At 66.4% G+C, this 55,112-nt stretch carries 56 protein-coding genes, 2 pseudogenes and 1 riboswitch (1 of these 59 cut by a window edge); of the genes and pseudogenes, 32 read left to right on the forward strand and 26 right to left on the reverse strand.

All coding sequences use genetic code 11. The features are described from left to right. Nucleotides 1-1,167: the start of an alpha-ketoglutarate dehydrogenase gene (mdeB, locus tag AC1Z3W_RS02845; RefSeq protein ID WP_057926347.1), read on the reverse strand. Its footprint begins 1,572 nt before the window's first position; the window shows 1,167 of its 2,739 coding nt (coding positions 1-1,167); the start codon lies at nucleotides 1,165-1,167; its stop codon lies off the left edge, out of view. 164 nt (nucleotides 1,168-1,331) lie between these two features. Here mdeB and AC1Z3W_RS02850 point away from each other — a divergent pair, with 164 nt between their 5' ends. The 4 genes and pseudogenes from AC1Z3W_RS02850 to AC1Z3W_RS02865 all read left to right on the forward strand — a co-directional run bounded on the left by AC1Z3W_RS02850 (nucleotide 1,332) and on the right by AC1Z3W_RS02865 (nucleotide 4,953). Then, nucleotides 1,332-1,859, forward strand: a complete 528-nt coding sequence (locus AC1Z3W_RS02850; protein WP_049032659.1) for an Lrp/AsnC family transcriptional regulator — start codon at nucleotides 1,332-1,334, stop codon at nucleotides 1,857-1,859. 215 nt (nucleotides 1,860-2,074) lie between these two features. Then, complete coding sequence (gene poxB / locus AC1Z3W_RS02855; RefSeq protein WP_057926451.1) at nucleotides 2,075-3,796, forward strand: ubiquinone-dependent pyruvate dehydrogenase; 1,722 nt, start codon at nucleotides 2,075-2,077, stop codon at nucleotides 3,794-3,796. An 88-nt stretch (nucleotides 3,797-3,884) separates the two neighbouring features. Then, nucleotides 3,885-4,118 (forward strand): annotated as a pseudogene (locus tag AC1Z3W_RS02860) (aldo/keto reductase); the annotation flags it as partial. Between the two features lie 244 nt (nucleotides 4,119-4,362). Beyond that, the gene (locus tag AC1Z3W_RS02865) at nucleotides 4,363-4,953 is read left to right on the forward strand and encodes a class I SAM-dependent methyltransferase (RefSeq protein ID WP_057926349.1); all 591 of its coding nucleotides are present in this window, start codon (nucleotides 4,363-4,365) and stop codon (nucleotides 4,951-4,953) included. A gap of 68 nt (nucleotides 4,954-5,021) precedes the next feature. Here AC1Z3W_RS02865 and AC1Z3W_RS02870 read toward each other — a convergent pair whose 3' ends face one another. From AC1Z3W_RS02870 to AC1Z3W_RS02890, 5 genes are all read right to left on the reverse strand, one after another. Further along, nucleotides 5,022-6,158 carry an acyltransferase family protein gene (locus AC1Z3W_RS02870; RefSeq protein ID WP_483506928.1) on the reverse strand — a complete coding sequence of 379 codons (1,137 nt, stop codon included), beginning with the start codon at nucleotides 6,156-6,158 and terminating at the stop codon, nucleotides 5,022-5,024. Between the two features lie 271 nt (nucleotides 6,159-6,429). Then, nucleotides 6,430-6,597, reverse strand: a complete 168-nt coding sequence (locus tag AC1Z3W_RS02875) for a hypothetical protein (RefSeq protein WP_175825902.1) — start codon at nucleotides 6,595-6,597, stop codon at nucleotides 6,430-6,432. Nucleotides 6,598-6,612: 15 nt separating this feature from the next. After that, a complete protein-coding gene (locus AC1Z3W_RS02880) occupies nucleotides 6,613-6,897 on the reverse strand; it encodes a hypothetical protein (RefSeq protein ID WP_057926351.1) in 285 nt (94 codons plus the stop codon). 65 nt (nucleotides 6,898-6,962) lie between these two features. Next, complete coding sequence (locus AC1Z3W_RS02885) at nucleotides 6,963-7,721, reverse strand: hypothetical protein (protein WP_483506930.1); 759 nt, start codon at nucleotides 7,719-7,721, stop codon at nucleotides 6,963-6,965. A 102-nt stretch (nucleotides 7,722-7,823) separates the two neighbouring features. Beyond that, nucleotides 7,824-8,135 carry a hypothetical protein gene (locus AC1Z3W_RS02890; RefSeq protein WP_483506932.1) on the reverse strand — a complete coding sequence of 104 codons (312 nt, stop codon included), beginning with the start codon at nucleotides 8,133-8,135 and terminating at the stop codon, nucleotides 7,824-7,826. A 57-nt stretch (nucleotides 8,136-8,192) separates the two neighbouring features. Between AC1Z3W_RS02890 and AC1Z3W_RS02895 the strand changes: the two genes are divergently transcribed. Both AC1Z3W_RS02895 and AC1Z3W_RS02900 read left to right on the forward strand, forming a co-directional pair. Further along, on the forward strand, nucleotides 8,193-8,477 hold the full coding sequence (locus AC1Z3W_RS02895) for a hypothetical protein (protein ID WP_260428282.1): 285 nt from the start codon (nucleotides 8,193-8,195) through the stop codon (nucleotides 8,475-8,477). Between the two features lie 114 nt (nucleotides 8,478-8,591). Continuing rightward, nucleotides 8,592-9,158: a hypothetical protein gene (locus AC1Z3W_RS02900; RefSeq protein WP_124833939.1), complete on the forward strand. Its 567-nt coding sequence runs from the start codon at nucleotides 8,592-8,594 to the stop codon at nucleotides 9,156-9,158. A gap of 30 nt (nucleotides 9,159-9,188) precedes the next feature. On the opposite strand, the gene AC1Z3W_RS02905 is transcribed toward AC1Z3W_RS02900, so the two are convergent. After that, nucleotides 9,189-10,064, reverse strand: a complete 876-nt coding sequence (locus tag AC1Z3W_RS02905; protein ID WP_044848057.1) for a LysR family transcriptional regulator — start codon at nucleotides 10,062-10,064, stop codon at nucleotides 9,189-9,191. Nucleotides 10,065-10,225: 161 nt separating this feature from the next. Here AC1Z3W_RS02905 and AC1Z3W_RS02910 point away from each other — a divergent pair, with 161 nt between their 5' ends. From AC1Z3W_RS02910 to tam, 3 genes are all read left to right on the forward strand, one after another. Next, nucleotides 10,226-11,554 carry a DUF3422 family protein gene (locus tag AC1Z3W_RS02910; RefSeq protein ID WP_124833938.1) on the forward strand — a complete coding sequence of 443 codons (1,329 nt, stop codon included), beginning with the start codon at nucleotides 10,226-10,228 and terminating at the stop codon, nucleotides 11,552-11,554. A 30-nt stretch (nucleotides 11,555-11,584) separates the two neighbouring features. Next, complete coding sequence (locus AC1Z3W_RS02915; RefSeq protein ID WP_124833937.1) at nucleotides 11,585-11,785, forward strand: hypothetical protein; 201 nt, start codon at nucleotides 11,585-11,587, stop codon at nucleotides 11,783-11,785. Between the two features lie 212 nt (nucleotides 11,786-11,997). Further along, nucleotides 11,998-12,783 carry a trans-aconitate 2-methyltransferase gene (gene tam / locus AC1Z3W_RS02920; protein WP_057926356.1) on the forward strand — a complete coding sequence of 262 codons (786 nt, stop codon included), beginning with the start codon at nucleotides 11,998-12,000 and terminating at the stop codon, nucleotides 12,781-12,783. A 42-nt stretch (nucleotides 12,784-12,825) separates the two neighbouring features. On the opposite strand, the gene AC1Z3W_RS02925 is transcribed toward tam, so the two are convergent. From AC1Z3W_RS02925 to AC1Z3W_RS02940, 4 genes are all read right to left on the reverse strand, one after another. Next, complete coding sequence (locus tag AC1Z3W_RS02925; protein ID WP_483506935.1) at nucleotides 12,826-13,416, reverse strand: GNAT family N-acetyltransferase; 591 nt, start codon at nucleotides 13,414-13,416, stop codon at nucleotides 12,826-12,828. A gap of 546 nt (nucleotides 13,417-13,962) precedes the next feature. Beyond that, nucleotides 13,963-14,205: a hypothetical protein gene (locus AC1Z3W_RS02930; RefSeq protein ID WP_483506937.1), complete on the reverse strand. Its 243-nt coding sequence runs from the start codon at nucleotides 14,203-14,205 to the stop codon at nucleotides 13,963-13,965. 166 nt (nucleotides 14,206-14,371) lie between these two features. Continuing rightward, the gene (locus tag AC1Z3W_RS02935) at nucleotides 14,372-15,052 is read right to left on the reverse strand and encodes a histidinol-phosphatase (protein ID WP_483506939.1); all 681 of its coding nucleotides are present in this window, start codon (nucleotides 15,050-15,052) and stop codon (nucleotides 14,372-14,374) included. Nucleotides 15,053-15,083: 31 nt separating this feature from the next. After that, nucleotides 15,084-16,025: a choline ABC transporter substrate-binding protein gene (locus AC1Z3W_RS02940; protein WP_409364303.1), complete on the reverse strand. Its 942-nt coding sequence runs from the start codon at nucleotides 16,023-16,025 to the stop codon at nucleotides 15,084-15,086. A 267-nt stretch (nucleotides 16,026-16,292) separates the two neighbouring features. Here AC1Z3W_RS02940 and AC1Z3W_RS02945 point away from each other — a divergent pair, with 267 nt between their 5' ends. From AC1Z3W_RS02945 to AC1Z3W_RS02960, 4 genes are all read left to right on the forward strand, one after another. Continuing rightward, entirely contained in the window at nucleotides 16,293-16,973 is a 681-nt protein-coding gene (locus AC1Z3W_RS02945) for an MgtC/SapB family protein (RefSeq protein ID WP_483506940.1), read from the forward strand. Nucleotides 16,974-17,016: 43 nt separating this feature from the next. Continuing rightward, entirely contained in the window at nucleotides 17,017-17,784 is a 768-nt protein-coding gene (locus tag AC1Z3W_RS02950; RefSeq protein ID WP_057926360.1) for a DeoR/GlpR family DNA-binding transcription regulator, read from the forward strand. A gap of 115 nt (nucleotides 17,785-17,899) precedes the next feature. Next, on the forward strand, nucleotides 17,900-18,394 hold the full coding sequence (locus AC1Z3W_RS02955) for a molybdopterin-dependent oxidoreductase (RefSeq protein ID WP_057926361.1): 495 nt from the start codon (nucleotides 17,900-17,902) through the stop codon (nucleotides 18,392-18,394). 120 nt (nucleotides 18,395-18,514) lie between these two features. After that, a complete protein-coding gene (locus AC1Z3W_RS02960; protein ID WP_057926362.1) occupies nucleotides 18,515-18,838 on the forward strand; it encodes a winged helix-turn-helix domain-containing protein in 324 nt (107 codons plus the stop codon). A gap of 34 nt (nucleotides 18,839-18,872) precedes the next feature. Here AC1Z3W_RS02960 and AC1Z3W_RS02965 read toward each other — a convergent pair. Further along, nucleotides 18,873-19,244, reverse strand: a pseudogene (locus tag AC1Z3W_RS02965) (DUF2325 domain-containing protein); the annotation flags it as partial. A gap of 22 nt (nucleotides 19,245-19,266) precedes the next feature. Further along, on the reverse strand, nucleotides 19,267-19,758 hold the full coding sequence (locus tag AC1Z3W_RS02970) for a hypothetical protein (RefSeq protein ID WP_124833934.1): 492 nt from the start codon (nucleotides 19,756-19,758) through the stop codon (nucleotides 19,267-19,269). Between the two features lie 331 nt (nucleotides 19,759-20,089). Here AC1Z3W_RS02970 and AC1Z3W_RS02975 point away from each other — a divergent pair, with 331 nt between their 5' ends. Next, on the forward strand, nucleotides 20,090-20,902 hold the full coding sequence (locus tag AC1Z3W_RS02975; RefSeq protein ID WP_483506942.1) for a class I SAM-dependent methyltransferase: 813 nt from the start codon (nucleotides 20,090-20,092) through the stop codon (nucleotides 20,900-20,902). A 148-nt stretch (nucleotides 20,903-21,050) separates the two neighbouring features. Continuing rightward, nucleotides 21,051-21,455 carry a nuclear transport factor 2 family protein gene (locus tag AC1Z3W_RS02980; RefSeq protein WP_057926454.1) on the forward strand — a complete coding sequence of 135 codons (405 nt, stop codon included), beginning with the start codon at nucleotides 21,051-21,053 and terminating at the stop codon, nucleotides 21,453-21,455. Nucleotides 21,456-21,475: 20 nt separating this feature from the next. Here AC1Z3W_RS02980 and AC1Z3W_RS02985 read toward each other — a convergent pair whose 3' ends face one another. The 4 genes from AC1Z3W_RS02985 to AC1Z3W_RS03000 all read right to left on the reverse strand — a co-directional run bounded on the left by AC1Z3W_RS02985 (nucleotide 21,476) and on the right by AC1Z3W_RS03000 (nucleotide 26,035). Next, nucleotides 21,476-22,519, reverse strand: coding sequence for a GNAT family N-acetyltransferase (locus AC1Z3W_RS02985; protein ID WP_483506944.1), 1,044 nt, complete (start codon nucleotides 22,517-22,519; stop codon nucleotides 21,476-21,478). 3 nt (nucleotides 22,520-22,522) lie between these two features. Continuing rightward, complete coding sequence (locus AC1Z3W_RS02990; RefSeq protein ID WP_057926367.1) at nucleotides 22,523-24,004, reverse strand: aldehyde dehydrogenase family protein; 1,482 nt, start codon at nucleotides 24,002-24,004, stop codon at nucleotides 22,523-22,525. Nucleotides 24,005-24,042: 38 nt separating this feature from the next. Then, entirely contained in the window at nucleotides 24,043-24,993 is a 951-nt protein-coding gene (gene speB / locus AC1Z3W_RS02995) for an agmatinase (RefSeq protein ID WP_483506947.1), read from the reverse strand. Between the two features lie 151 nt (nucleotides 24,994-25,144). Then, entirely contained in the window at nucleotides 25,145-26,035 is an 891-nt protein-coding gene (locus tag AC1Z3W_RS03000; RefSeq protein WP_483506949.1) for a helix-turn-helix transcriptional regulator, read from the reverse strand. A 198-nt stretch (nucleotides 26,036-26,233) separates the two neighbouring features. Between AC1Z3W_RS03000 and AC1Z3W_RS03005 the strand changes: the two genes are divergently transcribed. The 3 genes from AC1Z3W_RS03005 (at nucleotide 26,234) to AC1Z3W_RS03015 (ending at nucleotide 29,332) form a co-directional block, all read left to right on the forward strand. Then, the gene (locus AC1Z3W_RS03005) at nucleotides 26,234-26,578 is read left to right on the forward strand and encodes a cupin domain-containing protein (protein ID WP_057926370.1); all 345 of its coding nucleotides are present in this window, start codon (nucleotides 26,234-26,236) and stop codon (nucleotides 26,576-26,578) included. 241 nt (nucleotides 26,579-26,819) lie between these two features. After that, nucleotides 26,820-28,274 (forward strand): NAD(P)/FAD-dependent oxidoreductase, encoded by a 1,455-nt coding sequence (locus AC1Z3W_RS03010; RefSeq protein WP_483506951.1) that lies wholly within the window; start codon nucleotides 26,820-26,822, stop codon nucleotides 28,272-28,274. A gap of 137 nt (nucleotides 28,275-28,411) precedes the next feature. Continuing rightward, nucleotides 28,412-29,332, forward strand: a complete 921-nt coding sequence (locus AC1Z3W_RS03015) for a LysR family transcriptional regulator (protein WP_057926372.1) — start codon at nucleotides 28,412-28,414, stop codon at nucleotides 29,330-29,332. A gap of 12 nt (nucleotides 29,333-29,344) precedes the next feature. On the opposite strand, the gene AC1Z3W_RS03020 is transcribed toward AC1Z3W_RS03015, so the two are convergent. The 4 genes from AC1Z3W_RS03020 to AC1Z3W_RS03035 form a co-directional block, all read right to left on the reverse strand. Further along, nucleotides 29,345-30,742: an MFS transporter gene (locus AC1Z3W_RS03020; RefSeq protein ID WP_057926373.1), complete on the reverse strand. Its 1,398-nt coding sequence runs from the start codon at nucleotides 30,740-30,742 to the stop codon at nucleotides 29,345-29,347. Between the two features lie 194 nt (nucleotides 30,743-30,936). After that, on the reverse strand, nucleotides 30,937-31,797 hold the full coding sequence (locus AC1Z3W_RS03025) for an XAC2610-related protein (RefSeq protein WP_483506954.1): 861 nt from the start codon (nucleotides 31,795-31,797) through the stop codon (nucleotides 30,937-30,939). Between the two features lie 44 nt (nucleotides 31,798-31,841). After that, the gene (locus tag AC1Z3W_RS03030; protein ID WP_057926375.1) at nucleotides 31,842-32,210 is read right to left on the reverse strand and encodes a hypothetical protein; all 369 of its coding nucleotides are present in this window, start codon (nucleotides 32,208-32,210) and stop codon (nucleotides 31,842-31,844) included. A gap of 23 nt (nucleotides 32,211-32,233) precedes the next feature. Next, a complete protein-coding gene (locus AC1Z3W_RS03035; protein WP_057926376.1) occupies nucleotides 32,234-32,611 on the reverse strand; it encodes a winged helix-turn-helix transcriptional regulator in 378 nt (125 codons plus the stop codon). A gap of 137 nt (nucleotides 32,612-32,748) precedes the next feature. On the opposite strand from AC1Z3W_RS03035, the gene AC1Z3W_RS03040 reads away from it, so the two are divergent. Next, nucleotides 32,749-33,387, forward strand: coding sequence for a glutathione S-transferase C-terminal domain-containing protein (locus tag AC1Z3W_RS03040; protein ID WP_124833926.1), 639 nt, complete (start codon nucleotides 32,749-32,751; stop codon nucleotides 33,385-33,387). 36 nt (nucleotides 33,388-33,423) lie between these two features. Here AC1Z3W_RS03040 and AC1Z3W_RS03045 read toward each other — a convergent pair whose 3' ends face one another. The 3 genes from AC1Z3W_RS03045 to AC1Z3W_RS03055 all read right to left on the reverse strand — a co-directional run bounded on the left by AC1Z3W_RS03045 (nucleotide 33,424) and on the right by AC1Z3W_RS03055 (nucleotide 36,909). After that, entirely contained in the window at nucleotides 33,424-34,434 is a 1,011-nt protein-coding gene (locus AC1Z3W_RS03045) for a sodium:calcium antiporter (protein ID WP_124833925.1), read from the reverse strand. Between the two features lie 82 nt (nucleotides 34,435-34,516). After that, nucleotides 34,517-34,692, reverse strand: a riboswitch (yybP-ykoY riboswitch). A 133-nt stretch (nucleotides 34,693-34,825) separates the two neighbouring features. Continuing rightward, entirely contained in the window at nucleotides 34,826-36,241 is a 1,416-nt protein-coding gene (locus AC1Z3W_RS03050; protein WP_483506957.1) for a heavy metal sensor histidine kinase, read from the reverse strand. Further along, on the reverse strand, nucleotides 36,238-36,909 hold the full coding sequence (locus tag AC1Z3W_RS03055; protein ID WP_124833923.1) for a heavy metal response regulator transcription factor: 672 nt from the start codon (nucleotides 36,907-36,909) through the stop codon (nucleotides 36,238-36,240). The genes AC1Z3W_RS03050 and AC1Z3W_RS03055 overlap by 4 nt, the downstream gene beginning before the upstream one ends. Before the next feature lie 278 nt (nucleotides 36,910-37,187). Here AC1Z3W_RS03055 and AC1Z3W_RS03060 point away from each other — a divergent pair, with 278 nt between their 5' ends. From AC1Z3W_RS03060 to AC1Z3W_RS03105, 10 genes are all read left to right on the forward strand, one after another. Then, a complete protein-coding gene (locus AC1Z3W_RS03060) occupies nucleotides 37,188-37,574 on the forward strand; it encodes a hypothetical protein (protein WP_124833922.1) in 387 nt (128 codons plus the stop codon). A 382-nt stretch (nucleotides 37,575-37,956) separates the two neighbouring features. Further along, complete coding sequence (locus tag AC1Z3W_RS03065; RefSeq protein WP_124833921.1) at nucleotides 37,957-38,250, forward strand: hypothetical protein; 294 nt, start codon at nucleotides 37,957-37,959, stop codon at nucleotides 38,248-38,250. After that, entirely contained in the window at nucleotides 38,247-39,824 is a 1,578-nt protein-coding gene (locus tag AC1Z3W_RS03070) for a TolC family protein (protein ID WP_483506959.1), read from the forward strand. The genes AC1Z3W_RS03065 and AC1Z3W_RS03070 overlap by 4 nt, the downstream gene beginning before the upstream one ends. Before the next feature lies 1 nt (nucleotide 39,825). Further along, on the forward strand, nucleotides 39,826-41,121 hold the full coding sequence (locus AC1Z3W_RS03075) for a multicopper oxidase family protein (protein WP_483506961.1): 1,296 nt from the start codon (nucleotides 39,826-39,828) through the stop codon (nucleotides 41,119-41,121). Nucleotides 41,122-41,197: 76 nt separating this feature from the next. Continuing rightward, nucleotides 41,198-41,545, forward strand: a complete 348-nt coding sequence (locus tag AC1Z3W_RS03080) for a copper-binding protein (RefSeq protein WP_483506963.1) — start codon at nucleotides 41,198-41,200, stop codon at nucleotides 41,543-41,545. Between the two features lie 20 nt (nucleotides 41,546-41,565). Then, nucleotides 41,566-41,946: a copper homeostasis periplasmic binding protein CopC gene (copC, locus tag AC1Z3W_RS03085; RefSeq protein ID WP_175825914.1), complete on the forward strand. Its 381-nt coding sequence runs from the start codon at nucleotides 41,566-41,568 to the stop codon at nucleotides 41,944-41,946. Further along, the gene (locus AC1Z3W_RS03090) at nucleotides 41,943-42,884 is read left to right on the forward strand and encodes a CopD family protein (protein ID WP_483506965.1); all 942 of its coding nucleotides are present in this window, start codon (nucleotides 41,943-41,945) and stop codon (nucleotides 42,882-42,884) included. Before copC ends, AC1Z3W_RS03090 begins: the two co-directional genes overlap by 4 nt. Nucleotides 42,885-43,094: 210 nt before the next feature. Beyond that, entirely contained in the window at nucleotides 43,095-44,900 is a 1,806-nt protein-coding gene (locus tag AC1Z3W_RS03095; protein ID WP_483506967.1) for an ExeM/NucH family extracellular endonuclease, read from the forward strand. 817 nt (nucleotides 44,901-45,717) lie between these two features. After that, nucleotides 45,718-47,568 carry a S10 family serine carboxypeptidase-like protein gene (locus tag AC1Z3W_RS03100; RefSeq protein ID WP_175825912.1) on the forward strand — a complete coding sequence of 617 codons (1,851 nt, stop codon included), beginning with the start codon at nucleotides 45,718-45,720 and terminating at the stop codon, nucleotides 47,566-47,568. Nucleotides 47,569-47,651: 83 nt separating this feature from the next. Further along, nucleotides 47,652-48,041, forward strand: coding sequence for a 2-oxoglutarate dehydrogenase (locus AC1Z3W_RS03105; RefSeq protein WP_244104876.1), 390 nt, complete (start codon nucleotides 47,652-47,654; stop codon nucleotides 48,039-48,041). Between the two features lie 186 nt (nucleotides 48,042-48,227). On the opposite strand, the gene AC1Z3W_RS03110 is transcribed toward AC1Z3W_RS03105, so the two are convergent. Further along, on the reverse strand, nucleotides 48,228-49,190 hold the full coding sequence (locus AC1Z3W_RS03110) for a helix-turn-helix domain-containing protein (protein ID WP_244104875.1): 963 nt from the start codon (nucleotides 49,188-49,190) through the stop codon (nucleotides 48,228-48,230). Between the two features lie 293 nt (nucleotides 49,191-49,483). On the opposite strand from AC1Z3W_RS03110, the gene AC1Z3W_RS03115 reads away from it, so the two are divergent. From AC1Z3W_RS03115 to glyA, 3 genes are all read left to right on the forward strand, one after another. Then, nucleotides 49,484-50,731 (forward strand): D-arabinono-1,4-lactone oxidase, encoded by a 1,248-nt coding sequence (locus tag AC1Z3W_RS03115; protein ID WP_124833912.1) that lies wholly within the window; start codon nucleotides 49,484-49,486, stop codon nucleotides 50,729-50,731. A 33-nt stretch (nucleotides 50,732-50,764) separates the two neighbouring features. Continuing rightward, nucleotides 50,765-51,544: an SDR family NAD(P)-dependent oxidoreductase gene (locus AC1Z3W_RS03120; protein ID WP_124833911.1), complete on the forward strand. Its 780-nt coding sequence runs from the start codon at nucleotides 50,765-50,767 to the stop codon at nucleotides 51,542-51,544. Nucleotides 51,545-51,864: 320 nt separating this feature from the next. Next, the gene (gene glyA, locus AC1Z3W_RS03125) at nucleotides 51,865-53,112 is read left to right on the forward strand and encodes a serine hydroxymethyltransferase (protein WP_175825910.1); all 1,248 of its coding nucleotides are present in this window, start codon (nucleotides 51,865-51,867) and stop codon (nucleotides 53,110-53,112) included. 134 nt (nucleotides 53,113-53,246) lie between these two features. On the opposite strand, the gene AC1Z3W_RS03130 is transcribed toward glyA, so the two are convergent. Then, nucleotides 53,247-54,779 carry an amino acid permease gene (locus tag AC1Z3W_RS03130; RefSeq protein WP_124835683.1) on the reverse strand — a complete coding sequence of 511 codons (1,533 nt, stop codon included), beginning with the start codon at nucleotides 54,777-54,779 and terminating at the stop codon, nucleotides 53,247-53,249. Nucleotides 54,780-55,112: the final 333 nt, after the last annotated feature.

Here is a 55,112-nt window from a genome sequence, read left to right on the forward strand (position 1 = left end):
CTTGCGCGCGTCGTGGCCGCCGCGGCGCAGGCGGTCGATTTCCGCGTCGGTGAGCTGCGCGGCGAGTGCGTCGAGTGCCGGATCGCGGCTGAAGAAGCGCGCGCGGTTGTATGCGCCGTCGTTCGCGGAGAAGGTCTGGAACTGGCCGTCGACGGTATCGGCGAATGCGCGGGCGAGCGCGCCCGCATGATCGCGCGCGAACAGCGGATCCCAGTCGGAACCCCACAACACCTTGATCACGTTCCAGCCGGCACCTGCGAACAGCGCCTCGAGCTCGTCGATCACGCGGCCGTTGCCGCGCACCGGGCCGTCGAGCCGCTGCAGATTGCAGTTGATCACGAACACGAGGTTGTCGAGCCCGTCGCGCGCGGCGAGCGACAGCGCGCCGAGCGATTCGGGCTCGTCCATCTCGCCGTCGCCGAAGAAGCCCCACACCGTGCGGCCTGCCGTGTTCGCAAGGCCGCGATGCTGCAGGTAGCGCATGAAGCGCGCCTGGTAGATCGCGTTGATCGGGCCGATGCCCATCGAGCCGGTCGGGAATTGCCAGAAGTCGGGCATCAACCACGGGTGCGGATACGAACACAGGCCGGGCCCCGCGATTTCGCGGCGGTAGTGCTTCAGGTGTTCGTCGTCGAGGAAGCCTTCGAGATACGCGCGTGCATAAACGCCGGGCGACGAATGCGGCTGGAAGTAGACGAGGTCGCCGCCCGTGCCGCGTTCAGCGTTTTCGCTGCGGGCTTCGGCCGTTGCCGCGCGGAAGAAGTGGTTGAAGCCGACCTCGAACAGGTCGGACGCCGATGCGTAGCTCGCGATATGGCCGCCGAGCTCGCCGTAGGCGCGGTTCGCGCGCACGACCATCGCGAGCGCGTTCCAGCGCAGCGCGGCCGACAGCCGCTCTTCAAGCTCGGCATCGCCCGGGTAGGGCGGCTGGTCGTGCGCGGCGATCGTGTTCACGTACGGCGTGACGGACCCGCGCGCCGCTGCCAGGCCGTTCGCGTGCGCGTGCGCGGCGAGCCGGTCGAGCAGGAACTGCGCGCGATCCTTGCCGACGTGCGCGACGACCGCGTCGAGCGCTTCCAGCCATTCGGTGGTTTCTTCGGGGTCGGCGTCGGCATGCGCGAGATTCGCGTGCCGCGTGGCGTCGATTCCGTTCGACAGGTCCGTCATCGCAGGTCTCCCGCGCACCGGTTCGGAGCGGCGCGCAATCAGTGGCAATCGGTCGAATCATGCTACCCGCCGATCCGCAAAATATGCGTCTGATTTCATTGGGATTTCTGGATTGAATAGTGTAAATATTCCGGTTATGGCCACTCTTTCGGAATATTTCGACCATGAGCGCAAACCCGCGGCGGCTCGACCGCATCGACATCGGCATCCTGAACCAGCTTCAGCAGAACGCGCGGATCACGAACGCGGAACTCGCGCGTGCGGTGAACCTGTCGGCTACGCCATGCTTCAACCGCGTGCGCGCACTGGAGAAGCTCGGGCTGTTCCGTCAGCAGGTCACGCTGCTCGACCCGGAGCCGCTCGGGTTGCGAATCAACGTGTTCATCCAGGTCAGCCTGGAAAAACAGGTCGAGGATGCGCTGCAGCGTTTCGAGGAAGCGATCTCGCAGCGGCCCGAGGTGATGGAGTGCTACCTGATGTCGGGCGACGCCGATTACCTGCTGCGCGTCGTGATGCCCGACATGCGGACGCTCGAGCGCTTCATCATCGAGCGGCTGACGACGATTCCCGGCGTGTCGAACATCCGGTCGAGCTTTGCGCTGAAGCAGGTGCGCTACAAGACCGCGCTGCCGCTGCCGGCGGCGGGGCTCACGCTCGTCGATCCGGACGAAGCCGCTTCGGACTGGAGCTGAACGCGCGTTAGCGGGGGACGCAGTCGGCTTGCCGACGGAACGGCGACCGTCTCCCGACACCGCCGAAAGAGACCGAACGAAATGCGCACACAAGCGCGTTGCACCTTCACGACGCCGCGCGGCGCGATCGCGTATGCTCGTCCCGTCAACGGCGAAGGCGGCGGCCGCCGGAGCCGGATCAATCGTGTGACGACCAATCGACGAGCGAGGGCATGATGGCAAGACAGACGATGGCGGAATATCTGGCGAAGACGCTGGCGGCAGCGGGCGTCGAGCGCATCTGGGGCGTGACGGGCGACAGCCTGAATGGGCTGTCGTTCAGCCTGAGCCAGATCGGCTCGATCCGCTGGATGCATACGCGGCACGAGGAAAGCGCCGCGTTCGCGGCCGGCGCGGATGCCGCATCGACCGGGCGGCTCGCCGTGTGCGCGGGCAGCTGCGGCCCCGGCAACCTGCACCTGATCAACGGACTGTACGACTGCCACCGCAACCACCAGCCGGTGCTTGCGATCGCCGCGCACATTCCGTCGACCGAGATCGGCCTCGGCTACTTCCAGGAAACCCATCCGCAGGAGTTGTTTCGCGAATGCAGCCATTTCGCGGAGCTCGTGACCAACGCGTCGCAGTTCCCGCGCGTGCTTGCGCGCGCGATGCGCACCGCGATCGAGGAGCGCGGCGTGGCCGTGATCGTGCTGCCGGGCGACATCGCGCTCGGCGATGGGCCGGAGGAGCTGCCTGCGTGGAGCGAATCGGCGCCGCCGTCCATCCTGCCGGCGGACGCCGATCTCGACCGGCTCGCGGCGCTGCTCAATGCGTCGGACGCGGTCACGCTGCTGTGCGGCAGCGGCACGCAGGGCGCGCACGACGAAGTGGTCGCGCTGGCCGACATGCTCGGCGCGCCGGTCGTGCATGCGCTGCGCGGCAAGCAGTTCGTCGAATGGGACAACCCGTTCGACGTCGGGATGACGGGGCTGATCGGCTTCAGCTCCGGCTATCACGCGATGGAATCGTGCGACACGCTGCTGATGCTCGGCACGGACTTCCCGTACCGGCCGTTCTATCCGACCGACGCGAAGGTTGCACAGATCGACTGGAAGGGCTCGCAGCTCGGCCATCGCGCACCGCTCGCGCTCGGGCTCGTCGGCACCGTGAAGGAAACGATCGCGGCGCTGCTGCCGCGCCTCACGCGCAAGACGCAGCGGCGCTTCCTCGAGAACGCGCTGAAGCACTACGCGACCGCGCGCAAGGGGCTCGACGATCTCGCGGTGGCCGAACCGCCGGGCCGCGCGATTCACCCGCAATACCTGACGAAGATCGTCGACGAAGTCGCGGCCGACGACGCGATTTTCACGGCCGACGTCGGCACGCCGACGCTGTGGGCCGCGCGCTACCTGACGATGAACGGCAAGCGCCAGCTGCATGGCTCGTTCAATCACGGTTCGATGGCGAACGCGATGCCGCAGGCGCTCGGCGCGCAGGGCGCGCATCCGGGGCGGCAGGTCGTGTCGCTGTCGGGCGACGGCGGGCTGTCGATGCTGCTCGGCGATCTGCTGAGCGCGCGCCAGCTTAACCTGCCGATCAAGATCGTCGTGTACAACAACAGCCTGCTCGGCTTCGTGTCGATGGAGCTGAAAGCGGCCGGCTATCTCGACACGAACGTCGACCTGAGCCCGACCGACTTCGCGGCGATCGCGAAGGGCGCGGGGATCTTCAGCGTGCGCGTCGAGCATTCGGAGAACGTCGAGCACGCGCTGCGCACCGCGTTCGCGCACGACGGGCCGGCGGTCGTGGACGTCGTCACGTCGAAGTACGAACTCGCGATGCCGCCGAAGATCGAGATCGCGCATGCGAAGGGGTTCAGCCTGTTCATGCTGCGCGCGATCCTGAGCGGGCGCGGCGACGAGATCGTCGAGCTGGCGCGGACCAACCTGCGGTGAGATTGCGGCGCGGCGCAGCGCGGGTAATGGGCTCGCGGCCGCGTCGGTCGGCGTGCATGCAGTCGGCACGTGATTCGGCCCGGCCGGTGTCGAAGGCCGACCGTCGCACATTCGCGTGGTGGCCGAGGCAGCGCTCAAGTGCCTGAAGGTCGATCGCATCGATCTGTTCTACCAGCATCGTGTCGATCCGAACGTGCCGATCGAGGACGTCGCGGGCACCGTGAGGGGCCTGATCGGCGAAGGCAAGGTCGCACATTTCGGGCTGCCGGTGGCCGGTGAGCAGACGATTCACGATCGTCGGCGAGCGTTGCCCCGCACAGCTTCATCAGCGCGTCGACCGCTGAGCGGGCGTTCGGCGGCGGCACGCATGCGTCGGCGACGCAATCAGGGACAATCTTCACGTCGCCTTAAGTTTGCATTTCCTAGAATCGATTGATCGTCGCTTTGCCGCGACGGACCCATTTGTTCAGGAGGATGCACGTGAAAGAGCCCCGTGTCGCCGTAGCCCTGTTCCCCGCAGTCATCGGCACGTCGAAGCTGAACGCGCAACCGCGCAAGGTGGGCCGATGACCTGGCCGAACGCATTGCGTGTCTCGGCACTGTTCGTGCGCGAGTGGGTCGGCCGTCCGGCCGCGGTGGGCGCGTTGTGCCCGAGTTCGCGGCATCTGGCGCGCGCGATGGCCGATGCGGTGCCGGACGGCGACGGGCTCGTCGTCGAGCTCGGCGGCGGAACCGGCGCGATTACCGCCGCGTTGCTGGAGCGCGGCGTCGCGCCGCGGCGCCTCGTCGTGGTCGAGCGGTCGCCGGCGTTCGTGCAGCACCTGCGACGGCGCTTTCCCGGTATCTCGATCGTGTCGGGCGATGCACGCCAGCTCGAACGGTTGCTACCGCCCGACACGCGGGTCGACGCGATCGTGTCGTGCCTGCCGCTGCGCACGCTGCCGCGCCAGGACGTGACGGCGATCGTCGATCAGTGCCAACTCGTGCTGTCGGTCGACGGGGTAATGATCCAGTTCACCTACGACCTGCGATCGCCCGACCGTCATCCGCTGGGCGATCCGGCATTTGTTGCCGATGCCAGCCGGATCGTGTGGGCAAATATTCCGCCCGCGCGCATCGTGACGATGCGCAAGGCCGCCATCGGACAGGTGGCGTGATGTCAGCGTAATACCAACGTAATACCGCGCTTCCTTTCATCGACCTTCCGGACGCTGCCGGATGCGGCTCATGTCGCGGTATCCGGCACGGGTGCCGCAGGTTGCGACGCGATGCGCCGGATGAAGCGGTCGAGCGGCGTTGCGTAGCCGCGCGCGATGACCGCGCTCAATCCGGCCGACAAGGCCAGATACGCGACGAGCAGCATGAGCTTGTCGTCGCCATGCGTGGCGGACGGTGGCCACACCGTGCGCAGTGTACCGAGCGCGATCAGGTGAAACAGGTACAGCTCGTAGCTGAGGCGGCCGCTCCAGCGCAGCGGCGCGAGCGCACGGCCCTGCGTGCGCTCGCCGCGGGCATGCGCGCCGATCAGCAGCACGGCGGTGCCGAGCGCCATCGCGGACACGCCGATTACATGGCCTTGCGCAATTGGCCATGCGAGATAGAGCACGGTCATCGCGATCGCGGCCAGCCATTGCACGGGCGCCGCGGCGAGCCTCTGCCAGCTCGCGCGCCCGGCCAGCAACGCCGTGCAGCAGCCGATCGCGATTCCGTCGAAGCACGCGAAATACGCATACAGAAAACCGCCTTCGTCGCCCGCATGCGTGAAGCGATATACGGGACCGGTCGCGGCGATCGCCAGCCAGAACGCGAACAGTCGCGCGTCGCGGCGCAGCGCGATGCACATCAGCGGAAACGACAGGTAGAACACCTCCTCGACCGACAGCGACCACAGCACGCCGAGCGCATAGTTGACCCATCCGTACGCGCCGATCAGCACGTTCATCCAGAACGTCAGCGACGCGAGATTGACGAGCCAGAACGACACGGCGACACCCTGCGGCGCGTGGTTTGCGAAGATCGGCACACCGGCTGCCGCCAGCCCGTTGACGAGTACGAGCAGCAGGAGCAGGCACGGGACAATGCGGGCGATGCGCGATACGTAGAACGCGCGCACGTTTATCGCGCCGAGACTGCCCCAGCGGCGGCGCGCATTCGACGTGATCAGGTAGCCGGAGATCACGAAGAACATCGTCACGCCGTAGTTGCCGTTGCGGACCACGGCATGCACGGCATCCCAGCCGAACACACGCGCGAAAGACGTGTCGCGCAGCGAATACGGGATGTTGAAGTGATGCAGCAGGACGAGCAGGATCGACACGCCGCGCAGCACGTCGATCCGCGCATTGCGCGGCCCGGTGCTCATTGCGGGCGGCCCGGTTCCGCACGCGCTGGCAGCGCGGCAAGGAACGCGTTGCTGGCACGCAGGCCGGCGTCGGGATGGGTGTCGGGCATCATGATGCGACAGGGAGGCAAGCGGGACTCCATCGGATCGGGACCGGGGCGGCCGCGCGCGATGCGGGCGAACTGCCCGGAGGCGACGAATCATACGCACAATGAAAGCAACGTCCGGCATCGCGGACGCCGAGCGTCGGGATGGCACACAGTGTATCGGCGCGGCGTGGGCCATTGTCCTGTCAGCGTTGACGGGGCGCACACGCGACTTGTGCTGGAATCACTTTGCCCGCGTCGCCGGTCGACGCGTCGTACTTCTCGAGCGACAGCACGTGCTGCGCGTCGACCGTGGACGCCGGCGTGATCTTGCGTGCTGACCGGTGACCCAGCCAACAGACGCGGAGGGGCATGCCCTTCATGCGACGTTACAGGTCTGGATCGAGACCGAAGTGCAAGAGCGTCTCCCGGCGACAGCGCGCTTCGGCGTCGGCCATCGAGATGACGCGCAGCGTGCTCTTCGATCGATCGATTCGCCCGACGTCGAACACTTTTACTTGAGATGGCACAGCCTGCGTGCCGGCCGGCTGTGTATCGTGTTCGACAGCCGACGTGAGTACGGCATGCGAATGATCGTGATGGCGTTCACGTGCGATGAGCTCGTCAATGAGCTGTCTGAATTGCGAGAAGCGAATGGGGGGACGCCCGTTCATTGTGCTAGGGCGCCTGTCCGCAGGCTTTGCGATCCGGAATCCGCTGATCGCACGGTGCTTTGGGGTCATCCGTATATCCCTTTTTCGATCAAGTATTGTTGCAGCGCCAGCACTGACTCGCCATGAGGTGCTATGTTGAATGTCATTGCGCGATGCGTCCCGGCGGCACGCCAGAAGTCGCGTCCGGATCGCGTCGCGTAAAGGGCACGCAGTGACCGAAGCGATCCGTCGGCCAACCCGACCGGATAACCCTGGAAATACTGGAACAGTGCGGCCTCGTCGCGTTGCGGGTCGGGAATGGGCGCATCGAAGCCGAACCTTGGCCATGCGTAGTACCCGTAGAGCCGAGGCCCGCCGGGTTCTGGCGGCGCTTTGCGGCCACCTATTGCGAACGTGGTGATCCAGTCGATCCCCAACCTATCACACGCCCTGACGATCCGCCACAGCATCGTCGCGCCGAGTCCCGCGACAGCGTTATCGACGAGATCGATGGTCCCGAGTTCGAGTGCGGACGTGTCCGGGGTTTGAAGGACGGACACGCGATTCGTCGATCGGATCAGTATCGGATGAGTGACGGCGAATGTCAGTCTGTTCGCGCTGTCGAGATAAGCTTGAATGTCCGACCCAGCGGGCGCGCCGCACAGCGAAACCAGCAATTCGTCGGAAACGTGACCGTCGACGCCAAGCAACGAGGAGATGTCCAGATCGTTTCGATCGATCGCGAGCCGATCGTCGAAGTACGTTGTCTCGTACGGCAGAACATGACTGAGATCGACACGCTGGACGGGCATGGTTACTGGCAAGGCATGGAAAGCTCCCAGCATATCGGCACGGAGCAGGCTCGCCGAGTCGACCGATCGGCCAGATCGCAGGGCTGAGCGCCAGTCTTTCGCCTGCGTTACGGTCTGCTACCCGGCGATCCGATCTCATTGATCGAAGCGATGGCCGACGAGCGGCGGCGGGCGTCGCTCGAGGCGTTCGCGTCGCGGAACTGCCGACGCGCGGGCGCGGCCGGCGGAAGTCGGGGGAGCGAGGAAGCCAGAAAGCCAGAAAGCCAGAAAGCCAGAAAGCCGTCGGACGGACTCGCCGCCGAACGGCCAACAGCGCGCATGCATGCCGGCATGCCGTTTTTGCATTGCAATGCCGTTTTTTTGCACGGTATTGATGCGGCGCCTTCTAAGCTCGGAATGTGTCCAACAGCCGGGACGCCCGCCGTCCTCGCCATGAGCTTCATCCATCCCGTCCCCGCATTTTGATGCCCAGCTGCGCGCCGGCCCTGCGGCACCACCATTCCGTTGCCACCGCCGCGAGCGCGCCTGCAACTGTCCGTCACGCTGACGGCCGACACCGGCGCGCTCGCGCACGCCCGGCTCGCAGCCCTGCTGCACTCCCCGCTCGGCGTGTATGTGGTCAGCGCGCACGCCGTGCGCGACGTGATCCGCGTGCAATTCGACATCGTGCCGGAGGATCTCGACTTCACGCTGCACATGCTGATCGCGCAGCAGACCGATGCCGTGATCGGCCCCGTCGCCCGCCGTTTGCACGTCGGCGCACCGGTTCGCCCGGCCGGGGAACGCTGATTGCTCCTTTGATTTGCCGCCGTTGCGCCGGTCGCCGTGCTGTCCGCCGGCCGGTCGCGGCGGACGTTTGTGCGCCGCGTCGTACGCGGCGCTGGCCCTCGACACGGAGGATCCATGTACTTCACGGAAGAAGTGCACACCGCACGTCCGGCAAGCGGCCGCGCGGGCGTGGTGACGCTGCCGTCGGGCCGGCAGCTCGCCCGGCAGTTGCTGGTGACGGTTCGCGTGGCGGATGTGCTGCTGCGCCAGGCGATCCGGGTGCCGGATCGCCATCAATGGTCGGTCGACATCGAACGCGTCGACGCGGCCGGCGGCCCGCTGGCCGCCTGGGATTCGCACGTGATGCTGCGAGTCGCGAAGGCGTTCGCGCCGTCGGTCGATGCGAACGCGCGCGCCGGCGATCCCGATCAGGTTGCAGTCGAAATCCGGCTGTTTCTTCCCGAGCAGGCATATCTGGGCGAACAGCGGGTCGGCATCTTCGGCCGGCGGAACGGCAAGCGGTTCGGCGCCACGCTGTCGGTGACGGCCGGCTCGCAATGGGGCGGCCGGCGCAACGAATGCGTTCCGCACAACGGGCGGCATGTGCACGGCGACACGCTGGAAGCGCTCGTCGACACGGTGGCGGCCATCGTCAACGCGGCGTTGCTCGCGGCTGGCCATCCGCGTCCGGACGGTTCGTGACGATGCAGCCGGCGCGCGCCTGACCGTGGTTCAGGCGTCGCCGGTCTGGCCGGTTTGCCGCTGCAGGTCTTCCATCAGTTGTTCCGCGAGAAAGTCGCACGGCGGGCGCTTCGATTTCGTGCTGCGCGCGAGGATCAGCTCCAGCGGCGGCAAATCGGGCAGCCCGTGCGAGCGGCCGAGCATCGACAGTTGCGCCGGAATCGCGCAGCGCGCGAGCGGCGCGACCGCGAGGCCGGCCTCGACCATGCTGAGCAGCCCGAGCAGGCTCGGGCTTTCATAGGAAGTCCGGAACGGCAGCTTCGCGCGTTCGAGGCTGCGGATCGCGTTCTCGCGTGCGACGCTGCCCGGCATGAACACCGCGATCGGCAGCGGCCGTTCTTCCCACACGCGCGGCCCGTTCGTCATCGCGGCCCACGCCATCGGCTCGTGGCGGATGAAGTCGCCGGACAGCCCCTTGATGCGCGTGCCGCACACGAGGTCGACGGTGCCGTCCTTCAACAGCGGTGCGAGCGCGCTGCTCGGCAGCCCGATCACCTGGATCTCGACCTTCGGATAGGTCGCGGAGAACTTCTTCAGCACTGACGGCAGCAGCGACGACGCATAGTCGTCCGGCACGCCGATGACCACCTTGCCGGTCACTTCCGGCCGCACCACGGCCGCCCACGCCTCGTCGCGCAGCGCCAGCATTCGTCTGGCAAATCCCAGCAACACCTCGCCTTCGCGCGTCAGCACGATGCTGCGCGGCTTGCGCACGAACAGCGGCCGGCCGATCGCATCCTCGAGGCTCTTGATCTGCATGCTCACGGCCGACTGCGAGCGGTTCACCGCTTCGGCGGCGCGGGTCATGTTGCCGGTTTCCGCGACGGCGACGACGGTGGCCAGCACGTCGTGATCGAGCATCTTCATCGGTATCAGGAAAACTGAACGTAACGATCAGCATTATGCGTTTTTATTGTCGCTGTGTGTCTGCCATAGTGGAATCAAGCCGGCCGTATCGTTCGATGCGGTGCGGCAATTACGCCGGCGTGCCCGGCATGCAGCGTTGAACAGGGAAGAGTGGTGTACCGATGATGGATCATCCGTTGCGCGCCGCACTGGCCGCGGAATTGCATGCCCGGCCGTTCCTGCGGCTCGCCGAAGCCGTGTCGCTCACGCACTACGCGATCTATGCGGACGGCCAGCCCGACATCCACGAAACACTGCTGCATGCGCTGTGCCGCGACACCGGCATTGCCGAGCCGCAAGACGGCGCGACCCACTACGCGGTGCAGTCGCCGTGCGGCTGGCATCTGAAGTGGGAACGCCACACGGAATTCTCGACCTTCACGTTCGTCGCGCCGCGCCGCGACACCGGCTATTTCGACGATCTCGCGATCGAGGGGATCCCGGCCGCCTGGTTCGCGCGGCTCGCGGGCATCCGCTTCGTCGCGGTGCGCATGGAGTTGCTGTCGGGCGACGCCGCGCGGCTCGTGTGCGGCGACCTGCGCCGCTGGATCGACGGGCCGGCGCTCGTCGGCAGCAATGTGCTCGGCGGCGGCAAGGTGTTTTGCGACTGGCACGTGCGCGACGACGGCTTCATGCGCTTTCTCGTCATCGACGAGGATTTCCGCGAGGAGCAGGGCGGCCGTCTGCTGCAGCGCCTCTACGAAATCGAGACGTACCGGATGATGGCGCTGCTCGCGTTGCCGGTCGCGCGGCGGATGAGCCGCGAGCTCGACGAGATCCACGCGGCGCTGCATGCGCTGATGCAGCGGATGGATGCGAGCGGCGCCGTCGGCGACGACGCGGCCCTGCTCGTGAAGCTCACGCATCTCGCGGTGCGGGTCGAAGCGCTGTCGGGCTCCGGCGGCCGCTTCAGTGCGTCGCGCGCGTACGAAAAGCTCGTGCTGGCACGCATCCAGGAATTGCGCGAGGAGCGCATCGAAGGGATGCCGACGATCGCGGAATTCATGGAGCGGCGCTTCGCGCCTGCAATGGAAACCTGCCGCAGCGTGTGGGCGCGTCACGAGCAGATCGCGGCGCGGATCGCGCGCGCGGTCGACCTGCTGCGCACGCGCGTGAATCTTGCGCAGGAAAAGGACGTGACGCGCTTGCTGGCCGGCATGGAGCGCACCGCGCGCAACCAGCTTCATCTGCAGCACGCCGTCGAAGGGCTGTCGGTGGCAGCCATTTCGTACTACGTGCTGTCGCTCGCAACGGCGGCATTCAAGGCGCTGCACGTGATGAACCTGCCGGTCGATCCCGAACTGGCGGAAGGCCTGCTGATCGCGCCGGTCGTGTTCGCGGTGATTCATATCACGCGACGCACGCGCGCGCAGCTCGCGCGCTCGGAGGCCGCGCATGACGGCACGTCCGTGCCAACCGTGCATGCGGCCGCGTTGAAACAGGCCAATTAGAACATCGACAACATATCAAAAGGAGTGGAGATGACTTTTACGCAAACGCAATCCGGGTTTTTCACGGGCCTCGACGCATTCGACCAGCCGGTCCGGGACGACACCGGCGCACCGGAAGAAGCGCACGTGACGTCGTATCAGGCCGTGCTGCAGGAGCCGATGGCGTCGCTCGTCGGCAGCACGATCGATCGGCCGGATGTCGCGGCGGTGGCGATTCTCGGGTACAACTGACGCGCGTTCGTATCGCATCGTTTCGATGTAGCGCAGGCGTTCCGGTCGATTCGCGGATCGGACGCCCGCGCGGGACATGTCGTGCCGCAAGCTCGGCACCGAGCACCTGACCGACCGCGAGATCTGCATCCTTGCGAGCAGAGATCGCAGAATGCGCGGCATCGACGGCTGTCGGTATCCCGACGCCGCCCACGCCGACCAGGAGGCATACCGTGACGACCCCACTCGATCAATACGCCAGGCAGTACGTGCGATTCGAAGACGAACGCACGCGCCCCGTCCGCGACTTGCTGGCCGCGGTGCCCGATACGCCGATCCGTACCGCGATCGACATCGGCTGCGGGCCCGGCAACTCCACCGAGGCGCTGATCGCGCGCGCGCCGGACGCGACGATCCGCGGCATCGACGCGTCGCCGGACATGATCGCGGCCGCGCGCAAGCGCCTGCCCGCGCTGCGTTTCGATCTCGCGGATGTCACCACGTGGGACGATCCGGGCGGCTACGACCTGATCCTGTCGAACGCGGTGCTGCAATGGGTGCCTGCGCACGACACGCTGTTTCCGTCACTCGTCGGCCGCCTCGCGCCGGGCGGCCATCTCGCGGTGCAGATGCCCGACAACCTCGACGAACCCGCTCACCGGCTGATGCGCGAAGTTGCCGTGGCCGGGCCGTGGGCGGACAAACTGAAGAACGCGGCGCGCACCGAGCGGTTCGACGCGCGGTACTACTACGCGCTGCTGTCGCCGTCGTGTTCGCGGGTCGATGTATGGCGCACGACTTACTACCACCCGTTGAGCGGCGGCGCCGATGCGGTTGTCGAATGGTTCAAGGGCAGCGCGCTGCGGCCGTTCCTCGCGGCGCTGGGCGACAGCGAGCGCGACGCGTTCGTCGCGCGCTATCGCGATGCGCTCGCCGGTCCGGACGGTTATCCGGTGTTTGACGACGGTACCGTGCTGCTGCCGTTTCCGCGACTATTCATCGTCGCGACGCGGAAGTAACGCAGAAGCAAGGCCGGCTGCGAGTCGGCAGGCTGTCGCGGGTCAGGGCAGCGGCCGCATCGATTCGGGATCGACCGTCCGGCTCTTCGCGGTCTGCCCGTCGCGCAGATCCTTGTACCAGAAGAGGGCGACTTCGCCGTCGTTCGCGCCGTCGGCGTACAGGAAGCGGTCGTGGCCGCCCACGACGAAGCCCGCGCGGGCATACGTGCAGCAGGCCGCGACGTTGTTCGCCTGCGTTTCCAGCCGCATGAAGCCGAACCCGCGGCTGCGCGCCCACGCTTCCGCGGCGGCCAGCAGGAACTGGCCGATCCCTTGCCGCCGGCAAGTGCGATCGACCGCGAGTTCCGCGATTTCGGCCATCCCGTTCCAGCTTTCGGTGATCGCGACGAATCCCGCGAGGCGCCCGCCCGCGGTCGCGCGGAACAGCGCGGTGCCGCCGGACGCCTCGCGCGCCCAGCCGGCCGGGTCGAAGCCGTAGTTCTTGCGCTGCACGGGAAGCGCGCGCAAATCGAGCAGATCCTGGTACGGCGCATTCAGCTCCCACGCGATCTCGAACGAAAAGTCGCATCCGTTCAATTCGTCGGCGGGCAGATCGACCGCCTGTTCGATGCTGATGTGCTCGGCTCGGTCCATGTGTCGGTGTCCTGTCTTCAGCGGGATTACCTGGTATTTCCCCGGGGCGAGGGCCCGCCGCTCCGAGGCGGCCGGGTCGCGCCCATTCCTGTCTTGAATTGCTGCGCTCGCACAATGCCTTCCCCCGCGGCGCCGTTCAACGCTCGATTATGCGGGATATCGGCGCGGACCCGGCCGAGCTTGGGCCGGCGGCACGGGATCGCAGATCCCGGCCAAGCCGATCAATCGCCGGAGCGTTGTTGCACAGCGAAGCGCCGTGCAGCCACACAATGCAACGGTGCAGAACGCGATATATTCGATTGTGCATATCGAAACGGCAATCGATTGCACTGGCCCACATTCACCGGCACGGGAGCACCATCTCGAACTCGACGCACCGGGAAGCCGTCGTCGAACAGGAGCCACGCATCGTACCGGCCCGACGCCAGCGCGGTATTGGTCGTCGGCGAGAACAGCAGCAAGCCCGTGCTCTTCGGCAGGGATGCCCACGACTTGTCGTTGCCCTTGGTCGGTTGCGCGCCGCGTGCATAGATACCGACCCAGTTCCTATGAGTAGCCGGCCGCACGGGCCGGACGGCGCCGCGCTTCAGGCGCCGCGCGTTGCATCGGCAGTCGCGCCGGGCATGGGCATGTGCCCGTCAGTGGCAAGCGATCGCGCAGTGCAGGACTGGTGCTGCGGCCGGGCCCGATGCCGATGCCGATGCGCGGTTCGCGGTTCGCGGCGAGGTTGCCGGCCGCGCCGGCATCCCCGTCGCCGCAACCGGCCAGCGTGCAGAACAGTGCGATCATGAAAGCGCACGCCAGCGCGGAAAGCGGCTTTCCGTGCCGGCCGGCGGAGCGAGGTGGTCACGATCCGATTCGAGTCGGATTCCTGAGCGATGGTGATGCGTCGTGCCTGTTCCTGATTTCAGGGTACCTCGTGGCATGAAATGGACGGCGGAGCATATCGTCCGAATCAGAACAACGTCATGACAGGCCATCCGCGCGTGCCGGCAACCTGTGACAGCCGTGCATCGGGATTGGTCGCGACCGGATGCGTGACGTAGTCCAGCAACGGCACGTCGTTGATCGAATCGCTGTAGAAGTAGGTCCGTTCGAAATCCGATGGCGCGTAGCCGAGCGAATCGAGCCATGCGGTCGTGCGCACGACCTTCCCTTCGCGAAAACTCGGCACGCCGATGCTGCGTCCGGTGAACTGTCCGCCCGGCGTGCCGTCGTCGGTATCGAGTTCGATACCGAGCAGATGCTCGACTCCAAACTCGGCGGCGATCGGCCCCGTCACGAACACGTTGGTCGCGGTGACGATGCAGCAGAGATCGCCGTTCTCGCGATGGCGATCGACCAGCGCACGCGCCTGCGGCGTGATGGCCGGCCGGATCACCTCGTCCATGAACTGCGCGTGCCAGCGTTCGAGCTGTTCCCGCGGGTAGCGGGTGAGGGGTGCCAGCGTCACCGCGAGATACGCGTCCATGTCGAGCGTGCCGGCCGCGTAGTGGCCATAGTGCTCGTCGATCAGTGCCGCATGCGTGTCGTCTTCCAGCGAACCAACCCGGGTGATGAAGCGGCCCCAGGCCTGGTCGCTGTCGAGCGGCAGCAGCGTGTGATCGAGGTCGAACAGCGCGAGATTCTTGTGCATGTAAAAGTCCTTGTATTGCTTGCCTGCGTGCTTACGCGCCGATGTGTTTCTCGATCGCGTCCTTCGCATTCTTCCCGTCGATGGTCGTGACGCCGTCGAGCCACTTCGACAGCACGCCCGGGTTCTTCTTCGCCCACTCCTTCGCGACCGCGACCGGATCCGCGTGATTCATGATCGGCACCATCAGCTGGTTCTCTTCGTCGGTCGTGAACTTCAGGTTGGTCAGCAGGCGGCCGACGTTCGGGCAGCGTTCGAGATAGCCGGGCGTGACGAGCGTATAGACCTTCGCGGACCCGTAGTTCGGGCCGAATACGCTGTCGCCGCCTTCGAGGTACGAGATCTTGTAGTTGATGTTCATCGGGTGCGGCTCCCACGCCAGGAATACGATCATCCGATGCTCCTGCACGGCTCGCGTCACCTGGACGAGCATCCCGGCCTCGCTCGACTCGACGAGCTTGAAGCCGCCGAGCCCGAATTCGTTCTTGTCGATCATCCGCTGGATCAGCGCGTTGCCGTTGTTGCCGGCGCCGATCCCGTAGATCTTGCCGTCGAGCTGATCGCGAAACTTCGCGATGTCGGCGAAGCTCTTCAGGCCCTTGTCCGACGCGTATTGCGGCACGGCCAGCGTATAGCGCGCGCCGACCAGGTTCGGCTGCGGCAGCAGATGCACGGCGCCGGCATCCACGAACGGCTTCACCGTCGGCGTCATGCTCGGATCCCAGTAGCCGAGGAACGCATCGATCTGCGCTTTCTTCACGCCGGCCAGCACGATCGGCGGCGACGCGATCGTCTTGCTGGCTTCGTAGCCGAGCCCGTCGAGCAGCATCATCGCGACGCCGGTCGTGGCCGCGATGTCGCTCCAGCCGACATCGCCGAGCGTCACCTTCTTGCAGACGTCGCCTTCGGATGCGTGAACGGGCGCCGTCGCGATCGACGCGAGCAGCGTTGCGGTCAGCATCCATGCCTTCTTCATCATCATCTTGGTCTCCTAAGCAAGTGTTCCGGATCGGGTTGCGTGAATGGTCCGACGATCGATCGTATTGATCGGATGAAACGAGCGAACTTGGGTCTAGCTGTGTGGTTTTTCGTAACGTATATTAGAACGCACAAATTCGCAAGTTCGCACAAAAATACAACTTGCGACGTGTGCGGTTCGTCAGGCATTCGAAAGCAGACGAAGTCGGGCGGCGGTCCGGGCGGACCGCGTGTCATCAAGTCGGTTAAAGGAAGGAGACCTCGCATGATCAGTCAGATGGAAATCATTTCCCGCCTGTTGCTGGCCGCATTGCTCGGCAGCATCATCGGCATCGAGCGCGAGCGGCTGTCGTGGGCGGCGGGGCTGCGCACGCACATGCTGGTGGCGGTCGGCGCGGCGCTCGTGATGGTCGTGTCCGCGTTCGGCTTCGCGGATATCCAGAACGCGAAGAACGTGTCGCTCGATCCGTCGCGGGTCGCCGCGCAGGTCGTGTCGGGCATCGGCTTTCTCGGTGCCGGGTCGATCATGCTGCGCGGCGAGATCATCCGCGGGCTGACGACGGCGGCGAGCCTGTGGGTCGTCGCGGCGGTCGGACTGGCGGTGGGCGGCGGCATGTACGTCGCCGCGATCGCCGCGACGGCGATCGTGCTGACGATCCTCGCCGGCCTCAAGCCGATCGAGAAACGCTTCTTCGCCGCGCGGCAGCGCTGGGGCGTGCGCATCCTCGCGAGCCGCGGCGCGGTGAAGCTGACGTCGCTGCAGGCGATGCCCGGGATCGACCAGGCGCGCATCGTCCAGTTCATCATCGAGCAGGACGACGCGACGCCGGACGACGACCGGATTCATGTGGTGTTCTCGAAGATGACGAGCCACGAATGCCAGGCGGTCCGTCAATCCCTGCAGACCCTCGTCGGCATCAAAAAGATGGAGGAAAGCGCCGCGTAGCTGCGGTTCGAATACCATTGGCGTTCATTTCCGAGGACATTTCATGTGGCAAGAAGAGCGATATCAGAGGATTCGGCTTCTGTTATCGAAGATGCAGCGCGTCTCCACCGACCGGATCATGGCCGACCTGAACGTATCGCGGGAAACCGTGCGCCGCGATCTCGTCGATCTCGAGGCGATGGGGGAACTGAAGCGCGTGCACGGCGGCGCGGTGCAGGTGGGCGACGAAGCGCCGATCGCCGAACGCGCGCAGACGCACGTGAAGGCGAAGCAGGCGATCGCGCGCGCCGCGGCGCGGCTCGTCACGGGCTCGCAAACGCTGTTCATCGACGCGGGCACGACCACCACGCTGCTGGCCGAGGAACTGGCGAAGCTGTCGGGCCTCACGGTCATCACGAACTCGATCGACGTCGCGCTGAAGCTGCGCTCGAGCGACCCCGGGCAGGCGAGGAACGAAACGATCCTGCTCGGCGGGATGATCGGCAGTCGCGCGGCCGCGACGGTCGGCGACGGGACGATCGCCGAGATCTTCCGCTATCGCGCCGATCTGGCGTTGCTGTCGCCGGTCGGCGTCGACCACGTGCGCGGCGCGACGAACTACGACCGGATGGAAACGGAAGTCGCGCGAGCGATGGTGGCCAACGCGGCGGACGTCGCGATCCTGGCCGACTTCAGCAAGCTGGGCACGAACAGCCGGATCGGCTTTTGCGAACCCGCGCGGATCGGCACGCTCGTGACGGACCAGAAGGCGGAATCGGTGGACAGCTACAAGAGCATCAGGAAGGTCATCAGGAACATCGTGCTGTCCTGACGCAAGGCGTCGAGCCGCGCGCGATCGGGTGCCGTGATCCCGCGCATGGCGTCTGCATTCCGTGTTGCGGACGTTTCCCAACGTAATATATGGACCGATACACCGGAGGCGGACGATGGAGATGACAGGCACGACAGCGCGCTCGGCGCATCAGGAGGAGACAGCGGGTTCGATCGCGCTCGCGGGCGCCTTCGAGCGGCCGACGACGCTGACGCTCGACGACCTGCGCCGCCACGCGTGCGTGAGCGCCGAGCCGTTCGACCTGCGCTGCTTCACGACGAACCGCTTCATCCGCGCGGTTCGACCGTATCGCGGCGCGCGGCTGAAGGATCTCATCGAGGCAGCCGGGCTGCGCAACGACATGCCGGGCGACTTCAAGCGGATGGTGTTCATCGCGTATGCGCACGACGGCTACGCGGTCACGTTCTCATGGCACGAACTGTTCAACACGCCCGTCGGCGAGCGCGTGATCGTCGCGTACGAATGCGGCGATGCACCGCTGTCGATCGACGATGGCGCACCGCTGCTGTTTTCCGGCGCGGACGTGCTGCCCGCGCCGCGTCACGTGAAGCGACTGGCGGGGATCGTCGCACGCGTGCTCGAGGTCTGAGCCGCCGCCGCCGCATGCTGGTTTTGCCGCGCCAGCCGTCGTGTATGCTTGCCCGCATCGTTTAACCGGCGGAAAAACATGAAGACTTCGGCACACCCCAAGCCAGAGGTGCGGTTCAGAATGCGCATCCAGCAGGCTGACACGATCGCGCTCGGGCCGGGCAAAGTCGCGCTGCTCGAGGCCGTGCGCGAGCACGGATCGATTTCGGCGGCGGCGCGCAGCCTCGAGATGTCATACCGGCGCGCGTGGCTGCTGATGGACGAGCTGAACCGGTCGCTGAAGTCCCCCGCGACGGTTTCCGAGCACGGTGGCCAGAGCGGTGGCGGCAGCGTGCTCACGCCGGTCGGCGAAGAAATCATCCGGCTCTATCGCGACATCGAGGCACGCGCTTATGCGGCTTGTGCGGGCGAGATCGCCGCGCTGACCAAAATGGTGCGCCGCTGAGGCTCGTGCTGTCGGGGCATTGCCGGCGTGCGGCCTAACCATGCCGCAGGCAGAAGCGCGATGCTTCGCCCGTCTGCGCATCCGGCGGCATGATCTCGCGCGCATGCGCATCGAGCCGCCCGATCAGTTCGACGAAACTGGCGACGCTCGCGGTCCGCAGCGGGTAGTACGCGATCTGCTGGCGTTCGCACTTGCGCTTGAGCAGGTTCACCGAATCGTGGTCGACGCAGTCGACCGGGAACACCACCATGTTCGCGCTCGGCAGGGCGACGGCCGGCAGGCCCTTGCCGTCGTGCAACGTCAGTTCGCCGCCCGCCGCCCGCCGCCCGCCGCTTGCCGTCTCGACGATCCGCCGGATCGCGCGGTTCGACCCGAGCCGGCCGCAGACGTAGACGCACGAAATGCCGGGGAAATACGCGCTTCGCGGCTCAGCAGAGGACGGCGGCTTCCGGGCGCGATGCGGGCATGTGACGTTCGATCACGTGTTCGACGCACAGTCCGACCAGCAGCACGTCGACGCGCTCCAGCGCGGCCACCGTGTCGCACATCGCGGCGGGGTCGTTGCTGAACGCGTCGGAGAACACGTCGTCGCGCGTGCGTTCGAGGTCGTGTGCCAGCCCGATCGCGCGTTCGAGGTCGGACAGCCGCGTGAAGCGGGCGGCTCGTGCGTCTCGCTCGAGCATCGCCAGCAGGTCGCGCAGGCTCAACGCAGGCAGCGTGTCGTCCGTCGCGGCAGAGAACACCCGGATGAAGCGCATGACGCTGCCGCGCAGGCGCCGGAACGCATCGACGACATCCGTGACCTGCTGCGCGCGACCGTCGCTCGGCAACGGTCGCAGCGTGCTGATCTTGCGCGTCAGTGTCGGCGTCGGGGCGCGTGCGGTGCACAGCGGGGCGCGGTCCGTCGGCGTGAGGGGCATGGCGTTTCTCCGGTGGTGCAGATGGCGATATATTCTATGGGATATAGCGATGACGCAGCGAACGCGTTTCGCGGATTTCGATCGATGTCGCTGATCGGCCCGTTGCCGTTGCGCGTTTTCGACCCGGAAAACGCGACCTTGGACATGCATCTGCCGCCTCCGCCGTTCGCCGGTTCCAGCGCCTATCATGTGTGAAGCCTGTCCTGTTCCGGCAGGCGCGGCCGCCATGCCGGCCGCCCAAGGACGAGCATGTCGAAAGCGTGCCGGCATGCGCTGGCGTGACCCGCAACGGATGCGCAAACGCGTCACTCGACGCTTGCAAGGGGGCGTGATGACCGATCGCGACAAGGTGTTCGCGGGCTCGATTCCGGCGTTCTACGACACGCTGATGGTTCCGCTGATCTTCGCGGCCTATGCGGCCGACCTGGCGGAGCGCGTCGCCGCCTTCTCGCCCCGCTCGGTGCTCGAAACGGCCGCCGGCAGCGGCGCGCTGACGCGGGCGCTCGCGGCGCGACTCGGCCCTGGTGTGCGCTACGCGGTGACCGACCTCAACCAGCCGATGCTCGACTATGCCGTCACCAGACAGGAGCCCGACAGCCGTATCGAATGGCGGCAGGCCGACGCACTCGACCTGCCGTTCGACGATGCGTCGTTCGACGTCGTCTGCTGTCAGTTCGGCGCGATGTTCTTTCCCGACCGGGTCGCCGGCTATGCCGAGGCGAGGCGTGTGCTGGGGCCAGGCGGGCGCTTCGTCTTCAGTGTCTGGGACCGCATCGAGGAAAACGTCTTTGCCGATGAAATCACCCACGCCGTCGCGGTGCTGTTTCCGCACGACCCGCCGCGATTTCTCGCCCGCACGCCGCACGGCTATCACGATATCGCGCTGATCCGCGAGGAACTGCGCCGCGCGGGTTTTGCCGACGTGGACATCGCGACGCGCGAGAAGACCAGTTGCGCGGCCTCGGCACGCGATGCCGCCACCGCTTATTGCGTGGGAACGCCGTTGTACGACGAAATCGTCGCGCGCGATGCCGGCGTGCTTCAACTGGCGGTGGACCGCGCGACCGAGGCCATTGCCGCCCGCCATGGCGACGGGCCGGTGGTCGGCAAGATTCAGGCGCATGTGATCGTGGCGGCAGGATAGCGGTACCGCGCATTGCTCATACCCAATCCACTCGACCCGATTGTTCGCGAACCCGGTGCGTGCCGTCCCGCGGTTCGACTATGCTGAATTGTCTGCGGCCGGATTTCCGCGCCGCAACGCGGCGAACCGGCGATGGCGGGAGGGCGCGATGAGCGAGCAAGGCAACGTGCAACTGGTGCAGCAAGCGTACGCGGCGTTCGGCAGGGGTGATATCGGCGGCGTCCTGCAGACGCTGTCCGAAAACATCGACTGGTTCATCCCGGGGCCGCCCGACGTCGTTCCGTTCGTCGGCAGGAGACAAGGGCCGCGGGAGGTCGCGGAATTCTTCGCGGCACTGGCGTCGACGCAGACCGCGGAACGGTTCGAGCCGCTCGAGTTCATCGCCAGCGGCAACCGGGTCGTCGTGCTCGGCACGCAGCGCTGGCAAGTCCTTTCGACCGGGCGCACGTACGAGGACGACTGGGTGCACCTGTTCACGATCGAAGGCGGGAAGATCGCGACGTTTGCCGAGTACCACGATACCGCGGCCGAGGCGGCCGCACATCGATACTGACGGCGCCGCGCGCGGCGGTCTCACATGAAGCCCGGATTCCGCGGGAGATAGCGCGTCCAGTCGCTGCAGTCGTGCGTGGACATCGACACCATCGGAAGCGTGAATCGCATGCACCGGCTGGCCGCGATTGCCAGTGCATCGCTCGTTCCGGGAACGAACGCGGAGACCTGCGTCGCGTCGCCCGCGACGGCCAGCGCCAGTGCCGCACGGAATGCATCGGGCATCGCATGTGCGTGCATGACCGCCAGCGGACCGATGTGGCCTGTGGCGGCAACATACGCGTAACCGACACGCTCGCCTCCGTCTTCGAGGAACACGCGTTGCATCGTCGGATCGGCCGCCAGGTACCGATGATGTTTCTCTCGCGAAACACCCAGCGTGGCGAGATCGATTCGCCGCAGCATGTCGAGATCGTCGCCGGTCATCCGGATCGGTGTCGTGCACAGCGCGGGACCGGGCGCGTGGCGCGCCAGCGCGTCGCGCGCGGCGCTGCACAAATGGATCGGCACCCGCGGAAGCAGGCCGTGACGCACATACAGCCCCTGGGAAACGACGTTGAACGCGAAGGTGATCAGGCTCTTTTCGGTCGCGCCGGCCGCGCTTGCATGCTGGAGGGTGCGCTCCAGCAATGCGTCGCCGATGCCCTGTCCCTGACGGCCGGGGGCGACGAACAGTTCGGCAAGGAACCAGAGCCGATCGCATACCCAGCTCAGGGCAAAGCCGACGATCTCGCCGCCGTCCTCGGCCAGCCACACGCCGCGCGGATCGTCTCGAAGGCAGAATGCCTGGAAATCCGGCGGTCGCGACGTCGCGACCGGTCCGAAACCGTGGCGGACGGTCAGGTCGTTGATGCTGTGTACGACCAGCGCTTCGGCGCACGCCAGTTTGTCGGCGCTTGCAGGTTGGATGACGAGCGGCATGGGCACCTCTCGCGGGGCAACGTCTTGATGTATAGCAGACGGTCGAGGCAGACCCAAGCGCGCGATGGCCGCACCGGCCCGCGTCGGTCGTGCGCGACGCCGCCCGACCGGGCACGGCGTCGCCAGCGGCCTGGCCGGCCGCACGGGTCAATCGATCGCGCGCATCGCGTGGCGCAGTTCCTGGTAGCTGCGCAGGCCCGTCACGCCGAGTTCGCGGCCGATCCCGCTGAGCCCGAAGCCACCCCAGCACACCTGCGGATAGATGAGCTGCGGCGCGTTGATCCACACGAGCCCGGCGCGCACGCGCGCCTGGAACTGCTTCGCGATTTGTGCATCGCGCGTCACGACGGTCGCGACGAGCCCGTAGCGCGTGTCGTTCGCGAGCGCGATCGCCTCGTCGTCGGTGCGGAACGACTTCACGCACGCGACCGGGCCGAACACTTCGTCGGTCCACAGCAGGTTGTCGGCGGCCGGTTCCGCGATCACGACGGGCGCCATGAAGAAGCCGTTGCCGCCGGCCTCGGCGACGCGCCCGCTGAACGCGACGCGCGCACCGGCCGCGATGCCTTGCTCCAGCATCGCGTCGACGCGTGCGCGCTGCTCGGCCGAGATCATCGGCCCCATCCCGACCTGCCCGGTGGCGGGCGGCGCGACGACGAGCGCGCGCACGGCCGTCTCGAATGCGGCCATGAAGCTGCGGTAGAGGCTGTCGTGCACGAGGATGCGTGCGGTGGCCGAGCACATCTGGCCGGCGTTCGTGAACGCGCCGGCGACGGCGAGCGACACCGCGACGTCGAGATCGGCATCGTCGCGCACGATCAGCGACGACTTGCCGCCGAGTTCGAGCGTCACGCGCTTCATGTCCTCGGCCGCGGCCTGCATGACCTTGCGCCCGGCAGCCGTGCTGCCGGTAAACGAGATCTTGTCGATCAGCGGATGCGCGGTCAGCGCCGCGCCGACTTCGGCACCGCCGTTCACGACGTTGACGACGCCGTCCGGCACGCCGGCTTCGGCGATCAGGTCGAGCAGCGCGTGTTCGGCCGGCGACGTCAGTTCGGACGGCTTGAGCACGACCGTACAGCCGGCCGCGAGCGCCGGCGCGAGCTTCCACGCGGTCGTGACCATCGGGAAGTTCCACGGCACGATCAGCGCGGCGACGCCGACCGCGTCGTAGAAGCGCTCGGCCGCGACGGCGTCGCTCGGCAGCGCGACCGGCTCGGGCGCGAACAGCGCCGGGTCGTCGCACAGCTGCGCGTAGTACGCGAACGTCGCGGCGACGTCGCCGACGTCGGCGTCGGCCTCGAACGGCGGCTTGCCGCTCACCCGCATCTGCAGCGCCGCGAGGCGCTCGCGGTTGGCTTCGACGCACTCGGCGATCTTCGCGAGCAGGCGGCCGCGCTCGGCGGGCGGCGTGCCGCGCCAGTTCGCGAGCGCGTCGCGCGCGGCGCGGACCGCGGCGTCGACGTGTGCGGCGCTCGCGAATTCCTGCCAGCCGATCGTCTCGCCGGTCGAGGCATTGAAGATCGGCGCGCCAGCTTCGTCGGAATGCGTGCGCACGGGCTGACCGGCAATGCGCGCGGCGGGCAGCACGAGCGTCGCGGCGGAAGGGGAAAGCTCAGCGGTGGACATGACGGTTTTCCTGTCGAACGGATTGGCGGATTATCGAATCAGCGGTAGGCGACGCCCGGCATCACGCAGAGCATCTCGAACGCGAGGTTCGCGCCGACGAGCGCGGTGGTGCCGGTCGGATCGTACGGCGGCGACACTTCGACGAGATCCGCACCGACGATGTTCAGCCCCTTCATCCCGCGAATGATCTCGAGACCCTGCTGCACCGACAGGCCGCCGATTTCCGGCGTGCCGGTGCCGGGCGCGAACGACGGGTCGAGGCCGTCGATGTCGAAGCTGAGATAGACCGGCGTGTCGCCGATGCGCTCGCGCACCTGCGCCATCAGCGGCGCGAGCGACCTGTTCCAGCATGCTTCCGCCTGCACGACGGTGAAACCCTGCTGGCGGCACCAGTCGAAATCCTCGGCCGCGTAGCCGGTGCCGCGCAGGCCGATCTGCGTGACCTTGTCGCATTGCAGCAGGCCGTCCTCCACCGCGCGGCGAAACGGCGTGCCGTGCGCGATCTTCTCGCCGAACATCGTGTCGTTCACGTCCGCGTGCGCGTCGACGTGCACCACGGCGACCTTGCCGTACTTCCGGTGCAGCGCGCGCAGGATCGGCCACGCGATCGTGTGGTCGCCGCCGAGCGTGATCGGCCGGCAGCCGTTCGCGACGATCTCGTCGTAGGCCTTTTCGATGCGGCGCACCGAATCCTTCAGGTCGTACGGGTTGGTCGCGACGTCGCCGATGTCGGCGACCTGCAGCGAATCGAACGGCGCGGCGCGCGTGGCCATGTTGTACGGGCGCAGCAGCACGGATTCGGTGCGGATCTGGCGCGGGCCGAAGCGCGAACCCGAGCGGTTGGACGTACCGAGGTCGAGCGGCACGCCGACGAAGCACACGTCGAGGCCGTCGGTCGTGTCGGCCTGCGGCAGGCGCATCATCGTGGCGATGCCGCCAAAGCGCGGCATCTCGTTGCCGCCCATCGGCTGGTTCAGTTCGCGGTGCATGGGGCCGTCTCCTCTTTCCGGTGAAAAACGATCGGCCGATGGTAGAGGAGAACGCGAGCGCGAAGATTTTGAAGTCGCAACGTTTACATCGACGGATCTCGATGCGAGTGGCGCCGCCGCATCGACGCGGCGCAACCATCAGCGCAGGCGTTCAGCCGGCGACGGCGGGCGGCGCGTCGTCGTCGTCGTCATGCGCCGTGGCGGCAGGAAACGCCGGCGCGGCCGAGCCCCATGCGGCGAGCTCGCGCTTCGTGCGCACGCCGAGCTTCGCGAACGCGCGCTTGACGTACGACTCGGCCGACGCGACGCGCACGCCCAGGATATCGGCGGTCTCCGGCACGGTCTTGCCGGAGATCAGGTGCTTGCAGGTTTCGTATTCGCGCTTCGACAGCTTCACGCCGTCGGCCGCGATCCGCGCATCGAACTGCGCGAGCGGATGCACTTCGGGCGTCGGATGCGCGATGCGCCGCGCGGCGGTGGTCGACGCATGCAGTTCGAGCAGGGGGAACAGCACGTCGCTGATGCTGCGAAAGCGGTTCATCTCGGCGAGCGTGAACGGCGGTCGGTCGCGGCCGCGTTCCAGCGCGATCGAATGCTGCGCATAGCGGGTGCCGCGCGCGAGCACGCATTCGTGGCCGATATGCACGTCGTCGAATATCCGCTGGCGGAATTCGCCGGGCGGGATCGCCGCGATGTCGCGCACGACGAGCATCGTGCCCGTCTTGCCGCGCAGCCCCGCGAACAGCGGGTCGCTGTCGAGAAAGCGCTCGTAGTAGAGCGTCATCACGTCGGAGATTTCGGCGGTCTCGGTGCCGATGCCGCTGCTGCCGATCCATTCGCAGCGATAGCCGGTGGGCATGGTGCCGTCGACGCGCGAGCGTTCGACGTGCGCAACGTCGAGCGGCACCACTTCGTTGAGCAGTTGCGTGAGGCGCGGCACGAAGTGCGGCGTGCCGACCGTCTCGATCAGCTCGCCCAGCGCCTTGAACGACACGTTGAAGTGGTCGGTGGCGCGATGGAAGGGGTTCACGTTGAGCAGCATGCGGTTCCCCGGTGAAAAGCGGGCCGGATTGTAGCGGTTGCAACGGCAAACGTCATTAAGGGGAAATACGGTACGGAGTCCTGCGACCTTGCGCGCCCCGGAAAACGCGCGTTGTCCCCCCCGAAGGGGGGCATACCGGGGCAGTGTAAATGAGTAACTTTGTCTCTGCTTTTTTCAATCGAGAGACGAAAGATTCAAATGACCAAACTGATCAAGGACATCCTGCCGCTGGGCGCAGGCATGGGCGAATTCACGAAGCTCGACTTCGGGATGGACGAAAGCGACTGGCGCGCGGCGGAAGGCAAGAGCGGCAATTACCTCGTCGGCTGGTGGGAAGGCAAGGTCGGCTCGGTGGAGTTCCCCGAAACCGCGGCGGACGAAGCGGTGTGGCTCGTCGAGGGCCGGATCGCGCTGACCGACGTGGAAGGCAACCGCAAGGAATTCGCGCCGGGCCAGGGCTATCTGCTGCCGGCCGGTTTCGCGGGCCGCTGGGAGACGATCGAGGACGCGAAGAAGTTCTACGTGCTGCTCGAGAAGTCGTGATGTGAGCCACCGCAGCCGTGGCGTCGTCGTCAGGTTGACGGCATGGCGGCGGCGGTTGCGTTTTCGATCGACCGCAAGCGACGTCCATCGCGTTTCTGCCGACCGGACGCATCGCGGCTTGCGGTGCATGCGCCGATCGTCGCCGTCGGCGGAACCGATGAAATCGATTGAATCGGCGAGTTCGGCCCGCCGTGCAGGCAACACATGCGCGGGCCGCGATCACGCGGGATGGCATGGGATCATGGAAATGGAAGTCAACGAAGCAACGCAAGCCGCACCGGCACACGCGCCGCGTCGCGCACCGGTTGCACTGAGCGCCGCCGAGGCGCTCGCGGATACGAAGCTGTTCCCGTACTGGCTGGACAACCCGGCCGCACCGGCTACCGAGCCGGCGCTCGTCGGCGACGTGACGGCCGACCTGCTGATCGTCGGCGGCGGCTTCACCGGGCTGTGGACGGCCGTGCAGGCGAAGGAGCAGATGCCGCACCTGAACGTGGTGCTGATCGAAGCCGGCAAGGTCGCGCACGGCGCATCGGGCCGCGCGGGCGGAATCATCTCGACGTCGGTGATGCACGGGCTGCCGAACGCGGTGCGCGTATTCCCGAACGACATCGCGCAACTCGAGGAATTCGGCCATCACAACCTCGACGGCTTCGAGGAGACGCTGAAGCGCTACGACATCGACGCCGACATCGAATGGAACGGCGAGATGACGGTGGCGGTCGATCCCGAGCACCTCGCGCACCTGAAGGGCGACTACGACCTGCATCGCGAGTACGGCCATGACGTCGTCCTGCTGAACCGCGAGGAAACGCTCGAGCAACTGAACTCGCCGCTGTTCGCGGGCGCGCTGTGGTCGCGCAACCGCAGCGGCATCGTGCATCCGGCGAAGCTCGCGTGGGGGCTCAAGCGCGCGGCGCTGTCGCTCGGCGTGAAGCTCTACGAGCACACGCCGCTCACGACCGTGACCGACGAAGGCAGCACGGTGGTCGTGAAGACGCCGAAAGGCAGCGTGCGCGCGCCGCGCGTCGTGTTCGGCAGCGGCACCGCGAAGGTCGGCATCCCCGACATCAACCGCCGCGTGATGCAGGTGCGCGACCACGTGCTCGCGACCGAGCCGCTCACCGACGAACAGCTTGCGCGGATCGGCTGGAAGAATCGCCAGGGCGTGTACGACACGCGCACGCAGCTCAACTATTTCCGGCTGACGAAGCACAACAACATCATCTTCGGCGGGCTGGTCAGCTATCACTTCGACGGCGATCCCGAACCGCACCAGGACGGCCAGCGCGAAACCTACTACCGGCTCGCGGAAGCGTTCTACCGGACGTTCCCGCAACTGAGCGACGTGCGCTTCTCGCACGCATGGGGCGGGCCGATCGACTACTGCTCGCGCGGCTCGGTGTTCGCGAAGCGCTATCTCGGCGACAAGGCGGTGTTCGTCGCCGGCTACACGGGCTTCGGCGTCGCGGCGAGCCGGTTCGGCGCGTTCATGGGGCTGAACATCCTGTTCGATCGCGACAGCCCGGAGCGCAAGCTCGACATCGCGAACCAGAGCCCGAGCTACATCCCGCCCGAGCCCATGCGCTGGGTCGCCGCGAAGATCACGTTCCATGCGTTCGACGGCGCGGATGCCGAAGGCGGCTGGAAGCGCGCGTGGATCAACGGGATCAAGGCGATGGGCTTCCCGATGTGAGCGACGCGCGATTTTCGGGAGCGACGAGTGTGGCGTGTGCGGTTGCCGATGACGGCGCGCGTCCGGCCAGGTTCATCGGCGCAGACGGCCGGCATCGCGCCGGCCCGACAACGCGCTCAGGCGCAGCGGCTTGAAGCATGTTTTCGAATACCACCGATCTCGATCTCCGGCTCATCCGGGTCTTTCTGGCCGTCGTCGACGCACGCGGCATCACGGCCGCCGAGGCATCGCTCGGTGTGCGGCAGTCGACGATCAGCACGCAGCTCTCCGCGCTGGAAGCGCGCGTCGGCTTCAAGCTGTGCGATCGCGGGCGCGGCGGCTTTCGCCTGACGTCGAAGGGCGAACGCTTCGCGGCCACCGCGCGCACGCTCGTCGCGGCGACGTCCGAGTTCGTCGCGCGCGTGCGCGACATCGACCGCAAGCTGGTCGGCACACTGTCGATCGGCCTGATCGGGCAGGCGCCGCTCGTCGAGAACGCGCGCCTCGCCGACGCGATCGGCGCGTTCCGCAAGCGCGACCAGGCCGTCACGTTCTCGATGAAGGTCGCGTCGCCGCAGGAACTCGAGGAAAGTCTCGTCAACAACCAGCTCGATCTCGCGATCGGGTATTTCTGGCATCGCGTGCCGGGGCTCGACTACACGCCGCTGTTCACCGAGGAACAGGTGGTGTACTGCGGGCGCGGGCATCCGCTCTTTCATGCGCCGCGGCCGGTGTCGGCCGATGACCTGCAGGCGCACGACTGGGTGTGGCGCACCTATCCGGTGCCGGAGGAGCAGTATCCGCTGCCGGAGCGGCGCGTGACCGCGAGCGCGGACAGTATCGAGGCCGCGACGATCCTGATCCTGTCGGGCGGGCATCTCGGCTACCTGCCCGCGCATTACGCGGAGCCGTTCGAGCAGCGCGGGCTCGTCAAGGCCGTCGGCCGCACGACGTTCAGCTTCGACGTGCCGCTGCATCTCGCGATGAAGCGCAGCACGAGCGAGAAGCCGATCGTCGCTGCGTTCTGCGAGGACCTGCTGCGTGCGTTCAACATCAAGGCGATCGCGTTGGCCGCGTAGCACGGCACCCGCTCATGCGTCGATGCGTTCGACCTTGCCGACCAGCAGCCCATACGACAGGCTGCCCGCGAGCGCCATCGCGGCGATGTAGGTGATCGCGCGCGAGAAGTCCGCGCCGTCGACGAGCAACCCGATCACGATCGGCGTCGCGATCGCGGACAGGTTGCCGATCAGGTTGAACACGCCGCCCGTGAGGCCGAGCAGCCGCGCGGGCGCGAGGCCCGACACGAGCGACCACGTGATCGACGCGAAGCCGTTGCCGAAGAATGCGATCGTCATGAATGCGATCACCCAGCCCGTCGACGTGACATAGTTCGCGCCGATGATGCAGGTCGAGATCAGCAGCCCCGAGATGATCGGCAGCTTGCGCGCGAAGCCCTGCGATGCGCCGCGCCGCATCAGCCAGTCCGACAGCACGCCCGAGCACAGCACGCCGACGAACGCGGCGAGAAACGGCAGCGACGCGAGAAAGCCGGACTTGATGAAGTCCATCCCGCGATACTTGACGAGGTAGGTCGGGAACCACGTGAGGAAGAACCACAGCGTCGAGTTCAGCGCGAACTGGCCGAGATAGATGCCCCACAACTTGCGCCGGCCGAGCACGATGCCGAGATCGCGCCACGTCGACGGCGTGCGTTCGGTGCGCGCGGCGATGCGGTCCTCGAGATCGACGAGGCCGCCGCCGTCGCGGATCAACGCGATCTCCGCCGCGTTGACGCCGCGAAACGCGCGCGGCTCGCGATACACCGCGTACCAGATCGCGGCCCACGCGATGCCGGCGAGCCCGGTCGCAACGAACACCATGTGCCAGCCGAGATGCACCTGCAGCCATGCGAGCACGGGCGTGAGGAACGCGAGGCCGACGAACTGCCCCGACGTGTAGCCGCCGATCGCGCTGGCACGCTCGCCGGTCGGGAACCACGTCGTGACCACGCGGTTGTTGATCGGATAGGCGGGTGCTTCGAGCGCGCCCACCGCGAGCCGCAGCACGATTAGCCCGACGAACGAGCCGGCAAAACCGAGCAGCAGCGTCGCGGCCGACCACAGCGCGAGCGCGCCCGCATACAGCACGCGCGGCGACACCTTGTCGACGAGCCAGCCGCCCGGGATCTGCATCAGCGCGTAGGTCCAGCCGAATGCGGAAAACACGAGGCCCGCGCGGACCGGGTCGATGTTCAACTCCTTGAACAACGCGGGCGCCGCGATCGACAGGTTGCTGCGGTCGAGATAGTTGATCACCACCGTGACGAACAGCAGCGCCAGGATGATCAGGCGCTTGCGGCTCGGCGGCGCGGTGAAGGCGGCGGTTGCGGACGCGGACGTGCGGGCTGCGGAATCGGGTACGGTGTCGGCGTGCGCTTGCGGCTGCGCCGACGGGTTGGCATGCGTGCGTGACGCGGAATGGGCCACGGTCGTCTCCTGTGTTCTGTGTCGGCCTGCACCCGCGGGCGGGCGGCCGAATCCAATGGCATTGGGCGAACGTTAGGGCCGTGGCGCGAAGCGCGTCAACATTTGGGCAGGTATCCCTATTAATGGGAAGCCGGGCGCTCAGTATGTGAGAAAGTGCGGCGAAAGTGCGGTGTGCCCGGTCGCCGCATCGTGGTTCAGCCGCCGGTTGCTTCCTTCGCGCTGACCCAACCCTGCGCGGTCCCGCCGCGTGGATTGCGATACAGCACCTTCAGCCACTGGAAGTCGGCGCTGGCATCGATCAGCTCGAGCGTATCGCCCGCGACCACATAGCGACGCGTCGGCGCATCGTTCATCGCGTCGTGCAGCGGCAGGCGCGCCGGGCGTACCTTGAACGTAACCTTGCCGCCGCCGTACGCGTCGGGGCGGCGCAATACGCGTTTGCCGTGTTCGTCGTAGGTCAGCAGCAACGACGAGGGACCCGAGTCGCCGTCGAGCAGGTCACGAAGATCGTCGGGAATCGCTTCGCTGGACTGATAGAGATACATCCGGCCGTTGCCGTCGAAGCGGTATGCGTCGGTATACCAGATCGGCCCGCCCCGGCACGAACTGTAGAGCGTGCGATCCTTCGGCTTCGCGTCGACGTTGATCAGGTCGTCGCAGTTGCCGTGCGGCATGTCGGCCGCGGGCAATTTCAGCGGCTCGAACTGCTGGCGTGCGGCGTCGTACGGAAAGATGCCGTAGCTCTCGTTGACCATCCCGAGCAGCGCGTGCGCGGCGAGATCGCGGTGGCCGTCGAAGTTGTAGTCGTCCGATGCGAGCTGGTAGTGGCCGTCCTCGTCGGATACGCCGACGTCGAGCGTTTGCGTTTTCCCGCTCGGCAGGAAGCGGATCGTGATGCGCGAGCCGTCGGCGTGTTCGACGCGCGCCGTGATGGCGTCGTCGACCTTGAACGTGAGCAGCGGTTTGGCCGCCTGCGCGGCAGCAACCGATGCGCAGCACGCGATCAGCAGCGCGCAGCGGCGAAGAAGCGGTTGGAATCGCGAAGGGCGTGTCATGAGCGGCGTTCGAACGCGTGGGGCGGCGTGTTGCGCAGAGCGGCTTACGCGCTTGCGCTGTCGTCGCGATACCCGCTCTTGCCGTCGAAGATTTCCGCCAGCGCGGCACGTAGCGCGACGGGATCGTGCTCGCCGGGCGCGAGATGGATCACGTAATGGGTATTGCCGTCGAGACGCGCGGCAGTGCGCTCGTCGAGCTCGACTTCGATCGTGTCGCTCGTCAGACGCACCGTCAGATCCTTCACGTGCGCAGTGAGCTGGTCGTGCACCATCACCTCGATCGACGATTCCTCGGGGAAGCGCAGCAGCGAGAAGCAGTAGTCTTGCTGCGCGTCGTGGCAATAGATGTTCGCGCAGCTTTCGTCGTCGTCGATGTCGGACGTGGCCGCGCCGACGGTGGCGTGTAGTTCCATGATGCTTTTCTCCGGGTGTGGGGTTATTGCGGCAGGCCGGCGTCGGCTTCGATCGCGTCGGGCGTCGCGCGGGCATCGCATTGCGCATCGCGCGCCTTCAGCCACAGCCCGAATTCACGCATGACCTCGACGACGGGCCGCAGCCGGTCGCCGTCCGCGGTCAGATCGTACTCGACGCGCACCGGCACTTCCGGATACACGGTGCGCCGCACGAAGCCGGCGTCCTCGAGCGCGCGCAGATCGAGCGTCAGCATCCGCTGCGAGATGCCCGGCATGTCGCGGCGCAGGTCGCTGAAGCGTTTCGGCCCGTCGAGCAGGTACGACACGAGCAGCAGCCGCCAGCGGCCGCCGAGCATGCGCATCGCTTCTTCCACGGAACATCCTGTCGCACTCGTTTTCATGCTGCTGGCTCTGGGTCGGTAACTTTTTTGTGACTACGGCACAAACGACTGCCGTCTTCCCGGCGCGGCGCCGATGCGAGATATTAGCGCCCGCGTCGCGGCGAATCGATATACGGATCATTCAAAGAAGGAAACGCATGAAGCTCTATCACGCTCCCGGCAGCTGTTCGCAGGCAATCCGCATCGTGCTGCACGAAGCGGGCATCGATGCGCAGATCGTCGCGGTCGATGCGCGCAAGCATCGAATCGACGACGGCCGCGATTACTACGACGTCACCGAGCTTGGCTACGTGCCGCTGCTCGAACTCGACGACGGTACGACGCTGCGCGAAGGACCGGTGATCGCGCAGTATCTCGCGGACCGGCGCCCGGAAGCGGGGCTCGCGCCCGCATACGGCACGCTCGCCCGCTACCGGCTGATGGAATGGCTGAACTTCCTCGGCACCGAGATTCACAAGGGCTTCATTCCGCTGCTGTACGCGGTGCAGGCGGGGAAATATGTCGACCCGGTGCGGCAGAAGCTCGACAGCCGCTTCGCATGGATCGACCGGCAGCTCGACGGCAATACGTATTTGACGGGCGACACGTTCACGATCGCCGATGCGTACTTGTTCGCGCTCACGGGCTGGGGCAAGGCCGAATGGATGCGCTCGGTGTACAACGCGGACATCGACCTGAGCCGGCATGCGAACCTGCGTGCGTGGTACGAGCGGGTGCGGGCGCGGCCGGCCGTGCAGCAGGTGCTGCAGGCCGACGCGCGGCCGAACGCGTCCTGATCGACGCGCGCGGGGAGCCCGGCGCGGTCGGCGCACTCAGCGCGTCAGTGTCACGAACAGGTAACCGACGTAACCGGCCCCATTCGCCAGCAGCGCCCAGATCGCGAGCCCGCGCGCACGGGCATTGACGCGCAGCCAGACCGCCGCCGCGAGCGTGATGACTACACCGGTCAGCACTTCGGGGCGCGGCTCCCACGGCGTCAGCATGATGCCGATCGCCGGCAGCAGCGTGCCCTGGAACACCATCGCGCCGGTGATGTTGCCGAATGCGAGCGTGTCCTTCTTGCGGCGGATCCACAGCACGCTGTTGACCTTCTCCGGTAGCTCCGTCGCAATCGGTACGATGATCAGCGACAGCAGCAGCGCGGAAATGCCGAGCAGGTGCGACACGCCCTCGACGCCATGAATGAAGCCCTTCGCACCGCCGACGAGCAGCGCGACGCCGAGCGCGAGTTGCAGCGCGATGGTCGCGAGGTTGGTCGGCAGCCCGACGCGCGACAGGAACATCGCGTGCGGCGCTTCGGTGCCGTGCCCGGCATCGACGAGCTGCATCGATGCGCGGAACGTCATTACCACGTACATCACGTAGATCCCGACCAGCATGACGGCGAGCAGCGCGCGGACGGCCCACACGTGATGCGGGATGAACATCGCGACGGTGGCGAGCGCGAACGCGGCGATGAAGTAGTTCAGGTCGCGCACGAAGCCGGTCCGCTCAGGCGCGATCGTGCCGGTCAGGCCGCGCGAGCGGATCACGGCGAGCGTCATCAGGAAAGTCGTCAGCGTCGCGAGCATCAGCGGCGCGCCGAGAATCGCGCCGACGCCGATTTCCTCGTTGACGGCCGCGTTCGACGTGCCGCCCGCGAGCGCGAGCAGCGGCACCATCGTTTCGGGCAGCGCGGTGCCGACGGCCGCGAACAGCGAACCGGTGACCCCCTCGGAAATCTTCAGCCGTTCGCCGAGATGTTCGAGCGCATTCGTGAAGAGTTCGGCGGCGACCAGGATGACGATCAGCATGAACGCCAGTTCGACGAGCATCGACGTCATGCGGCACCTCCGCAGGCAGGCATGCGGACGGTCGTGGAACTCACGAAATGTGAAGGGAAGGCAAGGAGGAACATGGGGACTCCGTGGTCGGACGTGGACGAACCATGACGCATCTGCCGACGTCCGACCAGGACCGACGCGATGCGTCGATGGTCTCGCCAGACCGATTCGGCCGAACGCGCCACGGCCGCAGGCCGAGTGTGTTGACGCGTTCGCTTTCCGGGGAAGGAAAGCAGGCTACTCCCCAAAGACGAAAGGCAGTCTAGCCGAGCCGGCCGCTTTCGGCAAGATTGGGCGGTCACACCCTTTCATTCGGGACGGTAAGTCGCATTACAGCGGATGCGCATGGCGTACGGCGAAGCAATCGGCGTGCGCGCGCGTCACGCTTGGGTCATGAAGCCCGGGCCGGGAAATACAGCGCGAACGTCGTGCGCCCGTCGCGGCTCGCGACCTCGACCTTGCCGCGGTGCAGTTCGACGATCGACTTGACGATTGCGAGCCCGAGCCCGGCGTTGCGCGCCGCGCCGTGCCGCGACGAATCGATCCGGTAGAAGCGCTCGAAGATCCGCTCGATCTGCTCGGGCGGAATCGCCGCGCCGCGGTTCGTGACTTCGACGACCGCGTACCCGGGCCGCGTCGATACGGCCAGCTCGACCGTCGACCCGGATTCCGCGTGTTCGAGCGCGTTCGACGCGAGGTTGCTGACGGCGCGCCGAAACAGCGTCGCGTCCGCGACGACCGGCGCTTCGCCCCGCACGTCGAGGTGCACGCCGGCTTCGTCCGCCAGCGCCTGGAAATACGACGCGAGCCGGCGCAGTTCGTTGCCCGCGTCGAGTTCGACAGTCTTCAGGTGCTGTCGCGCATTGTCCGTGCGCGCAAGAAACAGCATGTTCTCGATCATCCGCTGCAGCCGCTCGCATTCCTCGATGTTCGAATCGATCAGCGCTTCGTATTCCTCGGTGGTGCGGGCGCGCGACAGCGTGACCTGCGACGCGCTGATCACGTTCGCGAGCGGTGTGCGCATGTCGTGCGCGAGGTCGGACGAGAACTGCGACAGCCGCACGAACGCGCGCTCGAGCCGGTCGAGCATCCGGTTGACCGACGTGGCGAGCTCGCGCAGTTCGACCGGGCCGCCGCGTGCATCGAGGCGCGCGTTCAGGTTGTGCGCCTCGATGCGCGACGTCTGCCGGCCGAGGCTCTCGACCGGGCGCAGGCCGCGCGATGCGACCGCGTAGCCGAGCGCGCCGACCAGCAGCGCGCCGAGCGCGGCCGCGAGCCAGATGTCGACCCGGTAGCTTTCCAGCAGCGACTGGCGATCGGTCGCCGTACGCGCCAGCGCAACCTGGATGGTTTCGCCCGACGGCAGCGTGGCGCGCGCGCGCACGCAGCGCGACGCGCCGATGCCGGGCGGCGAGCAGGTGAACGGGCTGGCGGCCGCGCCTGCTTCCGCGGCCGGCTGCGGCCGCGCGATCACCGATGCGAGCGTGTTGCCGGCTTCGTCGGTGTGTTCGACGAGCGGGCGGTTCGCGCCGTCGTAGATGCCGAGGTAGACGCCCGGATGCGACAGCAGCACTTCGTGGAAGACGGCCGGATCGGCGCGCAATGCGGCCGTCGAGCCGCTCGCGTGCGCGAGCTGCAGGAACTGGTTGAGCTTGCCGGCGATCTCGATGTCGTCACGCCGGGTCAGCTCGGCGGACAGCGAGCGATACAGGTATGCGCCGGTCAGCGCGAATACGAGCGCGGCGACGGCGGCGAACGCGAGCGTCAGGCGCCGGAGCAGCGAATACGGTGCCGGGCCGCCGGTCACGCGCGATCCTCGAGCACGTAGCCCATCCCGCGTATCGTGTGGATCAGCTTCTTCTCGTACGCGTTGTCGATCTTCGCGCGCAGGCGCTTGATCGCCGCATCGACGACGTTCGTGTCACTGTCGAAATTCATGTCCCAGATCTGCGACGTGATGAAAGTGCGAGTGAGCACCTCGCCCTCGCGCTCCGCGAGCAGCTGCAGCAGCGCGAATTCCTGCGCGGTCAGGTCGATGCGGTTGTCGGCGCGCCGTACGCGGCGCTTGATCAGATCGACCTCGAGATCGGCGACGTGCAGGATGTCGCGCGCATTGCGCGGCGCGCGCCGCAGCAACGAACGGATGCGCGCGAGGAACTCCGCGTACGCGAACGGCTTGAGCAGGTAGTCGTCGGCGCCCAGTTCGAGCCCCGTGACCTTGTCCTCGATCGCCTCGCGGGCCGTGAGCAGCAGCACGGGCGTCTGCTTCTGCGCGCGCAGCCGCCGGAGCACCTCGAAGCCGTCCAGCTCCGGCAGCATCACGTCGAGCACGACGAGATCGAAATCCTCGTGCAGCGCGAGGAACAGCCCGTCCGTGCCGTTCTCGGCCACGTCGACCGTGTAGCTCGCCTCCGTCAGCCCCTTGCGGAGGTACGACGCCATCTTGGGTTCGTCTTCGACTATCAGTATCCGCATGGTGGAGCAGGCTGTCCGTGATTCATCCGTGGTTCCAGCCGGTCAGTGTAACGCGTGAGCTTACGGCGCTGCCCGTGCGGGAAAGATGACCGGTGGATGACGGAATTGTCATCGAGCATGCTTGCGATGCCGCGCCCGCGTTCGATGAAAATCCGGTCATGTTTCGGCCATGTCGTCGTCACGCCGACGGCGATAAGCTGCGGCCGTCTTGTGTCCGGAGCGCGCCGTCTCGGCGTTGCTCCCGTTCATCCGGTCGTAGCCTGCCTGATTCCACCTCCATGTCGTACTGGCGCAAATTCATCCTCGTCGTGTTGCTGGCGCTGAGCCTGCCGATCCAGTCGTTCGCGACCGTGTCGATGCAGTGCGCGGGCGTTGTCGTTGCGGCGCCGCATGCGGGGAACGGGGTGAGCGCTCATGACGCGGCCGCGTCGCACGCGATGTCCGGCGCGCACGGCGGCGGGCATGCACAGGATGACCGCGCACGGCATGCGTCTTCTTGTTCGGCGTGCGGGGCCTGCTGCTTCGGCACCGGCATGTCGGAGGTGCCGGCGGTGTCCGTTCCGACCGGCGTCGGTATCGCGGCCGCCTCGTCCCGGCCTTCGTCGATCGTCGTGTCGTTCCTCACCGGCGGCATCGACCGGCCGCCGCGCCGGAATCCCGTCTAGGGCCTGTTCACGCTAATAACGGGCTTGCGAACGTGCCTTTCCGCCCGCAAGGCAAGGAGAGAGGAGGCGCAATAGCCGTAGCTATTGCAACGACGAACGACGCCGCAATGCGGGCGGAAAGGCACGTTCCCCTGTTTGGAAAAATCATTCGTGGGGCTGGCCCCCAGAAGGGCCGATCGCCGCGTCATGCGCCTCGCGAATACGTCGAGTATTCGCTTCCCCGCATTCCTTGCGCTCGGCCCTTCTGGGGGCCAGCGCAAGCCCGTTATTAGCGTGAACAGGCCCTAGTCCCTGCCCGCGGCCGGCGGCCGCGATCCGCACACCGTGCCGACGACCCTTCGACGCCCGTCACACGACTCACGACTCACGACGAGAAACACCCATGCGATTGATCATTGCGGCGCTGCTTGGCGCGGCGGCACTCGTGCCGCCGCTCGCGCCTGCGCAAACCGTCTTGCCCGATCCGGCCGATGCCGCCGCGTCGGTGCCGGACGTCACCGCGACGTCCGCGTTCGACGGCTACGTGCCGTATCGGGACGATGCAGGCCCGGGCTGGAAGCAACTGAACCGTGACGTGATGGAGCGGCCCGCGAAAGGGCACGCGACCGGGCACGCAAAGCCCGGAAACGCGGTGGGCAGCGCAGCCCATTCGATGCACGGAGGGGCCGCGCAATGACGGGATTTGCGATTTCACCGCGCGTCGGCGCGACCGCGCTCGTGCTGGCCTTCCTCGCCGGCTGCACGACGTTCTCGAAGGACGGCGGCTTCGATGCCGTGTCGTCCACCGCATCCGAACGCATCGGGAAGGACGCCGTTATCGTCAGGACCGACGCCGACCGCGCAGCCGTCGACACACGGACGAAGGAATTGCTCGCGAAACCGCTGTCGATGGACGACGCGGTGCAGATCGCGCTGCTGAACAACCGCGGACTGCAAGCGTCGTATGCCGAACTCGGGCTGTCGGAGGCCGACCTCGTGCAGGCCGGCCGGCTGCCGAACCCGAGCTTCTCGTTCAGCCGCACGCGGGCCGGCGACGGTGAGCTGAGCCTCGGCCGCACGTTCTCGGCCAATGTATTCGCGCTGCTGACACTGCCGCTCGCGACGAACATCGAACGTCGCCGCTTCGAGCAGACGAAGCTCGAGACGGCCGACGCGATGCTGAAGGTCGCGGCCGACGCGCGCCGCGCGTATGTCGAAGCCGTCGCCGCCGAGCAGGCCGCGAACTATGCGCGGCAAGTACGCGACGCCGCGAGCGCCGCCGCCGAACTCGCGCTGCGGATGCGGCAGGCCGGCAACTTCAGCCGGCTCGACTACGCACGCGAACAGGCGTTCCATGCGGATGCGGTTGCCCAGCAGGCGAAGGCGGATCAACAGGCCGTGGCCGCGCGCGAGAAGCTCACGCGCGCGATGGGGCTGTGGGGCGAGCGCACGCGGTACGCGCTGCCCGAGCGCCTGCCCGACCTGCCGAAGGCGCGCCCCGATCTGCGCGACCTCGAACGCTACGCGATGCGCAACCGCCTCGACATCCAGGCCGCGAAGCTGCAGACGCAGGGCGTCGCGTCGTCGCTCGGACTCAGCAAGGCGACGCGCTTCGTCAACGCGGTCGATCTCGGCTACGTGAACAACTACGAGACCGACAAGGGCCACGAGCACGGCTACGAGATCAGCGTCGAGATTCCGCTGTTCGACTGGGGCGGCGCGAAGGTTGCGCGGGCCGAAGCCGTCTACATGCAGTCGGCGAACCGGCTCGCACAGACCGCGATCGACGCACGCTCGGCAGTGCGCGAGTCGTACGCGGCGTACACGACGAGCTACGACGTCGCGAAACACTATCGCGACGAAGTCGTGCCGTTGCGCAAGACGATCTCGGACGAGCTGCTGCTGCGCTACAACGGGATGCTTGCGAGCGTGTTCGAGCTGCTCGCCGACGCGCGCGAACAGGTCGGCGCGGTCAACGGCTACATCGATGCGCTGAAGGACTACTGGCTCGCCGAAACCGATCTGCAGGCGGCCGTCGGTGGCCGCCTGCCGACCGCGCAGCCAACGCAGCCGACGCAGCAGACGCAGCAGACGCAGCAGACGCAGCAGACGCAGCAGACGCAGCAGACGCAGCCGACGCAGCAGACGCAGCCAACGCAGCAGACGCAGCGCGCGGACGCTACCGCCGCATCCACGACCGACGCTGCGCCGCAGCCGGCTTCCTCACCCGCGGCGCAACCGGCGCCCGCAACGCATCCGGAAGGTCATTGACATGGTGTCCCGTCGACAATTTCTCAGCGGCTCGGGCGCTGCGCTGCTCGGTGCGGCGATGGTCAGCAAGGCCGGCGCGGCGTCGCTGCCCGAAGCGCCGACGATGGCGAAGGCCGGCACGCAGCCGCCGCTCGTGCCGCCCAACGGCCGCCCGTACACGCCCGTCGCGACGCTGAACGGCTGGACGCTGCCGTGGCGGATGAAGAACGGCTGGAAGGAGTTCCACCTGACGGCCGAGCCCGTCGTGCGCGAGATGGCGCCGGGGATGAACGCGAACCTGTGGGGCTACAACGGCCAGTCGCCGGGCCCGACGATCGAGGCCGTCGAAGGTGACAAGGTCCGCATCTTCGTGACGAACCGGCTGCCCGAGCACACGACGATCCACTGGCACGGGCTGCGGCTGCCCAACGGGATGGATGGCGTCGGCGGCCTCACGCAGCCGCATATCCCGCCCGGCAAGACCTTCGTCTACGAGTTCCAGCTGGAGGCGCACGGCACCTTCATGTATCACCCGCACGCCGACGAGATGGTGCAGATGGCGATGGGGATGATGGGCATGTTCATCGTGCACCCGAAGGATCGCGCGACGATGCCGGTCGATCGCGACTTCGTCTTTCTGCTCGCCACATACGACATCGATCCGGGCAGCTACACGCCGCGCGTGAACGAGATGACGGACTTCAACATGTGGACGTTCAACTCGCGCGTGTTCCCGGGTATCGACCCGCTGCCGGTGCGTGCGGGCGACCGCGTGCGGATTCGTTTCGGCAACCTGACGATGACGAACCATCCGATCCACCTGCACGGCTACAGCTTCGAGGTGGCCGGCACCGACGGCGGCTGGATTCCGCCGGCGGCGCGCTGGCCGGAGGTGACGGCCGACGTCGCGGTCGGCCAGATGCGCGCGATCGAGTTCACCGCCGATCGCCCCGGCGACTGGGCGTTCCATTGCCACAAGTCGCATCACACGATGAATGCGATGGGCCACCAGGTACCGAACCTGATCGGCGTCCCGCAGAAGGATCTCGCGACGCGTATCGGCAAGCTCGTGCCCGACTACATGGCGATGGGTAGCACCGGCGGCGCGATGGGCGGCATGGAGATGCCGCTGCCCGACAACACGCTGCCGATGATGACGGGCACCGGCCCATTCGGGCCGCTGGAGATGGGCGGCATGTTCACGGTCTGCAAGGTGCGGCAGGGGCTCGGCCGCAACGACTATCGCGACCCGGGCTGGTTCCGGCATCCGAAGGGCACCGTCGCCTACGAATACACCGGGGAATTGCCGGACGGCTGAGCGGCAGGCGGCACGCGGCGGCCGTGACGATGCGGCCGCCGATTTCATTTCACTCACTCTGGATGGAGCACGCACGATGAAGAAGAAACTGGTTTCAATTGCAACGGGTTGCGCGCTGATGTTTTCTGCCGCCTCACACGCGGCCGGCGACATGGCCGGCATGGACATGGGCGGCGACGCGAAGCAGGGCGCCGCCGCGACACGCGCGATGTCGCACGGCGAGATCCGCAAGGTCGACACGGCCGCGGGCAAGCTGACGATCAAGCACGGCCCGCTGGAGAACCTCGGGATGGAGGCGATGACGATGGTGTTCAAGGTCAAGGATCCGGCGATGCTGTCGCAGGTCCAGGCGGGCGACAAGATCGATTTCGTCGCCGAGGACGTGGGCGGCGCGTTGACCGTCGTCGAGCTGCGCAAGCCGTGATGCCGGGGCGGAACATGCACATGAAGATCACGATGCTCACGCGGTTCGTCCGCTTCGTCGCGGCCGGCGCGCTGATCGCCGCCGCGCCGGTGACCGCCTCGGCGCACGGCAAGCTGGAAAGCGCGACGCCCGCGACCGGCAGCACGGTCGACACCGCGCCCGACACGTTGCGGCTCGCGTTCAACGAAGACCTCGAACCGACGTTCAGTTCGGTGAAGGTGTCGGACGCGAACGGCAAGCCCGTCGCACACGACGGCGCGAAGGTCGATCCCGCCGCGCCGCGCGTGATGACCGTCGCGATGCCGAAGCTCGCGCCGGGCGCGTACACGGTGCAATGGGCGGCGATGACGGCCGACGCGCATCGCACCAAAGGCACCTATACGTTCAAGGTGAAAGGGTGAACGAAGGCTTCGTCGGCATGCTACGGCTGGCGGCGGTGGCGATCCAGAACGCCGGGTTCGCCGTCGTCGTCGGCACGCTGCTCGGCAGCCACTGGCTCGCACGGGGTGTGTCGGCGTGGCAGCGCGACATCGCGCGGCGGCTCGTCGCGACATTGCGCGCTGCGTCCGTCGTGTCACTGCTCGCGAGCATCACGGCGTTCTGGGCGCACTGCGCGTTGATGAGCGAAGTGCCGCTGCTCGACGCGGGGCCGGCCGTTCGCTCGATGCTGGCCGGCACCGGGTTCGGTCATGCGTGGCTGGCCGGCGCCGTGTTCATGACCGTCGTCGTGCTGCTGTCGTTCCTGCGGCGCGCGACCGATACGCGCTTTCCGTTCGCGATGTGGGCCGCGCTCGCGTGCGTCGCGCTGGCGCGCAGCAATGGTGGGCATCCGGTCGACGCGGGGCTGTTCAGCGTGCCGGTGTGGGTCGACTGGCTGCATCTGCTGGCGATCAGCGCGTGGGTCGGCCTCGTGCTCGTGACGGCGTTCGGCGTGATGTCGCGATTCGCCGGGATGCCCGCGAGCGAGCGCACGACCGGTGCGTCGTTCGTGCAGTCGCTTTCCGATGCGTCGACGGCCGCGCTCGCCATGCTGTTCGCGACCGGCGCATACAACGGGTGGCGCGGCGTCGATACGCCGAGCAACCTGTTCATGTCGACGTACGGACAGATCCTGCTGCTCAAGCTCGCACTCGTGCTGATCGCGGCGGCGCTCGGCGGACACAACCGGTTCTTCGGGATGCCGAAGCTGATGGCCGCGCTGAAGGATCCGGCGGCGGCGATCCCGGTCGACGCGTTGCGCCGGTTCGGCACGGTGCTGCGGATCGAGGCGGTCGTGCTCACCGGCGTGCTGATGGCGGCGGCGCTGCTCGTGTCGAGCGCGTTGCCGGGGACGGTTTAGTATCGCGGCCCGCGGGCGAAGCCGGTACCGAGACATCGCCGGAACAGGGGCGATTTTTGTCGGATGACTTTCCGGGGCCGGCCGCAAGTGCGCGGTCGATCGCCATGGCGGAGCGGCACCGAAAATTACATCCATCTGTCTTTTGGTTACTAAAAACTGTCATCGAGCGCCGCTAAGCTTTCGCCACCCTCACAACCGGGATTCCCCGCCATGCGCTCGACAATCCGCCTGTTTGCGCCACTATTGCTGCTGCCTGCGCTTGCCGCACCGGTCTTCGCCGCCTCCGTCAGCCCGAACTGCGGCGGCAGCACGACGCCGATCGCCGACATCCAGGGGCCGGGCGCGCCGTCGCCGCTCGCCGGCCAGAACGTGTCGATCGAAGCGGTCGTCACGGCCGACTTCGGCGGCACGGACGGCTTCGGCGGCTTCTTCGTCCAGCAGGCCGACGCGCAGCGCCGCAACCAGCCGGGCGTGTCGGAAGGCCTGTTCGTCTATGCGCCCAAAGTGCGCGCGAAGGCCGGCGATCTCGTGCACGTGACGGGCAAGGTCGAGGAGAAATACGGACAGACGCAGCTCACGCTGTCGGGCGCGATCGCGGTGTGCGCGAACGGCCAGGCGGTCACGCCGGCGACGCTCACGCTGCCGGTCGACAACCCCGGCACGTTCGCCGCATATGAAGGAATGCTGGTGCGCCTGCCGCAGACGCTCGCCGTCACCGACAACTACGAGCTCGGCCGCTACGGCAGCGTGATGCTGAGCAACGGCCGCCTGCGCACGCCGACGAGCGTGGTGCCGCCGTCGCAGGCGCAGACGCAGATCGATGCGAACGCACGCAACCGGCTGATCCTCGACGACGGCTCGAACAAGCAGAACCCGGCGACCGTGCCGTATCCGGCGCCGGATCTGTCGGCCGCGAACACGCTGCGCGCGGGCTATACCGTGCGCAACGTCGAAGGCGTGCTCGAGGTGCGCTACGGCGCATGGCGCGTGCAGCCGCTGCCCGGCGCGGCCGCACCGGCGTTCGACACGCGCTCGAACCCGCGCACCAACGCACCGGCACGCGATCCGAAATCGAACCTGCGCGTCGCGTCGTTCAACGTCCTCAACTACTTCAACGGCAACGGCGTGGGCGGCGGCTTCGACGATCCGAACAATCGCGGCGCGAAGAACTACCAGGAATTCCAGCGTCAGGAAGCGAAGATCGTCAGTGCGCTGAAGGCGCTCGACGCCGACGTGATCGGCCTGATGGAAATCCAGAACAACGGCTACGGCGAACTGAGCGCGGTGCGCCAGCTCGCGGCGAAGCTCGGCAGCAACTGGCGCGTCGTCGATCCGGGCACGTCGCGCCTCGGCGGCGACGCGATCGCGGTCGCGATGATCTACGACAGCCGCGCGGTCGAACCCGTCGGCCGAGCGTCGACGCTCGCGATCGACGACAAGAACCGCCAGCCGCTCGCGCAGTCGTTCCGCCGCATTGGCGGCAACAAGCAGGCGCTGACGATCGCGGTCAACCACCTGAAGTCGAAGAACTGCCCGGACGCGGCGAACGACGACCTCGACCAGGGCGACGGCCAGGGCTGCTGGAACCCGACGCGCACGCGTGCCGCGGCGAAGCTGGCCGACTGGCTCGCCGGCACGCCGACGGGCGTCGCAGGGCAGGGCACGCTGCTGATCGGCGACTTCAACAGCTACACGCATGAAGACCCGATTCGCCTGCTCGAATCGCGCGGCTACCGCAACCTCGTGTTGCGCTGGATCGGCGCCAACGCGTACAGCTACGTGTACAACGGCGAAGCCGGCTATCTCGATCACGCGCTCGCGTCGCTGCCGCTCGCATCGCACGTGAAGGCCGTGCACGAATGGCACATCAACGCGGACGAGCCGCTCGCGCTGCAGTACACGCTCGCGTACAAGTCGGCCGAGCAGCAGAAGACGTTCTACGCGCCGGATGCGTATCGCTCGTCGGATCACGATCCGGTGCTGGTCGATATCGCGCTGCCGGGCGGCGGGCGCTGATTGCCGCGGTGTCGAGCATTTGAAGTACGGCGTGCGGCGTCAGCCGCACGTCGGCACGTGAGCGGTGGCCCTGCCGCTCGTGCGTCTCTCCCTTCCCCTCGCATCACGCGCCCGATTCGCGATTGCCGCGATGCGATCCCGCATGCACGGCGCGAATGATCGTTTCTTCATTGCGAATACCCGCGTATTACCCATCAATGCGCGTGTCGCTCGGCATGCGATTCCATTACGATGCCGTGTAAATAATGCCGTCGAGTATCCGGTAAATCGCTGGAGTCGGTATTTTGTGGATGATGTCGGGTTTTATTCAGCGATTCGCACTAGTCGATTATCGATAATAAAAATGAAAGAAAAATCCTGTCGGTCTGAAGGTATTCGCCACGCGATACCCAATCCCGTAAATAACCGAGCCAAAGGCACGACGGCGACGCCATTCAATACGAAACGACTAGTACAGCACCAGAAGCGCGAGCGACCGGGTTTTCTTTCAAATTCCAGACACTAATCTTCGTTCGCATCATACGAGATTTTTTAATATCGGAATGATCTTTGACAACGCGGCGCAGCACCACCTATTTTTGTTGTGTCGTAAATTTCGATAATACATAAGTCGTCGAAACTGCAAGGGGGCGGCGTTCTCGCATCATTCTCCGCCAGCAGTTTGCTGTGTCTGTATCAAGTTCAGTCTCTCGAAGAAGTTCAATCCCCAACCGCCGTCTGCCGATCGTGCAACGCGAGTGGCGGGTATGCCTGCGCGTTTTTCGCCGGCGATGGCGGCCTGTGTGAAGCGGTATCAGACCCAACACAAAGGACAGAGATGAAACCAGACAGGAGCAGTACCGGCAGCCGCCGCGAACGTCGCGGCCGGCTGGCCGGGCTAGGCGCATTGACCGTGTTGACCGTGGTGCTCGCGAGCTGCGGCGGCGACGATTCGTCGTCGGTCGGCGCATCGAGCCTCGCGCAGGTCACCGCCAGCCAGCAGGCCGGCGCGCAACAGGCGGCCGGCAATCAGACGCCTGCGGCGAACCAGCCTTACGTCGACCCCGTCGCTTATTCGATGAACGCGACCGACGGCCTCGCGGCCGCGCAGGTGTCGGAGAAAGCCGCGGTGATGCATTACCCGTGGAAATCCGGCGGCTCGACGGTCAACTACACGACGACCACCGGCCACTTGACCGCGCAAGACGCGAACGGCAACGCGGAAGCGTCGATGTCCTATGTCGCGTACACCGCGCCGAGCACGAACGGCAAGCCGCGCCCCGTGACGTTCGTCTATAACGGCGGCCCGGGCTCGTCGTCGATCTGGCTGCGGCTCGGCTCGTTCGCGCCGACGCGCGTCGCGACGCCCGATCCGCTGTTCGGCAACAACTGGCCGAACTATCCGCTCGTCGACAACGCGGAAAGCCTGATCGACACGACCGACCTCGTGTTCATCGACCCGCCGGGAACCGGGCTGTCGGAAGCCGTGTTGCCGAACACCAACCAGAAGTACTGGGGTACCGATGCGGACGTCGACATCATGCGCGACTTCATCCAGCGCTACCTGAACGTCAACAGCCGTGGCACGTCGCCGATCTACCTGTACGGCGAGTCGTACGGCACGCCGCGTACCGACATGCTCGCGCTGGCGCTCGAATCGGCCGGCGTGCACCTGACCGGGATCGTGCTGCAATCGTCGATCCTGAACTACTTCGCGGATGCGGTGGAAGCGGTGGCGATCACGCAGTCGACCGAAGGGCTGCTGCTCGACACCGATACCGTGGCCGGCTACCTGCCCGGCTATGCGGCCGTCGCAGCGTATTTCAACCAGGTGTCGCCGGTGCCGATCAACCCGTATCTGTATGCACTGCAGACCGAACTGTTCACGACGTTGATCTACACCCAGCTGCAGCAGTACTCGCAATCGTGGGTGCTGAGCCAGCTCGGCATTCCGGATGCGCTGGGTACGCCGGTGTTCCCGAGCGACGCGACACTGAAGCTGTGGTCGATTCCGTCGAGCCTCACGCAGCAGGCGCTGCGCGGCTACTTCAACGCGAACCCGTTCGGCACGAGCCTGTTGCCCGGCACGACGATCGGCCGCTACGACGGACGCGTGTCGTTGCCGAACGCCGATCCGCGGCTGCAGACGGACGGCGACCCGTCGGACATCCTGATCTCGCAGCCGTTCACGAACGCGCTTGCGACGCAGATGCCCGACTACCTCGGCTACACCGCGCCGAACGCGACCTACCTGCCGCTGAACGACAACATCATCCAGGTGTGGGACTTCTCGCATGACGGCCAGCCGATGCCCGACACGATCCCCGATCTGCTCGGCGCGCTGCAGCTCAATCCGAAGCTTCACGTGCTCGCGGAAAACGGCCTTCACGATCTGGCAACGCCGTTCTTCAACACGGAGAAGCAGCTCGCGCGGCTGCAGACGGTGAAGGGCCTGAATCCGAAGCTGCAGGTGAACTTCTTCCAGGGCGGACACATGACGTATCTGGATGACGTGGCACGTCCGCAGATGAAACGCGACCTGACGATCTTCTATCAGGGCCGGCGGATTCCGACCGCGCTGACGCTGCGCACGCTGCCGCCGCCGTGGCCGGACGAGAATCCGGCCGGCACGCCGACCGGCAGCGTGCCGGGCGCGACGGCCGCGACGACGCTGGCAGCGGCACCGTAACCAACGGACTCCTCTTGAAGAGGAACCCTCTATTCATCCATTGAATGCGAGTGATCATGTCTCCAATCAATCTGATGCGGCGTATGTCTCCGTTGATCGTCCTCGGTGCCGTGATGAGCAGCGCCTACGCATTGCCGCCGCAGGCGGTGGCGCCGGTGAGGCTGCCGCACGGTGGGCACGGCGTCGACGGTCCGTTCTTTCCTTCGACTCGCGCGGCGCCGGTCCTGCCGTCGACCGGCGCGACGCTGCAGCAGCAGGCGCAGAAGCGCGTCGATGCCCGGCTCGGCGGCAATACGGTGCTGCGCAACGGCGCGGCCGTGACGAAAGCGCAGGCGCAAAGCAGCGGGCTCGGGTTCGTCGCGAAGCACTTCGACGAGATCGATGCGAAACACACCGGCCGCGTGACGATGAGCGACGTGCGGCAGTTCATCCAGCAGCGGCAGGTGCAGGCGCAGCAGGAACAGCAGGAGTGACAGTGCAGCGAGATCGTGCGTAGGCGGACGGTGCCGGTCGGGTGCCGTCCGTCCGCCTGTGGCGACCCGTTTTTCAACCTGCCGCGGCGCACGTTCGGCCGCGGCTTTCTTCAACGAAGCAGCGAAGTTCGGCACGCACGCCGATCACGCGCAGCCGTGCCTCACGCAACGTGGCACGATCGACGCTCAGGCTTCCCGGTGCGCGTAGCGCCTCGCCGTCGCCGACGGTAGCTCGCCGAACATCGCGCGATAGTCCTGCGCGAAACTGCTCAGATGCCAGAAGCCCCACTTCGTCGCAGCGGACGTAACCGACTCGCCGAGCCGCAGCTCGCGGCGCGCGTGATTCAACCGCACGGCGCGCAGGTACGCGATCGGATTCAGGTTGAGCGTGTCGTTGAACGCGTATTGCGCGGTACGCCGGCTGATGCCGAGCTGCACGCACAGTTCGGCGATCGACAGCGGGCACGTCGACGCATCCTGCAGCCGCTCCTGCACCGCGTTGACGAGCGACCAGTACTTCGTCGAGCGCGACGCGAATGCATCCGCGTCCGGTGCGGGCACCGTCATTGCTTCGGAAATCGCATACAGCACGGTCCGCTCGAGCAGTCCGATCCGGTCCTGCGTCGTCACGTCCTCGACCGGCGTGCTTTTCGCGGCCGCGGCCATCGTGTGGCGCAGCAGGTCGCGCAGGCGGTCCGCGACCTGGGCCGTCATCGGGATCAGCGGCGCGAAGGTGCGCGCCCGCAGCGATGCGGCGCGCCTGCGCATCGCTTCGGTCGACAGCTTGTCGGGCTCGATCTCGACGTTCACGAGCACGTGGCGGTCAGGTGAATAGAACTCGAACGCCGGCTGGCTCGAGAACACGTGCAGGCTGTCGCGGCTGCTCTTCTCGCCGCACATCCGCGCATGGCCTTCGAGTTCCAGCGGCACGGCCACCGCGATGCGGTCCGACGGCACCGCGCCCTGCTGCAGGATCACCTTGTCGAGATCCTCGACCAGCAGCCGGATGCCGCCGAGCGACACGATGGACGACGAACCGTGAAACAGGCCGCCCGAGATCTGCGTGTAGTTGAGATCCCAGCCGTCGAAGATCCGCGCCTGTTCCTCCACGTCGGTGAACGCGCAGAACGCCACCGTTCGTGCGAACAACGGGGCGCCGGACAAATCGCTCGGATCGGCAGACGGCGTCATCGGGTCGGGAGGGGGTGGGCCGGATCGATTCATTGTAGCCGCTCGACGAGCCGGTCAAAAAGCCCCGGCGGCCCGATTCCCCGTGGAAACCCTCGCTTGCCGAAATCCGATAGTGAAAAACCGGCCGGCGAAATACCTTTGTGACGAACACGACGCATCGCGCCGGCGCCGCGAGCCTTCCGCTTCGTTGCCGGCCGAACCGAACACGGCTGCCGGCGCGGGACGGCCGGCGCACTTCTGGAGAGACGTTGATGGCGCTTCCACGTGGCGGATTCTGGCGGAACTGGGTAGGCAATCAGTCGTGCGTGGCCGCGCACATGGCGTCGCCGACCAGCGAGGCGGAGATTGCCGAGCTGGTGCATGCCGCGACGAGCCAGGGCAAGAACGTCCGATGCGCGGGATCGGGACATTCGTTCACGCCGGTCGTCGCGACGAGCGGCCTGCTGCTGTCGTTGAAGGATTACCAGGGCATCGTCGCGGTCGACGAACGGCAGAAGCGCGTCACGGTGAAGGCCGGCACGCGGATCAACGCGGTGACGCGCCACCTGAAGGATATCGGCTTCTCGCTCGTCAACCAGGGCGACATCGATTCGCAGGCCATTGCCGGTGCGTTGGCGACGGGCACGCACGGCACGGGGACGACGCTCGGCAACCTGTCGTCGCAGGTCGTCGGGATGCGGATCGTTCGCCCCGACGGCTCGATCATGGAAGTGAGCGACACGCATGATCTCGACCTGCTGCACGCGACGCAGGTGAATATCGGCATGTTCGGCGTGGTCTCGGAACTGACGCTGCAGGTGACCGACGCGTTCTGGCTGCACGACCGCGTGTGGCGTGAGGACTTCGAAGCGTTGATGGAAAAATACGACGACCTCGCGGCGAAGCATCGGCATTTCGGTTTCTTCTGGTGCCCGACGTCCGAAAGCCGTCACCTGTACTGCCTGCCCGACACCACCCGGGTGTCGAATGCGAAGAAGGACTACGACGTGTGCGAAATCAAGGTGATGGACATCACCGACTCGCGCACGTTCCACGAAGGCGAGCACGAGAAGATCGCATACAGCGCCGAGGTCTATGCGATCGACTATGTCGCGAATTTCCACGAGCTCGAATACGCGGTGCCTGCCGAGCACGGCAAGGAAGCGCTGCGCCGCGTGCGCGACCTGATCCTCACGAAGCACCAGGACTGCATCTTCCCGGTCGAATACCGCTTCACGAAGGGCGATCCCGCGTGGATCAGCCCGTTCAACCATCAGGATAGCGTAACCATCTCGTGCTCGGGCGGTCCGAACGGCGTCGACTACTGGCCGTTCCTGAAGGACGTCGACGACATCCTGCGCGACTACGGTTCGCGTCCGCACTGGGGCAAGCTGCATTTCACGAACCGCGACGACGTGGACCGCTGGTTCCCGAAGGCCGAAGCGTTCCGCGAACTGCGCCGCAACGTGGACCCCGAAGGCCATTTCCTCAACGATCATCTTCGGACGCTGTTCAGCTGAGCGGTCCGAACGAACCAGACTGGAGAACGACGAATGAATGCCAAGATTGACGGCCGCCTGGCGGGCAAGGTCGCCATCGTGAGCGGCGGCGCGGGCGGGTGCGGCGCCGCCGCGTCCGAACTGTTCGCCGCGCAGGGCGCGAAGGTGGCGATCGTCGACCGCGACGGCGCCGCCGCCGAAACGCTCGCGTCGCGGCTGCGCGATGCCGGCTTGCAGGCGATCGGCCTCGGCGCCGACGTGTCGAAGCAGGCGGACGTGCAGCAGGCGGTCGACGCGGCGCGCAAGCACTACGGCAATGCCGACATCCTGTTCAATCATGCGGGCACGCTGATCGTCAAACCATTCCTCGACATCGAGGAGTCGGAATGGGACTGGCTGATGGGCGTGAACGTGAAGAGCATGTTCCTGATGACGAAGGCCGTGCTGCCGCAGATGCTCGAAAAGGGGCGCGGCAGCATCGTCTGTACGTCGTCGATCTCGGCCGTCTGCGCGACGCCGGGCGAAGTGCTATACGACGCGACCAAGGGCGCGTGCCACATGTTCGCGCGGGCGATCGCCGTCGAATACCGCGACCGCGGCATCCGCTGCAACGCGCTGGCGCCGGGTTTCATCCGCACGCCACACGGAATGCGCGAGCTGAAGGATCTGCAGGCGATGGGCGTCGATGCGACCGAAGCGGCTATTGCAGTGCAGCAAGGCCGGCTGTGCGAGCCGTCGGAAGTAGCCGCGGCCGCGCTGTTCCTCGCGTCTGACGAATCGAGCTTCGTGAGCGGCACCCATCTGTTCGTCGACAACTGTTTCTCCGCTGTTTAGGCCCCCATATTCGCAAGAAGCCGCGGGTCAGGCACGGCCTTTCCAGGAGCGGCAGATTCCGTCGAAGGTTCCGCAGCGATGCGGACCTTCGATTTTTTTTGCCCGGGCCGCTGCGCGATGTGTCCTAGCGGATTGTCGTAATCCTTCTATCTGAACGAATTTGCGTCTGCTGGAATGGCAATGACGAGTAACCGTTCAGCCGGCATCGCGGGGCGGCATGGTTGTCGACGTCATCGGGCGCCGTCCGGCGCTCGGCTTCGCGGGTCCGGGCAAGTCCGGCATACCAGGGTCAATCCATCACTCTCTTTCGATCAATCATCATGTTCAATCGCACTACCAGCACCGTCGCCAACGTCGATCCGGAACTCTGGACTGCCATTCAGGACGAGAACCGCCGCCAGGAAGATCACATCGAGCTGATTGCGTCGGAAAACTACACGAGCCCGGCCGTGATGGCCGCACAGGGCTCGCAGCTCACGAACAAGTACGCGGAAGGTTACCCGGGCAAGCGCTACTACGGCGGCTGTGAATACGTCGACGTGGTCGAGCAACTGGCGATCGACCGCGTGAAGCAGCTGTTCGGCGCGGAAGCCGCGAACGTGCAGCCGAACTCGGGTTCGCAGGCGAACCAGGGCGTGTTCTTCGCGATGCTCAAGCCGGGCGACACGATCATGGGGCTGAGCCTCGCGCACGGCGGTCACCTGACGCACGGCTCGCCGGTGAACATGTCGGGCAAGTGGTTCAACGTGGTGAGCTACGGTCTGAACGAAAACGAAGACATCGACTACGACGCAGCCGAGAAGCTGGCAAACGAACACAAGCCGAAGCTGATCGTCGCGGGTGCATCGGCATTCGCGCTGAAGATCGACTTCGAGCGTCTGGCGAAGATCGCGAAGTCGGTGGGTGCGTACCTGATGGTCGACATGGCGCACTACGCGGGCCTGATCGCCGCGGGCGTGTACCCGAACCCGGTGCCGCATGCTGATTTCGTGACGACGACGACGCACAAGAGCCTGCGCGGCCCGCGCGGCGGCGTGATCCTGATGAAGTCGGAATACGAGAAGCCGATCAATTCGGCGATCTTCCCGGGCATCCAGGGTGGCCCGCTGATGCACGTGATCGCGGCGAAGGCCGTGGCGTTCAAGGAAGCGCTGTCGCCGGAGTTCAAGGAGTATCAGCAGAAGGTGGTCGAGAACGCACGCGTGCTGGCTGAAACGCTGGTCAAGCGCGGCCTGCGCATCGTGTCGGGCCGCACCGAAAGCCACGTGATGCTGGTGGACCTGCGCGCGAAGAACATCACGGGCAAGGCAGCGGAAGCGGCGCTGGGTGCTGCGCACATCACGGTGAACAAGAACGCGATCCCGAACGATCCGGAAAAGCCGTTCGTGACGAGCGGCATCCGCCTGGGTTCGCCGGCGATGACGACGCGCGGCTTCGGCCCGGCGGAAGCCGAGAAGGTCGGCAACCTGATCGCCGACGTGCTGGAAGCGCCGGAAGATGCCGCGACGATCGAGCGCGTGCGCGGGCTCGTCGCAGAGCTGACGCAGCGTTTCCCGGTCTACGGCTAAGGTGATGTGATCGGGTTCAACTGCCGATGCGGTTGGACCTCGTGCAGTCCGAAGCGATGTAAAAAAATCTGGCTCGCAGTATATGCGAGCCGGATTTTTTTCGCTGTGTGCGAGCGGATGTCGCTTTACACGCTTCACACCGACGGATCGACGTTGGCCTCGAGTTCGCGAATGCGCTCGTCGTTGCGCGTGTCCTTGAGCACCGGCGGCCCCGCGAACGAATTGCGCACGCCGAAGCCGTACCAGATCACCATCAGCACGACCACGAACGCAACCAGCACGTAGAGCACTTTCTCGTTCGGTGGCTGGATGCCGACGTAGGCGAGCACGCAGGCGCCCACCAGCGCGAGCAACGCGCACGGCTTCGACCAGATGCCCAGCTGGAACGGGCCCTTTTCGGTCCACGTGCGCCCTTCGGCCAACATCCCCGAGCCGATCGGCATCGCATACGAGATGAACAGGAACACCGCGCTGCCCGCGCTCAGTACCGAGAACGCGTCGCCGTACAGCGTGACGACGATCGCGAGCACCGCGCAGGTCCAGATCGCGGGGCCGGGCGTCCGATGGTTGTGATTCACGCTGCGCAGCAGCTTCGACGCCGGCAGCCCGCCGTCGCGCGCGAATGCATACATCATTCGCGACGTCGACATGATCGCGGCGAGCCCGCACACGTAGTTGATGAAGAACATCGCGAGTTCGAGGCACACGCGCAAGGTCTTCGGGATCGGCGCGAGGATGGCCTCGAAGAAGCCGGTGCCCTGTTTCATCGCGGCGGTCAGGTCGGGCATGACCAGCACGAACGTGCACACCATCACGTAGCCGAACACCGCGGACCAGAACACCGAGCCGATGATGCCGCGCGGCACGTTTTTCGCCGCGTCGTGCGTCTCCTCCGACGTGTGCGCGGACGCGTCGAAGCCCGTGATCGTGTAGGTCACCAGCAGCAGGCCGGACAGGAACGCGAGCGGCGTGGCCTGTTTCGGCCAGGCGCCGCCGTCGACGCCCGTGAAGTTGGTGAAGGTGACGAGCCGGTGCAGGTCGAACGCGACCGGCGAGTAGACCAGCAGCGACACGACCAGCGCGATCGTCACGACGAAGATCAGGTAGCCGGACAGGTCGGTGATCTTGCTCGCAATCTTGATGCCGCGTGCGTTCAGGATTGCCTGCGAAATGGTGATGAACGCGATGAACGCAGTCTGGTGCCACCACGTCAGGCTGTCCGGACTGACGCCGAACATCGGGGCGATCAGCGTCTTGAAGAACGGATCGTAGGTGCCGAAGTTGATTGCCGCGATCACGAAGATCAGGCCGATCAGGTTGAGCCACGCCGTCATCCACCCCCATTTCTTCCCGCCGAGCATGGCGCCCCAGTGATAGAGGCCGCCGGCGGTCGGAAACGCGGACGCGATCTGAGACATCGATACCGCGACGATCAGCGCGAACAGCGAGCCGAGCGGCCAGCCGAGACCGATCGATGCGCCGCCGGCCGCGGAAAACGCGAGCTGAAACGCGGTGATGCCGCCTGACAGAATGCAGATCACCGAAAACGACACGGCGAAGTTCGAGAAGCCGTTCATGCGTCTCGAGAGCTCCTGCGCGTATCCCATCTTGTGGAGGAGGCTTACGTCACTGTCGGTGCCTGAATCAGGCTGGATTTTTGCATCCATATTTGCTCCGTCACGAATGTCCTGCATGGCAGGACCGTCATCGCCGCCCGGGCCCGGCGCTGGCGCCCGCTCCTGGAATTCGTCGGTGGCACGCGATGCCATGCAGGGATGACAGTCGCTTTCCGGTCCGATGCGGGAACGGTATGAAGCCAAATCTCGCGGCGCTATCGGATTTCGGCAAGGCAGTCGAAACGCCGGATGCATGCACCGTTCGGGGGCATTGCATGCCGGTTTGCGTTTTTGTAAGAAATCCGGAGGAGTCGGGGATGACTCGTGCTTGCCGAAATGCGATAGCTGGAGAAAGGGCGTGTGACCGCGAGCGTTGATCACCTG

It is taken from the genome of Burkholderia sp. 10_S31, from assembly GCF_056930375.1.

Coding starts and splice junctions, on each gene's coding strand:
- AC1Z3W_RS03030 (WP_057926375.1), bottom strand. CDS start 32,210: ATGGAACTACACGCCACCGTCGGCGCGGCCACGTCCGACATCGACGAC.
- AC1Z3W_RS02955 (WP_057926361.1), top strand. CDS start 17,900: ATGGAGATGACAGGCACGACAGCGCGCTCGGCGCATCAGGAGGAGACA.
- AC1Z3W_RS02875 (WP_175825902.1), bottom strand. CDS start 6,597: ATGCCCCTCCGCGTCTGTTGGCTGGGTCACCGGTCAGCACGCAAGATC.
- poxB (WP_057926451.1), top strand. CDS start 2,075: ATGGCAAGACAGACGATGGCGGAATATCTGGCGAAGACGCTGGCGGCA.
- AC1Z3W_RS03045 (WP_124833925.1), bottom strand. CDS start 34,434: ATGACGTCGATGCTCGTCGAACTGGCGTTCATGCTGATCGTCATCCTG.
- AC1Z3W_RS03025 (WP_483506954.1), bottom strand. CDS start 31,797: ATGACACGCCCTTCGCGATTCCAACCGCTTCTTCGCCGCTGCGCGCTG.
- AC1Z3W_RS02910 (WP_124833938.1), top strand. CDS start 10,226: ATGATGGATCATCCGTTGCGCGCCGCACTGGCCGCGGAATTGCATGCC.
- copC (WP_175825914.1), top strand. CDS start 41,566: ATGAAGATCACGATGCTCACGCGGTTCGTCCGCTTCGTCGCGGCCGGC.
- AC1Z3W_RS02975 (WP_483506942.1), top strand. CDS start 20,090: ATGACCGATCGCGACAAGGTGTTCGCGGGCTCGATTCCGGCGTTCTAC.
- AC1Z3W_RS03035 (WP_057926376.1), bottom strand. CDS start 32,611: ATGAAAACGAGTGCGACAGGATGTTCCGTGGAAGAAGCGATGCGCATG.
- AC1Z3W_RS03000 (WP_483506949.1), bottom strand. CDS start 26,035: ATGCTGCTCAACGTGAACCCCTTCCATCGCGCCACCGACCACTTCAAC.
- AC1Z3W_RS02935 (WP_483506939.1), bottom strand. CDS start 15,052: ATGCACAAGAATCTCGCGCTGTTCGACCTCGATCACACGCTGCTGCCG.
- AC1Z3W_RS02865 (WP_057926349.1), top strand. CDS start 4,363: ATGACCTGGCCGAACGCATTGCGTGTCTCGGCACTGTTCGTGCGCGAG.
- AC1Z3W_RS03015 (WP_057926372.1), top strand. CDS start 28,412: ATGTTTTCGAATACCACCGATCTCGATCTCCGGCTCATCCGGGTCTTT.
- AC1Z3W_RS03080 (WP_483506963.1), top strand. CDS start 41,198: ATGAAGAAGAAACTGGTTTCAATTGCAACGGGTTGCGCGCTGATGTTT.
- AC1Z3W_RS03130 (WP_124835683.1), bottom strand. CDS start 54,779: ATGGATGCAAAAATCCAGCCTGATTCAGGCACCGACAGTGACGTAAGC.
- AC1Z3W_RS02905 (WP_044848057.1), bottom strand. CDS start 10,064: ATGAAGATGCTCGATCACGACGTGCTGGCCACCGTCGTCGCCGTCGCG.
- AC1Z3W_RS02990 (WP_057926367.1), bottom strand. CDS start 24,004: ATGTCCACCGCTGAGCTTTCCCCTTCCGCCGCGACGCTCGTGCTGCCC.
- AC1Z3W_RS03060 (WP_124833922.1), top strand. CDS start 37,188: ATGTCGTACTGGCGCAAATTCATCCTCGTCGTGTTGCTGGCGCTGAGC.
- AC1Z3W_RS02960 (WP_057926362.1), top strand. CDS start 18,515: ATGCGCATCCAGCAGGCTGACACGATCGCGCTCGGGCCGGGCAAAGTC.
- AC1Z3W_RS03075 (WP_483506961.1), top strand. CDS start 39,826: ATGGTGTCCCGTCGACAATTTCTCAGCGGCTCGGGCGCTGCGCTGCTC.
- AC1Z3W_RS03040 (WP_124833926.1), top strand. CDS start 32,749: ATGAAGCTCTATCACGCTCCCGGCAGCTGTTCGCAGGCAATCCGCATC.
- AC1Z3W_RS02970 (WP_124833934.1), bottom strand. CDS start 19,758: ATGCCCCTCACGCCGACGGACCGCGCCCCGCTGTGCACCGCACGCGCC.
- AC1Z3W_RS03095 (WP_483506967.1), top strand. CDS start 43,095: ATGCGCTCGACAATCCGCCTGTTTGCGCCACTATTGCTGCTGCCTGCG.
- AC1Z3W_RS02890 (WP_483506932.1), bottom strand. CDS start 8,135: ATGGATGAAGCTCATGGCGAGGACGGCGGGCGTCCCGGCTGTTGGACA.
- AC1Z3W_RS03070 (WP_483506959.1), top strand. CDS start 38,247: ATGACGGGATTTGCGATTTCACCGCGCGTCGGCGCGACCGCGCTCGTG.
- AC1Z3W_RS02950 (WP_057926360.1), top strand. CDS start 17,017: ATGTGGCAAGAAGAGCGATATCAGAGGATTCGGCTTCTGTTATCGAAG.
- AC1Z3W_RS03105 (WP_244104876.1), top strand. CDS start 47,652: ATGTCTCCGTTGATCGTCCTCGGTGCCGTGATGAGCAGCGCCTACGCA.
- AC1Z3W_RS02940 (WP_409364303.1), bottom strand. CDS start 16,025: ATGAAGAAGGCATGGATGCTGACCGCAACGCTGCTCGCGTCGATCGCG.
- AC1Z3W_RS02880 (WP_057926351.1), bottom strand. CDS start 6,897: ATGAACGGGCGTCCCCCCATTCGCTTCTCGCAATTCAGACAGCTCATT.
- AC1Z3W_RS02930 (WP_483506937.1), bottom strand. CDS start 14,205: ATGATCGCACTGTTCTGCACGCTGGCCGGTTGCGGCGACGGGGATGCC.
- AC1Z3W_RS03115 (WP_124833912.1), top strand. CDS start 49,484: ATGGCGCTTCCACGTGGCGGATTCTGGCGGAACTGGGTAGGCAATCAG.
- AC1Z3W_RS02885 (WP_483506930.1), bottom strand. CDS start 7,721: ATGCTGGGAGCTTTCCATGCCTTGCCAGTAACCATGCCCGTCCAGCGT.
- AC1Z3W_RS03055 (WP_124833923.1), bottom strand. CDS start 36,909: ATGCGGATACTGATAGTCGAAGACGAACCCAAGATGGCGTCGTACCTC.
- speB (WP_483506947.1), bottom strand. CDS start 24,993: ATGCACCGCGAACTGAACCAGCCGATGGGCGGCAACGAGATGCCGCGC.
- AC1Z3W_RS03120 (WP_124833911.1), top strand. CDS start 50,765: ATGAATGCCAAGATTGACGGCCGCCTGGCGGGCAAGGTCGCCATCGTG.
- AC1Z3W_RS03010 (WP_483506951.1), top strand. CDS start 26,820: ATGGAAATGGAAGTCAACGAAGCAACGCAAGCCGCACCGGCACACGCG.
- AC1Z3W_RS02915 (WP_124833937.1), top strand. CDS start 11,585: ATGACTTTTACGCAAACGCAATCCGGGTTTTTCACGGGCCTCGACGCA.
- AC1Z3W_RS02850 (WP_049032659.1), top strand. CDS start 1,332: ATGAGCGCAAACCCGCGGCGGCTCGACCGCATCGACATCGGCATCCTG.
- AC1Z3W_RS02870 (WP_483506928.1), bottom strand. CDS start 6,158: ATGAGCACCGGGCCGCGCAATGCGCGGATCGACGTGCTGCGCGGCGTG.
- AC1Z3W_RS02900 (WP_124833939.1), top strand. CDS start 8,592: ATGTACTTCACGGAAGAAGTGCACACCGCACGTCCGGCAAGCGGCCGC.
- AC1Z3W_RS02945 (WP_483506940.1), top strand. CDS start 16,293: ATGATCAGTCAGATGGAAATCATTTCCCGCCTGTTGCTGGCCGCATTG.
- AC1Z3W_RS03100 (WP_175825912.1), top strand. CDS start 45,718: ATGAAACCAGACAGGAGCAGTACCGGCAGCCGCCGCGAACGTCGCGGC.
- AC1Z3W_RS02925 (WP_483506935.1), bottom strand. CDS start 13,416: ATGGACCGAGCCGAGCACATCAGCATCGAACAGGCGGTCGATCTGCCC.
- glyA (WP_175825910.1), top strand. CDS start 51,865: ATGTTCAATCGCACTACCAGCACCGTCGCCAACGTCGATCCGGAACTC.
- AC1Z3W_RS03065 (WP_124833921.1), top strand. CDS start 37,957: ATGCGATTGATCATTGCGGCGCTGCTTGGCGCGGCGGCACTCGTGCCG.
- AC1Z3W_RS03005 (WP_057926370.1), top strand. CDS start 26,234: ATGACCAAACTGATCAAGGACATCCTGCCGCTGGGCGCAGGCATGGGC.
- AC1Z3W_RS02980 (WP_057926454.1), top strand. CDS start 21,051: ATGAGCGAGCAAGGCAACGTGCAACTGGTGCAGCAAGCGTACGCGGCG.